Origin of the sequence: Flavobacterium flavipallidum (assembly GCF_038289905.1) — a bacterium.
Classification (GTDB): Bacteria; Bacteroidota; Bacteroidia; order Flavobacteriales; family Flavobacteriaceae; genus Flavobacterium; species Flavobacterium flavipallidum.
This window is the reverse complement of sequence record NZ_JBBYHU010000006.1, coordinates 115344-157151: the sequence shown is the minus strand read 5'-3', so window position 1 is coordinate 157151 and position 41808 is coordinate 115344. Positions and strand designations below refer to the sequence as shown.

42 protein-coding genes, 3 tRNA genes and 1 pseudogene (1 of these 46 cut by a window edge) are annotated in these 41808 nt (G+C 34.1%); 33 read left to right on the top strand and 13 right to left on the bottom strand.

Annotated features, from left to right (window positions below; all coding sequences use genetic code 11):
- Positions 1 to 223: 223 nt before the first annotated feature.
- Positions 224 to 1645, bottom strand: coding sequence for an RtcB family protein (locus AAEO59_RS05215; protein WP_341699680.1), 1422 nt, complete (start codon positions 1643 to 1645; stop codon positions 224 to 226).
- A 356-nt stretch (positions 1646 to 2001) separates the two neighbouring features.
- On the opposite strand from AAEO59_RS05215, the gene AAEO59_RS05210 reads away from it, so the two are divergent.
- On the top strand, positions 2002 to 3018 hold the full coding sequence (locus AAEO59_RS05210; RefSeq protein ID WP_341699679.1) for a helix-turn-helix transcriptional regulator: 1017 nt from the start codon (positions 2002 to 2004) through the stop codon (positions 3016 to 3018).
- Between the two features lie 158 nt (positions 3019 to 3176).
- Here AAEO59_RS05210 and AAEO59_RS05205 read toward each other — a convergent pair whose 3' ends face one another.
- Positions 3177 to 3701 carry an NADPH-dependent FMN reductase gene (locus AAEO59_RS05205; RefSeq protein ID WP_341699678.1) on the bottom strand — a complete coding sequence of 175 codons (525 nt, stop codon included), beginning with the start codon at positions 3699 to 3701 and terminating at the stop codon, positions 3177 to 3179.
- A gap of 108 nt (positions 3702 to 3809) precedes the next feature.
- On the bottom strand, positions 3810 to 4904 hold the full coding sequence (gene ychF / locus AAEO59_RS05200) for a redox-regulated ATPase YchF (RefSeq protein ID WP_341699677.1): 1095 nt from the start codon (positions 4902 to 4904) through the stop codon (positions 3810 to 3812).
- A gap of 269 nt (positions 4905 to 5173) precedes the next feature.
- On the opposite strand from ychF, the gene AAEO59_RS05195 reads away from it, so the two are divergent.
- On the top strand, positions 5174 to 7849 hold the full coding sequence (locus AAEO59_RS05195) for a TonB-dependent receptor (RefSeq protein ID WP_341699676.1): 2676 nt from the start codon (positions 5174 to 5176) through the stop codon (positions 7847 to 7849).
- 83 nt (positions 7850 to 7932) lie between these two features.
- Here the strand turns inward: AAEO59_RS05195 and AAEO59_RS05190 are convergent, their stop codons facing one another.
- A complete protein-coding gene (locus AAEO59_RS05190) occupies positions 7933 to 8283 on the bottom strand; it encodes a 4Fe-4S dicluster domain-containing protein (protein WP_341699675.1) in 351 nt (116 codons plus the stop codon).
- 134 nt (positions 8284 to 8417) lie between these two features.
- On the opposite strand from AAEO59_RS05190, the gene AAEO59_RS05185 reads away from it, so the two are divergent.
- The 6 genes from AAEO59_RS05185 (at position 8418) to AAEO59_RS05160 (ending at position 13590) form a co-directional block, all read left to right on the top strand.
- Positions 8418 to 9476 carry an acyl-CoA reductase gene (locus AAEO59_RS05185; RefSeq protein ID WP_341699674.1) on the top strand — a complete coding sequence of 353 codons (1059 nt, stop codon included), beginning with the start codon at positions 8418 to 8420 and terminating at the stop codon, positions 9474 to 9476.
- Between the two features lie 93 nt (positions 9477 to 9569).
- Positions 9570 to 10640, top strand: a complete 1071-nt coding sequence (gene serC / locus AAEO59_RS05180; protein WP_341699673.1) for a 3-phosphoserine/phosphohydroxythreonine transaminase — start codon at positions 9570 to 9572, stop codon at positions 10638 to 10640.
- 251 nt (positions 10641 to 10891) lie between these two features.
- Positions 10892 to 11842, top strand: a complete 951-nt coding sequence (locus AAEO59_RS05175; RefSeq protein WP_341699672.1) for a D-2-hydroxyacid dehydrogenase — start codon at positions 10892 to 10894, stop codon at positions 11840 to 11842.
- 98 nt (positions 11843 to 11940) lie between these two features.
- Positions 11941 to 12498, top strand: a complete 558-nt coding sequence (locus AAEO59_RS05170; protein WP_341699671.1) for a hypothetical protein — start codon at positions 11941 to 11943, stop codon at positions 12496 to 12498.
- 309 nt (positions 12499 to 12807) lie between these two features.
- Positions 12808 to 13245, top strand: coding sequence for a DUF6146 family protein (locus tag AAEO59_RS05165; RefSeq protein WP_341699670.1), 438 nt, complete (start codon positions 12808 to 12810; stop codon positions 13243 to 13245).
- A 33-nt stretch (positions 13246 to 13278) separates the two neighbouring features.
- On the top strand, positions 13279 to 13590 hold the full coding sequence (locus tag AAEO59_RS05160) for a DUF6787 family protein (RefSeq protein WP_341699669.1): 312 nt from the start codon (positions 13279 to 13281) through the stop codon (positions 13588 to 13590).
- Here the strand turns inward: AAEO59_RS05160 and AAEO59_RS05155 are convergent.
- A complete protein-coding gene (locus AAEO59_RS05155) occupies positions 13587 to 13856 on the bottom strand; it encodes a hypothetical protein (protein WP_341699668.1) in 270 nt (89 codons plus the stop codon). The genes AAEO59_RS05160 and AAEO59_RS05155 overlap by 4 nt on opposite strands.
- 1 nt (position 13857) lies before the next feature.
- On the bottom strand, positions 13858 to 14409 hold the full coding sequence (gene msrA / locus AAEO59_RS05150) for a peptide-methionine (S)-S-oxide reductase MsrA (RefSeq protein ID WP_341699667.1): 552 nt from the start codon (positions 14407 to 14409) through the stop codon (positions 13858 to 13860).
- A 134-nt stretch (positions 14410 to 14543) separates the two neighbouring features.
- Here msrA and AAEO59_RS05145 point away from each other — a divergent pair, with 134 nt between their 5' ends.
- The 8 genes from AAEO59_RS05145 (at position 14544) to AAEO59_RS05110 (ending at position 24427) form a co-directional block, all read left to right on the top strand.
- Positions 14544 to 15209: an ABC transporter ATP-binding protein gene (locus AAEO59_RS05145; protein ID WP_341699666.1), complete on the top strand. Its 666-nt coding sequence runs from the start codon at positions 14544 to 14546 to the stop codon at positions 15207 to 15209.
- A 17-nt stretch (positions 15210 to 15226) separates the two neighbouring features.
- Positions 15227 to 15991 (top strand): TIGR02757 family protein, encoded by a 765-nt coding sequence (locus tag AAEO59_RS05140; protein WP_341699665.1) that lies wholly within the window; start codon positions 15227 to 15229, stop codon positions 15989 to 15991.
- A gap of 222 nt (positions 15992 to 16213) precedes the next feature.
- Positions 16214 to 16582 carry a response regulator transcription factor gene (locus AAEO59_RS05135; RefSeq protein ID WP_341699664.1) on the top strand — a complete coding sequence of 123 codons (369 nt, stop codon included), beginning with the start codon at positions 16214 to 16216 and terminating at the stop codon, positions 16580 to 16582.
- A gap of 20 nt (positions 16583 to 16602) precedes the next feature.
- On the top strand, positions 16603 to 17706 hold the full coding sequence (locus AAEO59_RS05130; RefSeq protein ID WP_341699663.1) for a HEAT repeat domain-containing protein: 1104 nt from the start codon (positions 16603 to 16605) through the stop codon (positions 17704 to 17706).
- 2 nt (positions 17707 to 17708) lie between these two features.
- Positions 17709 to 19133: a glycosyltransferase family 2 protein gene (locus AAEO59_RS05125; RefSeq protein ID WP_341699662.1), complete on the top strand. Its 1425-nt coding sequence runs from the start codon at positions 17709 to 17711 to the stop codon at positions 19131 to 19133.
- 26 nt (positions 19134 to 19159) lie between these two features.
- A complete protein-coding gene (locus AAEO59_RS05120; protein WP_341699661.1) occupies positions 19160 to 21586 on the top strand; it encodes a sulfatase-like hydrolase/transferase in 2427 nt (808 codons plus the stop codon).
- Positions 21586 to 22851 carry a YaiO family outer membrane beta-barrel protein gene (locus tag AAEO59_RS05115; RefSeq protein ID WP_341699660.1) on the top strand — a complete coding sequence of 422 codons (1266 nt, stop codon included), beginning with the start codon at positions 21586 to 21588 and terminating at the stop codon, positions 22849 to 22851. Before AAEO59_RS05120 ends, AAEO59_RS05115 begins: the two co-directional genes overlap by 1 nt.
- 226 nt (positions 22852 to 23077) lie before the next feature.
- Positions 23078 to 24427 carry a DEAD/DEAH box helicase gene (locus tag AAEO59_RS05110; protein WP_341699659.1) on the top strand — a complete coding sequence of 450 codons (1350 nt, stop codon included), beginning with the start codon at positions 23078 to 23080 and terminating at the stop codon, positions 24425 to 24427.
- A gap of 46 nt (positions 24428 to 24473) precedes the next feature.
- Here AAEO59_RS05110 and AAEO59_RS05105 read toward each other — a convergent pair whose 3' ends face one another.
- From AAEO59_RS05105 to AAEO59_RS05095, 3 genes are all read right to left on the bottom strand, one after another.
- Complete coding sequence (locus AAEO59_RS05105; protein ID WP_341699658.1) at positions 24474 to 25013, bottom strand: peroxiredoxin-like family protein; 540 nt, start codon at positions 25011 to 25013, stop codon at positions 24474 to 24476.
- 68 nt (positions 25014 to 25081) lie between these two features.
- A complete protein-coding gene (locus AAEO59_RS05100) occupies positions 25082 to 25657 on the bottom strand; it encodes a Crp/Fnr family transcriptional regulator (RefSeq protein ID WP_341699657.1) in 576 nt (191 codons plus the stop codon).
- 19 nt (positions 25658 to 25676) lie between these two features.
- Positions 25677 to 26786: a lactonase family protein gene (locus AAEO59_RS05095; protein WP_341699656.1), complete on the bottom strand. Its 1110-nt coding sequence runs from the start codon at positions 26784 to 26786 to the stop codon at positions 25677 to 25679.
- A 161-nt stretch (positions 26787 to 26947) separates the two neighbouring features.
- Between AAEO59_RS05095 and AAEO59_RS05090 the strand changes: the two genes are divergently transcribed.
- The 4 genes from AAEO59_RS05090 to AAEO59_RS05075 are packed head-to-tail and all read left to right on the top strand — an operon-like array spanning position 26948 to position 31169.
- A complete protein-coding gene (locus tag AAEO59_RS05090; RefSeq protein ID WP_341699655.1) occupies positions 26948 to 28876 on the top strand; it encodes a vWA domain-containing protein in 1929 nt (642 codons plus the stop codon).
- A gap of 15 nt (positions 28877 to 28891) precedes the next feature.
- Positions 28892 to 30145: a dihydroorotase gene (locus tag AAEO59_RS05085; protein ID WP_341699654.1), complete on the top strand. Its 1254-nt coding sequence runs from the start codon at positions 28892 to 28894 to the stop codon at positions 30143 to 30145.
- Positions 30146 to 30160: 15 nt separating this feature from the next.
- Complete coding sequence (locus AAEO59_RS05080) at positions 30161 to 30475, top strand: DUF4870 domain-containing protein (RefSeq protein ID WP_341699653.1); 315 nt, start codon at positions 30161 to 30163, stop codon at positions 30473 to 30475.
- A 46-nt stretch (positions 30476 to 30521) separates the two neighbouring features.
- Complete coding sequence (locus tag AAEO59_RS05075) at positions 30522 to 31169, top strand: alpha/beta hydrolase (RefSeq protein WP_341699652.1); 648 nt, start codon at positions 30522 to 30524, stop codon at positions 31167 to 31169.
- Between the two features lie 77 nt (positions 31170 to 31246).
- On the opposite strand, the gene AAEO59_RS05070 is transcribed toward AAEO59_RS05075, so the two are convergent.
- Positions 31247 to 32236 carry an FKBP-type peptidyl-prolyl cis-trans isomerase gene (locus AAEO59_RS05070; protein ID WP_341699651.1) on the bottom strand — a complete coding sequence of 330 codons (990 nt, stop codon included), beginning with the start codon at positions 32234 to 32236 and terminating at the stop codon, positions 31247 to 31249.
- Between the two features lie 79 nt (positions 32237 to 32315).
- Between AAEO59_RS05070 and AAEO59_RS05065 the strand changes: the two genes are divergently transcribed.
- Positions 32316 to 32702, top strand: a complete 387-nt coding sequence (locus AAEO59_RS05065; protein ID WP_341699650.1) for an RNA-binding S4 domain-containing protein — start codon at positions 32316 to 32318, stop codon at positions 32700 to 32702.
- Positions 32703 to 32860: 158 nt separating this feature from the next.
- Complete coding sequence (locus AAEO59_RS05060; RefSeq protein ID WP_341699649.1) at positions 32861 to 33361, top strand: phosphoribosyltransferase family protein; 501 nt, start codon at positions 32861 to 32863, stop codon at positions 33359 to 33361.
- On the opposite strand, the gene AAEO59_RS05055 is transcribed toward AAEO59_RS05060, so the two are convergent.
- Positions 33353 to 33871, bottom strand: coding sequence for a shikimate kinase (locus AAEO59_RS05055; RefSeq protein WP_341699648.1), 519 nt, complete (start codon positions 33869 to 33871; stop codon positions 33353 to 33355). The genes AAEO59_RS05060 and AAEO59_RS05055 overlap by 9 nt on opposite strands.
- Positions 33872 to 33998: 127 nt before the next feature.
- On the opposite strand from AAEO59_RS05055, the gene AAEO59_RS05050 reads away from it, so the two are divergent.
- The 3 genes from AAEO59_RS05050 to AAEO59_RS05040 all read left to right on the top strand — a co-directional run bounded on the left by AAEO59_RS05050 (position 33999) and on the right by AAEO59_RS05040 (position 34310).
- Positions 33999 to 34071, top strand: a tRNA-Lys gene (locus AAEO59_RS05050).
- Between the two features lie 42 nt (positions 34072 to 34113).
- Positions 34114 to 34186: transfer RNA gene (locus AAEO59_RS05045), tRNA-Lys, on the top strand.
- 41 nt (positions 34187 to 34227) lie between these two features.
- A tRNA-Leu gene (locus tag AAEO59_RS05040) sits at positions 34228 to 34310 on the top strand.
- A gap of 745 nt (positions 34311 to 35055) precedes the next feature.
- Here AAEO59_RS05040 and AAEO59_RS05035 read toward each other — a convergent pair.
- Positions 35056 to 35838: pseudogene (locus AAEO59_RS05035) on the bottom strand (recombinase family protein); the annotation flags it as partial.
- A gap of 63 nt (positions 35839 to 35901) precedes the next feature.
- Positions 35902 to 36141, bottom strand: coding sequence for a hypothetical protein (locus AAEO59_RS05030; protein ID WP_341699647.1), 240 nt, complete (start codon positions 36139 to 36141; stop codon positions 35902 to 35904).
- A 648-nt stretch (positions 36142 to 36789) separates the two neighbouring features.
- On the opposite strand from AAEO59_RS05030, the gene AAEO59_RS05025 reads away from it, so the two are divergent.
- The 8 genes in view from AAEO59_RS05025 to AAEO59_RS04990 are tightly spaced (at most 47 nt apart) and all read left to right on the top strand, a layout consistent with a single transcriptional unit that may run on beyond the window.
- Positions 36790 to 37182, top strand: a complete 393-nt coding sequence (locus AAEO59_RS05025; protein WP_341699646.1) for a single-stranded DNA-binding protein — start codon at positions 36790 to 36792, stop codon at positions 37180 to 37182.
- Positions 37183 to 37229: 47 nt separating this feature from the next.
- Positions 37230 to 38303: a DUF932 domain-containing protein gene (locus AAEO59_RS05020; RefSeq protein WP_341699645.1), complete on the top strand. Its 1074-nt coding sequence runs from the start codon at positions 37230 to 37232 to the stop codon at positions 38301 to 38303.
- Positions 38304 to 38319: 16 nt separating this feature from the next.
- Complete coding sequence (locus tag AAEO59_RS05015; RefSeq protein WP_341699644.1) at positions 38320 to 38514, top strand: hypothetical protein; 195 nt, start codon at positions 38320 to 38322, stop codon at positions 38512 to 38514.
- Between the two features lie 12 nt (positions 38515 to 38526).
- Positions 38527 to 39063, top strand: a complete 537-nt coding sequence (locus AAEO59_RS05010) for a PRTRC system protein E (protein WP_341699643.1) — start codon at positions 38527 to 38529, stop codon at positions 39061 to 39063.
- 16 nt (positions 39064 to 39079) lie between these two features.
- Complete coding sequence (locus AAEO59_RS05005; protein ID WP_341699642.1) at positions 39080 to 39298, top strand: PRTRC system protein C; 219 nt, start codon at positions 39080 to 39082, stop codon at positions 39296 to 39298.
- 18 nt (positions 39299 to 39316) lie between these two features.
- Entirely contained in the window at positions 39317 to 40465 is a 1149-nt protein-coding gene (locus AAEO59_RS05000; protein ID WP_341699641.1) for a hypothetical protein, read from the top strand.
- A gap of 10 nt (positions 40466 to 40475) precedes the next feature.
- Positions 40476 to 41189, top strand: coding sequence for a PRTRC system protein B (locus AAEO59_RS04995; protein ID WP_341699640.1), 714 nt, complete (start codon positions 40476 to 40478; stop codon positions 41187 to 41189).
- Positions 41186 to 41808 carry the 5' portion of a PRTRC system ThiF family protein gene (locus tag AAEO59_RS04990; protein ID WP_341699639.1) on the top strand. It continues 184 nt past the right edge of the window, so only the first 623 of its 807 coding nucleotides appear in the window; its start codon is at positions 41186 to 41188; its stop codon lies beyond the right edge, outside the window. The genes AAEO59_RS04995 and AAEO59_RS04990 overlap by 4 nt, the downstream gene beginning before the upstream one ends.

Below are 41808 nucleotides of genomic sequence, written 5' to 3'. Positions count from 1 at the left end.
AAATCCGTATATTTGGCTTTGAGGGAAGCAACCAAAAAATGGTCGATGCCAATCCAAAACTGGGGATTAATCCTCAATCAGTTCTTAACTATATTTGAAAAAAGGGTTCAACTTTAATTAAAAAGTCAAACCCCATTATTTTTTTAACTTACACACTTTTTAGGATAGTGTCTAAAAATTTTAACCTAACAGGTTTAGAAAACCTGTTAGGTTTATAGTTGACTTAATCTTCCCTACTCCCATCATCGGCCATTCGGACCATTTTAGGGGTAAATTTCGCAACAACATCCACCAAATCCGTTTGGGCAGCCATCACTTGGTTGATGTCTTTGTAGGCCATTGGGGCTTCGTCCAGTCCCGCTCCTATTAAAGTTACACCATGATCTTTCAAGATGGTTTGCATTTGGTTTTGGGTTATTGTTTTAATGGCTTGGGTTCGGCTCATTTGTCTTCCTGCTCCGTGTGAAGCCGAGTTAATGGCGTTTTCCTCACCTTTTCCTCTTACCAAAAATCCTGGCGCTGTCATACTTCCCGGAATAATACCCATCACACCTTTTGCGGCTGGAGTGGCTCCTTTTCGATGCACCATCACTTCTTCACCATTCCAGATTTCTTTCCAGGCAAAGTTGTGATGGTTTTCAACTTTGGCTAACACTTGAGCTCCCAAAGCTTGCTGCATCTTGTTGTGAATAATTTCATGACAGGCCGAAGCATAATCTCCGGCCAAATTCATCGCCATCCAATATTCCTGACCCAACTGCGAATTCATATCTAAATAAGCTAAATTCTTAGCCACATCAGGCAACTTGCATACCTCTTTAGCCATTTTGGTATAATGTCCCGCAATAGTGGCTCCAAAACCTCTGGAACCGGAATGCGTCAACAATCCAACATACTTTCCTTTTGGGATATTCAAAACGGCATCGTCTTGGGCGAATTCTATAATTCCAAATTCCACAAAATGGTTTCCTCCTCCTGAAGTCCCTAATTGCGACCAAGCCTTGTCTTTTAGATTCCTGATAAAAGCAGTAGTGTTAAACCCATCGCTGTCTAAAACCGCATGATTGGCTTTGTATTGTCCGTGAAAACCGTGTCCCGCGCCAAACTTGGTATGTGCTACCAACTCTCGTTTGAATTTCATTTCATTTTCAAAATAAAATTCCTCGGGAATATCATAAACAGACAAAGCCATTCGGCAACCAATATCAACCCCAACACCATAGGGAATAATCGCGTTTTTAGTGGCCAAAACGCCGCCAATAGGCAATCCATAACCCTGATGCGCATCGGGCATTAATGCTCCGGCAACCGTAACAGGCAATTGCATAGCCACATTCATTTGCTTTAAAGCACCTTCTTCGATTTGTTCTATGCCGTAAGCCGAAAAGGAATTGGGATTGGGATTCAAAGCAATGAAATCTTCCGGTTTTTCATTCGCTTTATCGATCAATGCAACAGCCAGTTTACTAAACACTACATCGTCAATATAATTTTCCGGAGTTGCTAATACCTTTTTATAATTGGCAATCATTTCTTCTCTGGTAAATCCGTTTCTTTTGCTGTTTATTTTTAAGGCTACTCCAATTATTTTTCCTTCAGGAAATCCTAATTCCAATAGATCTGTACCGCTTATTTGTGTTTTCATTATTTGTTTTATTTTGATAGTACAAATGTTTTACCCAAGTACGCAATTATTCTGCGCAGTAAGAAATAATTTGTATTTTTATTGTCGCAATGGACTCCTGCAAGCTCTTTTTTTAACCTTGTAGCTATCTGTTTTTTTAAGAGAAGATTATTAATCATACCTACAAGGTCAAAAAAGACCTTGCAGGAAAGTGAAAAGTAATTCCTCTTTTGAAAATCGCTGTTGTTGCTTACCCTGACTTGCGTGAGGGATAATAGCGAAAATCCTTTTATGAATGGAGCGAGAGCGGAAGTCATAAAAGATTGTAGCGAATAGCCCGACCCGAAGGGACACGCCCAAAAACTAAAAAACGACCTATGGCACAAAATAAAAATGCGCTTATTCGCTATAAAACGATAGATAAATGCCTGCAAAATCAGTATAGGAATTGGACTTTGGAGGATTTAATTGAAGCGGTAAGTCAGGCTTTGTATGAATTTGAAGGAAAAGAAAATCCGGTGAGCAAGCGCACCATTCAGGCGGATATCCAAATGATGCGCAGCGAAAAATTAGGGTACAACGCTCCCATTGTGGTTTATGACAAAAAGTATTACCGCTATGAGGAAGAAGGATTTAGTATTACTGATATTCCGCTCACAGAAACGGATATTAATGTCTTGACCGAGACGGTTGCTATGCTCAAACAGTTCAAAGATTTTTCATTATTCAATGATGTTTCGGATATTTTGCAGCGGCTGGAAGATAAAATCTATGCCGAAAAAGCCAATTCGAAACCCGTCATCCATTTGGATAAAAACGAAAAACTAAAGGGATTGCATTTTTTAGACGAAATCTATCAGGCGATTGTCAAGAAAGTGGTTCTGATTATTACTTATAAATCATTCCAATCCAGAGAGGAAAAACAATTTCATTTTCATCCTTTTATCTTAAAAGAATTCAATAACCGCTGGTTTTTAATTGGAAGAAGAAAGCACAACCAACCGATTTCTAATTTGGCTTTAGACCGGATTTTAAAAATTGATTACGATTTCAACATGCCTTTTTTAGAAGATGATTTTGATGCTGATGCCTTTTATAAAAATGTAGTGGGGGTAACTGTAAATACCGGCTTACAACCTAAAAAAATTGAACTTTGGATTGATGCTGTAAATGCACCTTATGTGATTACAAAACCAATACACAATACCCAACGACTCATAAAAACCAATGAAGACGGCAGTATTATCATTCATTTATTACTCATTGAAAATTACGAGTTAGACCGATTGCTTTTGGGTTTTGGCAACGGACTGGAAGTTTTAAAACCGGAACGATTGCGCAAAAGAATGCAGACTATTGTGTATAAAACCTTAGAACGCTATCAGGAAATATGACTATCCTTTTCCTATTCCAATCATTGACAATGGCACACAGATGAAACGGATTTTAACAGATTATCGCAGATTGTGATTCGCAAAGAGCTATAAAAATCCATTTGTATCTGTTCAATCAGTGTCATCTGTGGTTTTTTATATCACTATTATATCAAAAATTATTGCAGCCTAATAATTAAATCTTTCAATTCACCATCCAATTCGGCATTAGAAATCTTTCCTTTTTCGACATCAAAATTCTCATTAAAACTCGGCAAAGAAAAAGTAGCTTTTACATCGGCACCATAACGGGGAAATGCATTTTTAGCAATTTCTAATACCGAAGCGCCTCCTCTTCCTCCCGGAGATGTTGCCATCAATAACATGGGTTTTTCTTGAAAAACTTTGCCAACTATTCGGGAACACCAATCGTACAAATTTTTGAATGCTGCCGAATAATTACCATTATTTTCGGCTAAAGAAACCACTAAAAAATCAGCGGATTCAATTTTAGCCAAAAAGGCTTTTGCCAATTCATGGTGACCGATTTCAGCCTCAATATCCACACTAAAAAGCGGCATTTGGTAGTCATTTAAATCCAACACTTCGACTTCGGCACTTTCAAACAACGAAGCAGCATAAGTAGCTAATTTTTTATTGATGGAATTTTTACTGGGGCTTCCGCCAAAAGCGATTATTTTCATAGTATTTTGTTTTCCTGAAAATTACACAAAATTCAGCAATAAAAAAACCGCTGAATTACTTCAACGGTTTCATCTATTTTCTTTATTCTGCCTTCTTTATTCTAAAAACTACACATTAAATCTAAAGTGCATTACATCACCATCTTTAACAATGTATTCTTTTCCTTCTACACGTAATTTTCCGGCTTCTTTCACTTTAGATTCCGAACCATAAGTAGAATAATCCTCATAAGCAATAACCTCTGCACGAATAAATCCTTTTTCGAAATCAGAGTGAATTACTCCTGCTGCTTTTGGTGCAGTATCACCAATATTAATAGTCCAAGCACGAACTTCTTTAACACCTGCAGTGAAATAGGTTTGTAAGTTTAATAATTTATAAGCAGCACGAATTAAAACTGCCGATCCGGGCTCAGTTAATCCTAAATCTTCTAAGAAAACCTGACGCTCTTCATAACTTTCTAATTCGGTAATATCAGCCTCAGCACCAACCGAAAGTACAATAACCTCTGCATTTTCATCTTTTACTAATTCGCGTACCTGATCTACATATTTATTTCCATTTACTGCTGAAGATTCATCTACATTACATACATACAAAACCGGTTTTGTAGTAATCAACTGAAAATCTTCCATCAAAGCCTCCTCATCATTCGATTGAGGAACAACAGTTCTGGCTGATTTTGCCTGCAATAAAGCGTCTTTAATACGGTCTAAAAGTGCTTTTTCCGTCTGCGCTTCTTTATTTCCGGTTTTAGCCGCACGATTTACTTTTTCCAAACGTTTTTCAACCGTTTCTAAGTCTTTCAATTGCAATTCGATATCAATCGTTTCTTTATCACGAATAGGGTTTACATTTCCGTCTACGTGGACAATATTATCGTTATCAAAACAACGCAATACATGAATAATAGCATTACACTCACGGATATTTCCAAGGAATTGATTCCCTAAACCTTCTCCTTTACTGGCACCTTTTACTAATCCTGCAATATCCACAATATCCACAGTAGCCATTTGTACTCGCTCCGGTTTCACTAATTCCTCTAATCTGGCGATTCTTGGATCCGGTACATTCACTACTCCAATATTTGGTTCGATTGTACAAAATGGAAAGTTTGCACTTTGCGCCTTAGCATTTGACAAACAATTAAATAAAGTTGATTTCCCTACATTAGGTAAGCCTACGATTCCTGCTTTCATGTTTTTTATATTTTATACAATACTTATAGCGTATGTTTTGAAAAAATTTATTTTAAAAGTGTGCAAATATAAGACTTAATAAATGTTATGGAAGCCTAATTAGCAACTTATAATATATTTTACCGGAATTTATCCTGAAAAAAATAAAATCACACAAAAAAACATTACTCCTTGTTTTATTTCAACCAATAATCTCCACTAAAAAAAATGTTAAAAATGTTAAAAAAATGTTATATTGCAGTGTAAAAAATCCTAATCCTTAGCTTATTATGAAGAATCTCTACTCATTCATTTTGCTAATTAGCTTTAGCAGCCTTCTAGCGCAAAAAAACATCACAGGTGTGGTCAAAGACCAATCAGGCAGTAACCTTCCGGGTGTAAATATCATTGAAAAAGGCACCAATAATGGTGTTTCTACAGATTTAGACGGAAAATATAGTATCAAAGTAAAAGAAGGTGCTACATTAGTTTTTAGTTACATTGGTTACTCGACTATTGAAAAACCAGCGAGCTCAAACACAATTAATATCACTCTTAAATCTGAAGGAGGGGAAGTATTGAATGATGTGGTAATTGTAGGTTCCAGAAACACTAAGAGAACCGTAGTAAATACTCCAGTACCTATTGATATTATAAATGTTCGTGATGTTACAACCCAAAGTGGAAAACTGGAAATTAATGAATTACTGCAATATGTTGCTCCTTCATTTAATGCTAATAAACAATCGGGATCTGATGGCGCAGATCACGTTGACCCAGCAACTTTGAGAGGTCTTGGACCAGATCAAACATTAGTATTAATCAACGGTAAAAGAAGACACCAATCTTCCTTAATCAATCTATTTGGAACAAGAGGAAGAGGTAATACCGGAACCGACTTAAATGCAATTCCATCAGCTGCAATAAAACGAATTGAAATCTTAAGAGATGGTGCAGCAGCACAATATGGATCGGATGCCATTGCCGGTGTTGTCAATATCGTTTTAAATGACAATGTAGATGAATTTACAGGAAATATTTCTTATGGCGCATTTAATACCAATGCAAAAGGAGATTTTCCAACTGGAACTGCAAATACCGAAGGTTATAGACTTGACCAAAATGGTTTTGGAAATTCATTTGGCAAGGACCAAAACTTTGATGGAGGCTCCATAAAAGCATCTGCCAATTATGGTGTAGCACTTGGTGAAAAAGGTGGTTTTGTTAATTTTACCACAGAATATTTGAAAAAAAATAAAACACTTCGCCCTGGATTTGATTTCCGAAAAGGTTTTGGAGAAGCGTCCATCCTAGGTTATAACTTATTTGCAAACCTTTCGCTTCCAGTTTCCGATAAAACTGAAATTTATGCTTTTGGAGGAAAAAACTACAGAGATACCGACGCTTATGCTTTTACCCGAAACGATGGTGAAAGAGTTGTTGAATCAATTTACCCGGGAGGATTTACCCCTAGAATCACCTCCAATATTCTGGACAACTCCTTTGCAGCTGGTATTAGAACAACTACCAATTCAGGTTGGAAAATAGATTTCAGCAATACCTATGGGAAAAATTTATTTCATTACTATGTAAAAGGTACCATAAACGCCTCATTAGAAGAAGCTTCGCCAACAGAATTTGATGCAGGAGGACATAGTTTAAGCCAAAACACAACCAACCTTGATTTTTCTAAAAATTTTGACTCGGTATTAGAGGGGTTAAACATCGCATTTGGTACTGAATTCAGAACAGAAACCTTTAACATTTTTGCCGGAGAAACAGGCTCTTACGCCACTTATGACACTAATGGACAACCAATAACTGATCCTACCGAACAATCAGCTCCTGTCGACCCAATTTCAAATGAAGTCAGACCTGGAGGATCACAAGGATTCCCTGGATATAGCCCTGCGAATGTAGTTAATAAAAGTCGCTCTAACGTTTCCTTGTATACCGATTTAGAATTAGACATTAACAAATCTATTTTAGTAAATGGAGCTTTACGCTTTGAAAATTATAGTGATTTTGGAAAAACATTCAACGGTAAATTAGCCACGCGAATTAAAGTTTCAGACAACTTCAACATCAGAAGCTCCATTAGTACTGGCTTTAGAGCCCCATCGCTGGCGCAAATTTATTACAATACAAGATTTACCAACTTCAGTTCCAGTGGCGCCTCAGAAATTTTATTATCATCTAATAATAGTCCGGTTACCAAAGGTTTTGGAATCAATAAACTAAATGAAGAAAAAGCAGTAAATGCTTCTTTAGGATTCACTTCTACTTTTGGAAATTTTACTGCAACCGTTGACGGCTATTTTATTGATGTGAAAGACAGGATTGTTTTAACAGGTTATTTTGATGCAACAGCACTAAATCTAGGAATTGATGAGGCACAGTTTTTCGTTAATGGATTAAACACTAAAACCGTGGGGCTAGATGTAGTATTTTCTTGGAAAAAGAAATTCAACGACCAGACATTTAGTGCAACTTTAGTTGGAAATATAAACAACATGAAAATCGGAAGTATTAAAAACGGTAATTTAGATAAAGAAATTTTCTTTGGAAAAAGAGAAGAAGCCTTTTTATTAGCTTCTGCTCCTAAAAATAAATTTGGTTTAAACTTAAGTTATGACAAAAAATGGTTTAATGCCGGATTAGCATTTACCCGTTTCAGTAAAGTAGAATTGTTAGATTATCAAATGTATGAAGACGTAGCTGATTACGGAAGTTTTACTAACCAAATTAAAGCAGCAACCGATACTTACGGTGCTAAAATTGTTACCGATTTAACCTTAGGATTCAAACTAAATAAAAACTCAAAATTAAGCATTGGAGCTAACAACTTATTTAATGTTTACCCTGATCAACAAGACGACTGGGTTGAAGGTGGCGGCTACTGGGATGCCGTTCAAATGGGTTTTAGTGGAGCCTACTACTACGCCCGATTAGGATTCAATCTATAACACATTATAATATTGAATTATAAAAAAAATCCTGAGTACAAGACTCAGGATTTTTTCTAAATTGAAATTAAAAATATAATTCACTATTCATTATGCAAGAAAGCCTGTCTGTTCAACAAGGTTTCCTCATCCTCAACATGATTTTCATCTGGAACACAGCAATCAACAGGACATACAGCAGCACATTGAGGCTCATCATGAAACCCTTTACACTCTGTACATTTTCCTGGAACAATATAATAAACTTCATCAGAAATTGGAGTTTGAGCTTCTTCAGCATCAACTTCAGTTCCATCAGGAAGGATTACAGTCCCGCTTAATTTTGTACCGTCTTTATATCTCCAATCGTCAGCACCTTCATAGATTGCTGTATTTGGACATTCTGGTTCACATGCACCACAGTTGATACATTCGTCTGTTATGATAATTGCCATTATAATTTGGTTTTATGGTTAAAGAACAAAAGTTTTTAAGTTTTGATAACCTATAGACATAACTTTTGTCTTTCGACTATATTATACTTATTTTTGTGCAAAATTACAATCAAAACATTTCATAAGCAAACATTATGACAATAGAAAGCAAAAAAAATATTTTTGTGAAATTAGGAAGATTTCTGAGTCAATTTTCCGAAGCCGAAAACAAACAAAGAGAAGATGTAGAAGGAAATGCTATTTTTTTTGATTCTTTTGCCAATTTAATAACGCTATCTCAATCTCATAACGGCTGGTACACACCTGAACAAGTGCATTATGCCATCAACTCCTGGGCAGAAGCTTTGACCGATGAAAACTTGGACAAATGGCTATCGATGTATTCATTTGACAATGTAAAATCTAAAAGAATTGCTTTAATTCTTGCAGGAAACATTCCACTCGTAGGTTTTCATGATTTTCTTTGTGTATTAATCACAGGACATGATGTTTTAGTAAAAACCTCCTCAAACGATCAGCATTTACTACCATTTTTAGCAAAATACCTGATACATATTGCTCCCGAATTAGAAAGCAAGATCACTTTTACTGAAGGAAAACTGGAAAATTTTGATGCAGTCATTGCTACTGGAAGCAACAATACCGCCCGTTATTTTGAATACTATTTTAAAGACAAGCCTTCAATTATACGTAAAAACAGAAATTCAGTTGCTGTTTTAAACGGAGAAGAGACTAAAGAACAATTAATTGCTTTAGGAGAAGATATTTTTAGGTATTTTGGTTTAGGATGTCGCAATGTTTCTAAACTATCTGTGCCAAAAGGATACAGTTTCAACGCCTTTTTTGAAGCTATGTTTGAATACCAAGATGTAATTCAGTATGAAAAATACGCTAATAATTACGATTACAACAAAGCTGTTTTCTTGATGAGTAATTTTCAATTATTAGACAATGGTTTTCTAACTATTAAAGAAGATTACAGCTACGCCTCTCCTATTTCCAGTGTTTTTTATGAATACTACGAGAACCTTTCGGATGTAGAAAAAAGACTGCTTACAGATACTGATCAAATCCAGTGCATTGTAAGTAATAATCTTATTCAAAACAGCATTGCTTTTGGAGAGACGCAAAAGCCAAAATTATGGGATTATGCTGATAACATCGATACTATATCGTTTTTGTTAATAACATAGAAAAAATTTTAATAATTATTATGAATAATTTAATGCATATTCGACTCTTATTATCGAAATTTGCATTTTAATTTTTTGGACATAAACTACACCATGAAAAAACACAACTACAGCGCAGGACCTTGTATTTTACCACAAGAAGTTTTTGAGAAATCAGCTCAGGCTATTTTAGACTTTAACAATTCAGGATTATCTATTTTAGAAATTTCGCACCGCAGCAAAGACTTTGTTGCTGTTATGGACGAAGCAAGAGCATTAGCACTTGAATTACTTGGATTAGAAGGAAAAGGATACCAAGCTCTTTTTCTTGCTGGTGGAGCTAGTTTAGAATTTTTAATGGTTCCTTACAACTTGATGAAAGAAGGCGGAAAAGCGGCTTATTTAGATTCAGGAACATGGGCAACTGCAGCTATCAAAGAAGCAAAACTTTTTGGAGAAACTGTAATTGTAGCATCTTCAAAAGAAGACAACTACACTTATGTACCAAAAGGATATGAAATTCCTGCTGATGCAGATTATTTCCACTGTACTTCAAACAATACCATTTTTGGTACTCAAATGAAAGAATTCCCTAAAACGAATGTTCCAATGGTATGTGACATGAGTTCGGATATTTTTTCAAGAGAATTAGATTTTTCTCAATTTGATATTATCTATGCTGGTGCTCAAAAAAATATGGGACCTGCAGGAACAACTTTAGTAGTTATCAAAGAAGAAATCATTGGTAAAAACGGTCGTAACATTCCTAGCATGTTGGATTACGCCAAACACGTTAAAGCAGATAGTATGTTCAATACGCCTCCTGTTTTCCCTGTTTACGCATCTCTGTTGACATTGAGATGGATCAAAGAACAAGGTGGTATTGCAGCTGTTGAAAAATTAAACAACGCTAAGGCTGAATTGCTTTATAACGAAATTGACAGAAATCCATTATTTAAAGGAGCTGCTGTTACAGAAGACCGTTCTAACATGAATGTAACTTTCTTGTTAACAAATCCGGAGCACACGGAAACATTTGACAAAATGTGGAAAGCAGCCGGAATCTCTGGACTTCCTGGTCACCGTTCAGTAGGTGGTTACAGAGCATCTATTTACAATGCTATGCCAATTGAAAGCGTACAAGTATTGGTAGATGTTATGCAAGCTTTAGAGAAAGCAGTTTAAATAAATGAAAAGATTCAATGATTGAAAGATTAAAGAATCTATGTTTATTTAAATAAATCTATTGATTGAATCTTCAAATTTTTCAATCTTTAAATTGAAATTGCTAGCAGAGGCTCTAGCCCCGATAGAAGTGGAAATCCTTGTGGCGGCAGGCATCTACGCCGACATAAGATTGAAACGGATAGCGGGAAACAGCTTCTAAAAACATTCAATTAATTTGAGGACACAACCTCGTAATGTAATAAAAAAACATGAAAGTATTAGCAAACGACGGGATTTCAAAAAGTGGAATCTTAGCTTTAGAAAAAGGTGGTTATGAAGTAATCACTACAAAAGTTGCTCAAGAACAAGTAGCTAACTACATCAACGAAAACAACGTAAGCGTTATTTTAGTTCGTAGTGCAACTAAAGTTCGTAAGGACATTATTGATGCTTGTCCGGGCATTAAAATCATCGGTCGTGGTGGTGTAGGTATGGATAACATTGATGTGGAGTATGCTAAAAGCAAAGGAATCCAGGTAATCAACACTCCTGCTTCTTCATCAGAATCTGTAGCTGAATTAGTTTTTGCTCATTTATTAACAGGAGTTCGTTTCTTACACGACTCTAACAGAAACATGCCACTAGAAGGTGATACTAAATTCAATGACTTGAAAAAAGCTTATGCAAACGGAGTTGAATTAAGAGGTAAAACTTTAGGAATTGTAGGTATTGGTCGTATTGGTCAGGCTACTGCTAAAATGGCGCTTGGTTTAGGAATGAAAGTTATCGCTGCTGATAGTTTCATCCCGCAAGTTGATGTAAAAGTGGAATTCTTTGACGGACAAGCTATTACAACTACTATCAAAACACAATCATTAGAATCAGTTTTTGCTGAATCTGATTTCATCACTTTACACGTTCCTGCTCAAAACGGATACATTGTAACAGAAAAAGAATTCGCAACAATGAAAGACGGTGTTGGAATTGTAAACTGTGCTCGTGGTGGAGTTATCAACGAAGTTGACTTGGTTAAAGCTTTAGACAGCGGAAAAGTTGCTTTTGCTGGTTTAGACGTTTTTGAAAACGAACCAACTCCTGCTACTCAATTATTAATGCACCCAAAAATCTCTTTGACTCCTCACATTGGAGCTGCTACAGGAGAGGCTCAGGACCGTATTGGAACTGAATTAGCATCACAAATTATCAGTATCTTAGGATAACTTTTAAGATTTTAATAACATTAAAGGACTCATTCCAAACGGTAATGAGTCCTTTTTTTTATTAAATTTGATAAGTAACCTTATAAAAAGTAAAAATCATGTTAGATCAATTATCCCAGTTAGTACAGGAATTTGGACAAGATGCCGTTGTAAAAAATGAGGCAATCCCAAATGATAAGAATGACGCAGTCCTAAAACAAACAGGTGAATCCATTTTTTCAAGCTTAAAAGATATTGCTAATGATGTGGATTTATCACAAATAGTAGGATTACTTCAAGGAAAAGACATTGACAGAAACAATCCCGCAGTTCAAAAAATCACTAATAATCTAAGCAATTCATTAAGTCAAAAACTAGGTATTGATTCTAGTGTTGCAACATCTACTGCTGCATCAATGATTCCTAAAATACTAGGCTCTTTAATCAATAAAGCTAACGACCCTAAGGACAACAGCATCAACCTTTCGAGTCTTCTTGATTCTTTAACAGGTGGCAACAGCCCTGAACATGCTAGTATCATGGATGCCATTGGAAAATATGGGCTACACTTTGGTTTAGACCAAAACTCGGATGGAAAAGTAGATTTAGATGACGCTATTGAACTCACCAAAAAAGGCGGTTTGGGCGGAATGCTTGGGAAACTTTTTGGAAAATAAACATATTACATAAACCCGTTCGGTGAAATTAGTTTTTGATGGTGATTTTTCGTCAGTTCGAGTGATTTTCGGTAGAAAATCGTATCGAGAACAAGAAAAATTTTATTAAAAACGGTTCTCGATACATTTTTTGTTTCGTTTCACTACACAAAAAACACTCGAACTGACGTTTTTAATAATTTCACCCAACGGGTTATTACATAAAACTGAATTGCCATAGATCAATAAGACCGATGGCATTTTTTGATAAAAAACTACATAAATAGCTCATTAAATTTGTAAATTTAATATTCCAATCTATCTGGCAACATGAAAAAAATTCACTTCATATTAGCTTTAATTTCAGGCCTAATTATTCTAAGTTGTGCAGGTCAAAAAACAATTATCCCCAAAAAAGAGGCATTAAATTCGAGCGTTAACGACACTGTTAAAATAGCCAACAAAGATTTAGAATATGAAGTAATCATTATAGACCCAGGTTTTAATATGTGGCTTAATTCAATGGCCTACCCTCGTGGTTTTTACACTCAATCTTATCTGGAAAACAAAAACATACTCTATATTAGCGAATGGAACAACCGTTTCTTACAACCGCAACGCTATCGCCGCGATTTATACGAAATGAGTATTGATTATGATTCCAATATTAATTATGGATATGAAGTAAATTATTTAATCTACAATTACATGATTTATTTTCAAAATAATTACCGCCAAAAACTTCTTGGCCATGTTCCTTTACGATAATCTTTAGTACATTTGTAAACATTAGAACTAAAGATGAAGGGATTAAAAGAACGTTGGAAAGTAGAGTCTAATTTTCAACTCACCATAATTTTTATCGTTTTTGCCATTACAGGATCGGCTTCGGCTTGGATTTCAAAACCAGTATGCATCTGGTTAGGAATTTTAAAAGAAGATTTTGGATTCTGGCATACTCCTGTGCGTTTATTAATCGTTCTGCCTTTATATCAAATATTACTAGTAATTATTGGATTTCTTTTTGGTCAATTCAAATTTTTCTGGGCATTCGAAAAGAAAATGCTCCAAAAAATGGGCTTAGGATTTTTATTCAAAAAAGAAGAAAACTAATCTGTATTCTTTTTGATCAAATAATAATATCCCCATACTAAAGTAAAAGAGGGTATAAAATCAGAAAAAGGGAAAAATTCTTCTGCAAAAGAAATAATTCCAGCAATTCTTCCCAACTTACTTCTATACATCCTTGTCATCAAAAAACCAGAAACAGGAGCCCAGATCACATCTGAAAACTCACCTACAAAAGGAATTGTAAATGACAGCATTCCTATTGCATCAAATACAATTCCTAAAATCAGTTTTTTGTTTTTGACTTCCACTCTACTGCTCTTTGAGTTTATCTTTAAAATAAGTCCTTACTTTATTAATTTTTGGAGCAATCACAAAAGCACAAAAACCTTGTGTTTTATTTTGATTGTAATAATTATGATGATAATCCTCTGCCTCAAAAAAAACAGAAGCTTGAGAAATTTTAGTCACAATTGGTTTTTCAAAAACAGCTTCTTCTGTTAGAAAACGAATAAAAGCCTCGGCCATTTCTTTTTGTTCCGGACTATGATAAAAAATCTCACTACGATACTGTGTACCTACATCTTCTCCCTGACGATTTAAAGTTGTAGGATCATGGGTTGCAAAAAACAATTCTAATAATTCTCCATAGGACACTTCCTTAGGATTAAAAGTAATTTGTATTGCTTCGGCATGATTAGTGTTGCCCTCACAAACTTCCTTATAAGTAGGATTCTCTGTATCACCTCCTATATAACCTGGCACAATCCCTTCTACTCCTTTTAGTTCCAAAAAAACAGCTTCGGTACACCAAAAACAGCCTCCTGCCAAAGTTGCTATTTCCATTTTAATATCGTTATTCATAAGTTTTCATTTTTAAATTTGGGATCGTATTCTTGTTATGTTAACTCAAATTTATGCTTTTTTAATCCAAAAATATAGTAAAGCCAATTTTATAATCATTAAAATCTTTGTTTCTTTGTAAAAACTGCCAATTGATGATACAAGCTAAAAACTTACATAAATATTACGACCAACTACATGTTTTAAAAGGAGTTGATTTACATATTCAAAAAGGAGAAATCGTTTCTATTGTAGGTGCTTCGGGAGCAGGTAAAACAACTCTTCTTCAAATTTTGGGAACACTTGACCGTCCTAGTAAAGAAAATGATATCGCACTTCGCATCAACGATGAAGATATCTTATCAATGAACGACAAAAATTTGTCTAAATTTAGAAACCTAAATTTAGGATTCATTTTCCAGTTTCACCAATTACTACCAGAATTTACTGCTCTGGAAAACGTTTGTATCCCAGCTTATATTGCCAAGAAAAACAAAAAAGAAACTGAGGAGGAAGCAATTAAACTGCTAACCTACTTAGGACTTTCGCATCGTATTCATCATAAACCAAGCGAACTTTCGGGTGGTGAACAACAACGTGTGGCTGTTGCAAGGGCTTTAATCAATAAACCGGCAGTTATTTTTGCCGATGAACCATCCGGAAATCTGGATACTCACTCAGCTGAAAATTTGCATCAATTATTTTTTAAACTAAGAGATGAATTTGGACAAACATTTGTGATTGTTACTCATAATGAAGAATTAGCCAACATGGCCGACCGAAAACTAGTTATGGTTGACGGTATGATTAGCGACCATTAATTTCCATTTTCCTAAAAATGAATTTCTCCGAACTCAAAGATTTTTTGGACGAAAAAGTATTGCAATACAACACACTAGATTTCATCGAAAGTGATCCGGTTCAAATTCCGCATTTATTTACCCAAAAGGAAGACATTGAGATTGCCGGATTTTTGAGTGCCACAATTGCCTGGGGAAATCGAAAAATGATAATAAAAAATAGTCATCGCATGATAGAAATGATGGGCAATACTCCCTATGATTTTATCATGTCACATTCAGAAAAAGATTTAGATAGATTAGAATCTTTTGTGCATCGAACCTTTAACGGTCAGGATTTCGTGGGTTTTATCAAAAGTTTACAAAACATTTATAAAAACCATAATGGTATTGAAGCTGTTTTTGCAAAAAACCAAGAAACCAATTCAATGCAAAAAAGCATCTCCGAATTTAAAAAAATCTTTTTCGAAATTCCGCATTTAGCCCGAACACAAAAACATATTTCGGATCCTTTGAATAATTCGGCAGCCAAACGCATTAACATGTATTTGCGCTGGATGTGTCGCCAGGACAACAAAGGAGTCGATTTAGGTATTTGGGAATCCATCTCTCCATCAAAACTTTCCTGCCCTTTAGACGTTCACTCTGGAAATGTTGCCCGAAAACTAAGCTTACTTGAGCGCAAACAAAATGATTCTAAAGCACTTTTAGAATTAGACACAAAACTTCGTCAATTAGACGCTAATGATCCTGTAAAATACGATTTTGCACTCTTTGGGCTTGGTGTTTTTGAGGGATTTTAAATACAAAATTCTAAAATCAATATTCTTAAATTATTTTTTTAAATATTATTTAGAACAAAAATTCATTTTTTAATGCATTTTTTGTAGTATTTAACGCATGTAAATAACAAAAAATGCATTTTATCGATATTTCTATACACTTTATCGATGTTGTTACAATTTATTTATTACTTTTATCTTGTAATTAAGCCCCAATTATAAAACCATTAAACCTACTAAAAAATGAATCTAACAAAAAAAATTGTTTTAGCTGAGGATAACTCTATTCTTTCTAAATTATTACAATTCAAATTAGAAAAAGAAGGTTACCATCTCTTAATAGCTACTAATGGTAAAGAAGCTGTTGATCTAATAGAAGACAACAATCCAGACATGATTTTAACCGATATCATGATGCCTTTTATAAGTGGTTTAGAGGTTATAAGTCATGTAAGAAACAAACTTGACCGAAAGACTCCTATAGTCGTTTTTTCATCTGCTGGGCAGGAAGAAATGGTTTTGAATGCGTTTAATTTAGGTGCAACAGACTTTATGAGCAAACCTTTTAGTCCAAACGAATTAATTATTCGTATCAAAAGGTTAATGCAATAAAGCTTTAATCATTAACTATCATGTTAGAGTTTTTCCAAAATAGTATTGACTCGATAAATAGTATGCACGTTATTATACAAATGTGTATCTACTTATCTGTGATTCTTTCTACAATAATATTTATATCACTAGTTTATTTAAAAAATCTTAGAGATCGATTAAAAATAAAAAGGCGTATAGAAAGCACTTATGCAAAAAAATACGAATCCGATTTAATTGAGTATCTATACGCAAGTGACGATGAAATGGCCACTGACCAACAACAAAAGATTATTGAATATTTAAAAAAATGTTCACATAATCGTTTGAAAAGAAAGATAATCATCAAGACATTTATACGCTTAAAAGATGATGTTTCAGGTGAAACTGCTGATGCAATTCAAAATTTGTATTATGAAACAGGATTAATTACTTCGGCAACAAAAAAATTAAAGAGCAAAAAGTGGGATGCAGTTGCACGTGCGATTAGAGAGTTAACCCAATTTGAAATTAAAGAGGCGCACGATGAAATTATTCAGTTAATTAATCATCCTAAAAAGGAAGTTCGTTTTGAAATTCAAAAATATCTGGTACAATTATTTCGTTTTGAAGGTCTTGAATTTTTAAATATTATCGAGAACCAACTTTCAGAATGGGATCAAATCCAGCTGATAGAAATATTAAGCAGGTTTAAAAATCTTGAAGTTCCGGATATGAATGAATGGTTGCGTTCCAAAAATGACTCTGTTGTATCATTTACACTCAAACTAGTTCGAATTCATAATCAATTTGGTGTTCAGGAAGAAATAATAACTCTTTTCAATCATCCAAATCCTGAAATTAGAATTGAAGCTATCAATTTGATAAGCCATTTAGGTATTTATGAAGCCGTAGGTATATTAAAAGACGGTCTATTTGAAAGAACACTGGATGAACAAATTGCTTTCTTCAAAATGATGGAAGAAATGTCTATGCCGGATGATCTTGAATTCATTAAAGACTATGTAAATCACGACAATTTCTTTATCAGAATATCAGTAATGAAAATTATGAACCTAATTACTGTTGAAGAAGACAACACCTTTAAAATCAATAGCATTACCGAAAACTACCCAATTGACACCAACTTTACCAAAGCCAGTTAATTATGAATATTCCAAGTTATATCATCGATTTTCTAGATTTTATCTTTTTTGGTTATGCAATTGCCGCAGTAGCTTCCTATATCATACTTGCAATAATTTCAGGATTTGAAACTGTAAATTACATGAAGAAAAATAGTTTTGTAAACTATACTAAAATTTTATCTTCACCTATTTCGCCTTCAATTTCTATTATTGCACCTGCTTATAATGAAAGTCTGAATATTGTTGAAAATGTACGCTCATTACTTTCAAATCACTATGTAAATTATGATGTAATAATTGTAAATGATGGTAGTAAGGACGATAGTTTAGAAAAATTAATTGCTGCTTACGATTTAGTTAAAGTGGATTATTTGATTAATAATCAAATTCCAACAAAACCATTAAGACAAGGTGTTTTCAAATCTACCAATCCCGCTTTTGAAAAGTTAATCGTTGTAGACAAAGAAAACGGAGGAAAAGCTGATGCACTTAATTTTGGTCTAAACATAAGTACACATAAATATGTTGCCTGTATTGATGTAGATTGTTTATTATTGGAAGATGCATTACAAAAAATGGTGAAACCATTTCTTGAATCTACTGATGAAAAAGTTATTGCAGCAGGCGGAGTTATCAGAATTGCTAATTCTTGTAAAATCAAAGACGGAAAATTATTAGATATTAACTTACCTAAAAGCAGTATTTTAAGAGGACAAATTTTAGAATACCTAAGAGCTTTTCTTTTAGGTCGAATGGCTTGGAGTAAACTCAATGGTTTATTGGTAATCTCAGGTGCATTTGGTTTATTTGATAAAAAAACAGCTCTTGAAGTAGGTGGTTATGATACCAAAACAGTTGGTGAAGACATGGAAATCATCGTAAGAATGAGACGCCATATGGAAGAAAAAAAGGTAAAATATCGTGTTGCCTACATTCCGGATCCATTATGCTGGACAGAAGCTCCTGACTCATATAAAATATTTATTTCGCAAAGAAACAGATGGACTCGTGGTACTATTGAAACACTAAAAAAACACAAAAAAATTGGCTTTAATCGTCAGTACAATGCCTTAGGAATGATTAGTTATCCTTATTGGTTATTATTTGAAAGAGTAGCGCCAATTATGGAAGTTTTAGGATTAATCTACTTTCTAATCCTTATTTTCGGTGGATATGTTGTTTGGGTATATGCTATATCTTTTCTATTAGTAGCTTATCTATTTAATGTATTTTTCTCAATCATTACCATCATCACCGAGGAACTTACTTACCATCAATATTCAAAAAAAGGAATGGGATGGCAATTGATTAAAACCGCTTTTACAGAACCAATATTTAATCATCCTTTTGTTTTATATGCTGCAATAAAGGGTAACTTTGACTACCATTTTAATAAAAAAATAAAATGGGGGGAAATGACCCGCAAAGGAATGAGTAGCAATTAAATAAAAAACTATCAAATTTACATTCAATGGAATCTAATCAACAACTAAAAAAACCATTTAGTTACGGTTTCTTGTGCTTATCAATGTTAACTGTTTTTTGGTTCATAAGCCTATTCGAAATAGTTGCTAAAATATCTGCCGGTATCGAAATAACAAATCCAGCTATCACTTTAGTATACAAACTTATCAATGATTTCTGGACAGTACTCATTGTTAGCTTGCTAGGATTACCATTATACTTTGCGATAAATTATAAAAGCAATGAATGGGCCGACAGAATATTTAAAGTGATTTTTACAATAATTGTAATTTGTCAATTTGGATTAACTAAATACCATCTAACAACATTAGTGAATTTAGGTGCTGATTTTCTTGGGTATTCACTGGAGGACATGTATACAACCGTCACAGCCTCTGAATCATTTTCTATAGTGTATTTTGTCCCTTTTATTTTATTCCCTGTTTTGTTTTGGGCAATTTGTAAGTATTACATCAAAACTTTATCGTCAAAAAAATTATATCAAATATCTGGAGGTTTAGCAATACTATGCATTTTAATCAAATTCTTTGTCTCTGAAATTTCTGAAATTGGATACCAAAACAAACTAGCCTATTTTACCAATGAAATCATTCGTTTTCAAAACGACAAAAATGAATTTGACGCAGCAAATTTAACCTATAAAAACGAATTCCCTTTATTAAAACCTGCCTCAGCAACTCCTGATGTTTTAGCTCCATTTTTCAATATAAAAGAAGAAAAACCAAACATTGTAATGATTATTGTTGAAGGTTTAGGTGATGAATTTATTGGAAAAAATGCTAATCGTGGTTTCACACCGTTTTTAGATTCGATGATACCAAAATCGCTCTATTGGGAAAATTTCGTGAGTAATGCAGGACGTACTTTTGGTGCTCTACCTTCTATTTTAGGTTCATTACCTTATGGAAACAAAGGTTTTCTGGAAATGAATCCGTTGCCAGCTCATAGCTCTTTAATTAGTATTTTAAAATCAAATGGTTACAACACTGCTTTTTATTGTGGCGACGAATCTAGTTTTGACCATCGTGTTAATTTTCTAGAATACAACAATATTGACAACATTATTGACATCAATAAATTTGGTGCAAATTATAAAATGACCCAAAAAAACGAAGAAGGCTTTTCATGGGGATATCCTGATGCTGAAATTTTCAAAAAAACACTTTCAGAAATGGATACTAAAAAAGGCCCTCGTCTAGATATCATCATGACATTGTCTAATCATGAGCCTTTTGAATTTCCTGAAAAAGAGGCATACCTTAAAAAAGTAGATTATATTAAAAACAACAATAAATCGCTAGCTCTTTCTCCTTCAGAAATAGATACTTATAAAGATATTTATGCTTCTTTGTTATATACTGATCATTCGATTCAAAAATTCATGGAATCTTATGCAAAAAGGCCGGATTATAACAACACTATTTTTGTGATTACAGGTGACCACCGATTAATTCCCATTGAACAAAAAGACAAATTGTGTCGTTTCCATGTGCCTTTATACATCTATAGTCCAATGCTAAAAAAAGCACAATCATTCAAATCTGTTTCTTCGCATTGGGATATTACACCTAGTTTACTTTCCTTTTTGACTAATAATTACAAAATGAATAAATTGGAAAAAACGGCTTGGATGAGTTCCGGTTTAGATACAGAAATACGTTTTAGAAACATTCACTCTATTCCAATCATGCAAAACAAAGGTGTCATTGATGAGCTCATTTACAAAGAGTATTTGTATTCTAACGGAGAACTCTTTAAAATTGACGAAAATTTTGAAACTAAAAAAATCAGCGATAGCGAACTTTTAAAAACAGTAGAAGAAAATATGCATGAAGCAAAAAAACTGAATGCTTATTTAACTCAAAAAAATAAAATCATCCCAAAATCACTACAAATTTACAGCAAGTCAATTTATGAGTTTTCAAAAGAAGAAACAGCTTTCATAAAAAAAGAAATTCAGGGATTGAGTAATGACCAAATTTTCTTTAAGGCCCGTGATTTTGCATTCAATAATCAAAGAAAAGAAGCACGTACTTTATGCAATTACATCTTAAATGATTTACCTAATTATGCCGATGTAAGAACCCTAAAAGGTCGCACACTGGCTTGGGATAAGGATTATAAAAATGCCGAAAAAGAATTACTAGAAGTGGTAAAAAGAACGCCATATTACTATGACAGCTATCTTGCCTTAATGGATATTTACTGGTGGTCCAATCAGGATAATAAAGGAATAGAAATTGCAAAAAAAGCTTTAAAAAATGAAATCAAAAATCCGGAATTAGGTATTAAATTAGCCAAAGCTTACAAAAGGACTAATAATATCGCCATGGCTAAAAAAGCCGTTGATAGTCTGCTTAAAAACCAGCCTAAAAACCGTGATTTTCTTAAACTTAAAAACGAAATACAATAATGATCAATAAATCAGTTGTAAAATTAGCACTGCTCCTGAGTTTCACATACTTAACACAAATTCAGGCTCAGGAAAAACCATATAATGGAAATCCGGACACTTCATTTGAAACTGCCCGAAAACTTGCATTCAATCAACAACGCAAACAAGCTCAGGATACTTTAGTCCATATTTTGACTAAATACCCTAATTATCATGATATCCGCACTTTTTTAGCAACGACCTATTCCTGGGACGGAGATTATAAAAAAGCTCGAAAAGAATTTGCCTCAGTAATTGAAAAAGCACCTGATAATAAAGAAAACTGGTTAGCAGCCATTAAAAACGAATCATGGGCCGATGCTCCATATGATGCTATACAAATGGCTAATTCGGCATTGAAAATTTTCCCAAACGATCCAGATATAACTTTATTGAAAGCAACAGCTTTAAAAAACACCTCTAATCCTGTGGAGGCTAAAACTACTGTTGAAGATATAATTGCAAAACATCCTGACAACCAAAATGCCAAAGAATTTTTGGAAACCCTTAATGGTACCTTGAGAACTAATTCTATTGGGGTGAGAGCGGCTGTTGATTTGTATTCCAAAACTTTTGACCCCATGCAATATTACAGTTTGAGTTATGGAAAGCTAACCAAATACGGAAGCATCATTGGGAGAGTCAATTTCAATCGCCGATTTGGAGAAAACGGAGCTCAGCTTGAAGTGGATATGTATCCTAAAATCACCAAAGGACTTTATGCCTATTTAAATGTTGGTTATGCCAATAGTTTTATCTTTCCTGACTTTAGATTAGGTGCCGAATTATACAAATCTTTACCCCATGGTTTAGAACTTTCGGCTGGTTTTAGATCTTTACAATACAGCACAACTACCAACATTTATACAGGATCTTTGGGTTGGTATACCGGAAATAGTTATTGGTCTTTACGTCCCTATTTTACGCCCGGAGATGGCGGAACCAGTACTTCTGCTGCTTTAACTTATAGAAAATACCGCAGCAATGCTGATAATTATCTTAGTTTAATGTTCAGTATGGGTGTTTCCCCTGAGGTAAACCAATTTATTTTTGATTCCAATGATGTTTCCATTATTAGATTGCAAACACAACGTTTTAATGTAGGTTATTTTTTTAGTACCAATAAAAATAAAAATGCCTGGGGAGCACAATTTGATGTAGCGCATCAGGAAATTAGTTTTGATCCGGGTAATTATTTTTGGATTTATTCACTTACTGTTACCTGGGATTTGAAATTTAAATAAACTTTTAAAAAACGAAAGCAAAAAAAATACCGCAAATTCGCAAATTAAAAGATTTTCACGAACTGATTTCAGTGAACACAAAATAAAATTAACTGTCAATTCATTTGACCTTTATATTTTATTCCAAATGAAAATTTGCGAATTTGCGGTTTTAAATTTTCCCTAATACAATTCCTTTTCTAAGGTTAGCCTCAAAAAGACTATCTTTGCACAAAATTTACGTTTTATGGCTACTTTCGAGCAATTCAATCTACCTAAATCATTACAAAAAGCAGTTGATGAAATAGGACTTACTACTCCTACTCCTATTCAGGAGAAATCTTTCTCTGTGATTATGTCAGGAAGAGACATGATGGGAATTGCACAAACCGGAACAGGTAAAACCTTTGCTTATCTGTTACCTTTATTAAAACAATACAAATTCAGTACTACACATACACCTAAAATTGTTATTCTGGTTCCCACCCGCGAACTGGTAGTTCAAGTTGTAGAAGAAATCGAAAAATTGACTAAACATATGTCCATCCGAACTATCGGGATTTATGGAGGTGTAAACATCAATACGCAGAAGAAAAATGTTTATGAAGGTTCTGATATTCTGGTAGGAACACCAGGAAGAACCATGGACTTAGCGCTGGACAATGTGGTGCGTTTTGAAGACATGCAAAAATTAGTCATTGACGAATTTGACGAAATGCTGAATTTAGGTTTCCGAGTACAATTGACTTCTTTATTTGCGATGATGCCAAGAAAGCGTCAAAACATTTTATTCTCGGCAACCATGACCGATGAAGTTGATGCAATTTTGAACGATTATTTCGATTATCCGGAAGAAGTAACACTGGCTGCTTCAGGAACACCTTTGGAAAAAATTACACAAATCACCTATAATGTTCCGAATTTCAATACTAAAATCAATTTGTTAAAACACTTATTAGCTACGAATGAAGAGATGAGTCGTGTGCTGATTTTTGTCAACAACAAAAAGATTTCTGACATGCTTCACGAACGTATCGAGGAAGATTTTGAAGGGCAATTTGGATTGATTCATTCTAATAAATCGCAAAATTACCGTTTGAATACGATGGCTTCTTTTCAGGAAGGCAGTTTGCGTGGATTGATAACTACCGATATCATGGCCAGAGGTTTGGACATTTCAGACATTACTCATGTAATCAATTTTGAAATGCCTGAGTTTGCCGAATTGTACATGCACCGTATTGGTCGTACCGGTCGTGCAGATAGTACTGGAACAGCCATAAGTTTTGTCACTCCTCGTGAAGAAGAAGCCAAAATTGAAGCTGAAGTATTGATGGACATGGAATTAAGCATTGAAGATTTCCCTGAAGAAGTTGAAATTTCAGCCAAATTAATTGGTCCTGAAAAAGACAGACAACCGATTAAGCATTTGATGAAAAAACCTAAAATTGAAGGCGGAGCGGCTTTTCATGATAAGGCCAAAAAGAACACAAAAATCAACTTGGGTGGTCCTTCTAAAACCAAGAAAAAAACACATGGCTCTGTCAATAGAAATATGCTGAAACAACAAGCTGCTAAAAAGAAAAAGAAGAAATAAATTCGAAAGCCTAAAGATGAAAATTCATTTTTAGGTTTTTTAAATTCTATGACATCTGAAATACTTTCTCCAAAGGAAAATGATCAATGACACTATTTCCATAATGCGCAATCTGAATCACTTTATCTTTTCCAATTAAAAAATCGGCAGGGATTTGATGTAAAGTTCCCTCTACTTTTCCTCCGGCTTTATAACCTTTTTTTGTAGCTTCAGCCAAATGTTGAAATCCTTTAGCAGACAAGGTACGCATCGTTTTAAACCAGGATGGATGTACTTTATACAAATCATACAAATCCCGATTTGTATCGGCAATAACAGGGAAATCAAATTGATGTCTGTAAGCAATACTTGATTGCAAACTTTCTGTCGGAGACTCAAAAACGGTAATTAACTGAATACCCTTTTTTGCAAATAAATCTTTGCTTTTCATAATCTTAGCAATCTGAAGATTACACATAGCACATTCAGCATAACGAAAAAAACTCAACAGAATTTTTTCATTTTGAATCTGATTCAAATCTACTGTATTTCCAAAAATATCTTTAGTGACAAATAAAGGCGCTTTTTGACCGGGAACTAATTTCATAATTTGTGATTTTTAAATTATACATTCACAAAGTTGAAATTAAACCTATAAATTCTACTTGATTTAAATCAAGAAATTCGTGCTCTAATTCGGCTTAAAGTTTCCGGTTTCATCATTAAATAAGAAGCAATAAACTTCAAAGGAATTCTATTAATCAAATGTCCGCTTCTTTTCATAAAAACAGCATATCTTTCTTTAGGTTTCAAAGTGAGCAATTCAACCTGTCGTTGAATATGTCCTGTCAAAGTCAGCTCTAACATCGATTGATACCATAAGGCAATTTCAGGATTTGTATGAATTAATTGCATCAAATCAGATTTGGCAATTGCCAAGAGTTCGGTTTCTAAAACAGCTTCAATACTAATTAATGACGGCTTTCCCTCTATAAAAGTTTGAAAACAGGTAATTAATGAATTCTCATAACCAAATCCCATATTAATTTGTTCGCCATTATTATCCACAACAAATAAACGCACACAACCTTTTTTGACAAAATATAAATTAGAATCCTTCTGCTGAAAATTTAAAAGTAATTCCTTGGCATGAAGCAATCTTTCAGTATTCCAAAAACGTAGTAAATCCTCCACAGATGATGGGGACAATATAGGCGTTTGATCCAAAAATTGATATAAGGATTCATTCATTACTTTGTAGCTATAAAATTTATTGTTCTGTAAAAATCAAACAAACCGGCGAACACATTTCAATTCTTTTTCCAGTGTCAGTCAATACTCCGGTTTCGGTATTGCGCTTAAAAATCACCACATTATTCGTGTATTGATGTCCCACTAAAAGGAAATTTCCCGTTGGGTCAATCGCAAAATTACGAGGACCATCACCTAAAGTGCTGTTGCGGGAAGCCAATTCTAATTTCCCATCTTTCAAAATCTTGAAACATGTAATGGTATTGGCCTCTTTTCTGTTGGTTGCATATAAAAATTTCTCATCCGGCGAAATATGAATATCGGCAGCTGTAAAAGGCTGTGTAAAACCTTCAGCCACTACAGTAGTTTCCTGAACCATTTGTAATTTGCCTTTATTGTAATTGAAAACCGAAACGGTTCCGTCTAATTCCTGTAGCAAATACAACTTTTTTCCATCTTTACTAAAAGCAAAATGTCTTGGGCCACTCCCCGCTTTCACCTTGATACTATCTTTAAGTTCTAATGGCTTTGCTTCATTTGGTTGGTATTGGTACACATACATATTATCGGTACCTAAATCGGTAGCCAAAACAAATTTATGATCCGGTGAAAACTGCACCGAATGTACGTGTGATTTTTCCTGACGTTTCAAATTAATCCCTTTTCCGCTATGCATAATTAATTGTTTTAATTCCGTCAGACTTCCGTTTTTATTTTTTCCAAAAACAGCCACACTTCCTCCTGTATAATTGGCTGTAATAACATTTTTAGCATCATTTATGATGTAGCATGGCCCTGGATTTTGAATTTCCTGTTTGTTTACAAATTCAATAGTAGCTTTTTTTGCATCATATTTAAAAGCACTCGCCGTACTTTTTGGACCATCTTCATTTACGGAATAAATAAAATCATTGTTTTTTGAAATAGAAACAAAGCTAGGATTGATTACATTTTCAGTAGAAGATTTAAATTCGGTTACTCCAGTTACTGCATCAAAATCATAAATATAAATTCCTTTACTTTCACAACTTTTGGTATAAGTCCCAATAACTAAATTATATTTCTTGTCCTGCGCCTGAAATTTTATAGTTGATAACAAGAGGACTAATAACAAACCAATTTTTTTCATTTTTTATTTTTTTAGAGCAAAGCTAAAATACACATTAAAAGCAAACGATTACAACTTTGAAAAAAACATTCCCCCTTAATCTATAAGTAGGTACAAATTTGTATTTTTGGAAAGAATTCACTGCTTTTATATTAATAATAGGCAGTAAACATTTGAACTCCATGCATTTTAAACATCCGGAAATTCTATACTTTCTCTTTTTATTGCTCATACCAATTTTGGTTCATTTGTTTCAGTTCCGAAAGTTTAAAAAAGAATATTTTACCAATGTTCAGTTTCTAAAATCAATTTTAATACAAACCAGAAAAAGTTCCCAACTCAAAAAATGGCTGTTACTGGCTTGTCGATTATTGCTGTTTACTTGTTTGATTCTTGCTTTTGCCCAACCTTTTTTTGATGCTAAAGACCATAAAAACAGTGCGAACGAAATGTATATCATTCTGGATAATTCTTTTAGTATGCAGGCAAAAGGAAAAAAGGGTGAATTATTAAAAAGAGCCGTTCAGGAACTATTAGAAACGACACCGGAAAACAAGAATTTTTCTTTACTTACCAATACCGAAAGTTATTGGAATACCGATATTAAATCGATTAGAAGTACACTACAAAATTTAAAATACAGCGCTATTTCATTTGACTTAAAAGCGATTTTGGCCCGAATTAACAGTAATCCAACGAAAACTAAAAAAGATATCATTATCATTACGGATGCTATTGGATTAAATTCCAAACAACTTAAAAGTCTGCCCAAAGATGCAGTGCCTTATTTTGTCATTCCAAAATCAGAACAAAAAAACAATGTAGCAGTTGATAGTGTTTATATTGACGAGACTACCGATAATTTCTATGATATTAATGTGAATTTATCCTGTACTGGTAAGGATATAAAATCAGTTCCCATTGCGATTTACGATCAAGACAAATTGATAGCCAAAACCGTTTCCAATTTAGACAGTCCAAAAAAATCATTGCATTTTAATATTCCTAAACAGGCTTTTAATGGTTATGTTTCCATTAGTGACAACAGTTTAGCCTACGACAACAATTACTATTTTAGTATTTCTGAAACCAAAAAACCAAACGTAATCAGCATTGGCGAAAGTCAAAAAAGCAATTTTTTGCAACGCATTTATACCGCTGATGAATTTAATTATTCCAACTCCGAATTAAGTAGCTTAAACTATAACAACCTAGAAAAACAAGATGTAATTATTTTGAATGAATTAGAAGAAATTCCTCAGGCATTACAAATTACATTGAAAGATTTTGTTCAAAAAGGAGGCAATTTGATTGTAATTCCTAATGCAAAAAGTGATGCAAAAACACTTTCGGCTTTCTTGATGCATTTTGGAAACATCCAAATCAAATCCTACACAACAACCGAAAAGCTGATTAGTAAAATCAATTTCAGTCACCCACTATTTTCCGGAGTTTTTGAAAACCAAATTTCTAATTTTCAGTATCCAATGACCAAAGCCTCTTTTGGTATTTCGGGTTCAAATCCGGCGGTTTTATCCTTTAATGACGATAGTCCTTTTTTATCAGCGATAAGTAATCCGGTTTCGGCAATTTATGTGTTTTCAGCCCCCATAAATACCGAAAATTCTAATTTCCAACAATCGCCAATCATTGTTCCTGTTTTTTACAAAATGGCACAATTCAATCAAAACAATGGTGTAAATGCATTAACTATTGGCAACAGCAACCCTTATATTGTTGATACTTCGTTGGCGAAAGATGGGATTTTGGAAGTTAAAAACACTAAAGAACAGTTTATCCCAGTACAGCAAATTTTAAATACTAAGGTCAAAATGACTTTTAATGATTTGCCACAGGAAGCTGGAAATTTTGAAATTTACAACCAAAAACAAATAATTGAAAATATCAGTTTCAATTACAACCGAAGTGAAAGCAATCTCAATCAGGCAGATGAAAATCTATTATCCGATTACAACACCGCCAATTCTATTGAAACTATTTTTCATGACATACAAAGCAACCGCATGGATAATCAACTTTGGAAATGGTTTGTTATCTTTGCACTGCTCTTTCTGCTATGCGAAATGGCAATTATAAAATTCCTGAAATAAAAATATATTCTACTTATGAAATTCATTATCCGAAACGCCAAAATTATCGACCCACAAAGTCCTTTTCAAAATCAAACGGTAGATATTTTAATAGCAGATGGATTCATTGAAAAAATGGGCGCTAACTTAGCCAATATCGATACCGCAGAAGAAGTAAAACTAGACAATCTACATGTTTCTCAAGGCTGGTTTGACAGCAGTGTTTCATTAGGCGAACCGGGATTTGAAGACCGTGAAACAATTACAAACGGACTTGAGGTTGCTGCTAAAAGTGGTTTTACAGGGATTGCCTTGCAACCCAATTCTTTCCCTATAATTGACAATCAGTCACAGATAAATTTTGTAAAAACTAAAGCTTTCGGACAGGCAACTGAATTGTTCCCAATTGGCGCTTTGACCAAAAATGCCGAAGGTAAAGATATGGCTGAGTTGTATGACATGAAACAAGCCGGAGCGATTGCCTTTGGTGATTATAATCGAAGTTTAGAAAATGCCAATTTACTTAAAATTGCTTTACAATATACCCAGGATTTTGATGGTTTAGTGATTGCTTTTGCTCAGGAAGAAAAAATCAAAGGAAACGGAGTGGTTAACGAAGGAATTGTTTCTACCCGTTTAGGTTTGAAAGGAATTCCTAATCTTGCCGAAGAATTGCAAATTGCCCGCAATTTATTCCTATTGGAATACACCGGAGGAAAAATGCATATTCCAACGGTTTCTACAGCAAAATCAGTTGCTTTAATTGAAGAAGCCAAAGCCAAAGGATTGAATGTAAGTTGTAGTGTAAGCGTACACCATTTAACAATGACTGATGAAAAACTCGATGGTTTTGACACCCGATACAAAGTAGCTCCACCATTAAGAACCGAAGCTGACAGACAAGCTTTATTAGCCGGAGTGTTAGACAATACGATCGATGTGATTACAACTGACCACAATCCAATTGATATTGAACATAAAAAAATGGAATTTGATTTGGCTAAAAATGGAACTATCGGATTAGAAACTGCCTTCGGTGCCTTACAAACAGTATTACCATTAGAAAAAGTAATCGAAAAATTAACTGCTGCAAAAACTATTTTTGGATTAGAAAACAGTCCGATTATAGAAGGAGAAAAAGCCAATCTAAGTTTATTCAATCCAGAAGGAACAAGTATTTTCACTAAAGCATCTATTTTATCCAAATCCAAAAACTCTGCCTTTTTAGGACAGGAATTAAAAGGAAAAGCCTACGGAATTGTGAATCAGGGAAAATTAATTTTAAGCTAACAACAGCATTTTATTATGGACAAAGAAAGTAAAAACATAGCCATCGTAAGCTACTTTACAATCATAGGTGCTATTATTGCGCTTTTTATGAACAACGAGAAAAAAGATCCTTTTGCTTCTTTCCATATTCGTCAGGCATTGGGTATTTTTTTATCTTTTTTCTTGATTGGATATTTCATTGGATACTTTGATAGTTGGACTATTTCATCTGCTTTTTATTTATTTTATTTCATCCTTTGGATATACGGATTTTTAGGAGCTTTACAAGGACAAATGAAGGCGATTCCTATTTTAGGAGAACAGTTTCAAAAAATATTTAAAAACGTTTAGGTAAAATCTAAATTCCAAAACCCAAATTCCAAACTGGATACTAATTATGAATCTACCTTTAGAATACCTCATCAGAGAACCCAAAGTAAAATTAGATAAAAACCCACTTCTACTATTATTGCACGGTTACGGAAGCAATGAAGCCGATTTATTTTCTTTCGCTTCTGAATTACCGGAGGAATATTATGTAATTGCAGCCAGAGCACCTTATGATTTACAATATGGTAGTTATGCCTGGTATGCAATCAACTTTGATGCTAACGAAAATAAATTCTCCGACCACGAACAAGCAAAATTATCCCGTGATTTGATTGCCAAGTTCATAGAAGAATTAATTGCTCATTACCCAATTGACAAAAATAACATTACGCTATTAGGTTTTAGTCAGGGTGCCATTTTGAGTAATGCAATTGCTTTATCTCATCCTGATAAAGTACAAAAAGTAATTGCTTTAAGTGGCTATGTTAGCGAACCTATATTTGAAGAAAATTACAAAAACAATGATTTTTCTAATTTAAAAATTTTCGCTGCTCATGGAACAGTTGATCAGGTAATCCCTGTAGAATGGGCCAGAAAAACCAAGCCATTTCTAAGTAACTTGGGCATTGACGTTGTGTATCACGAATACCCAATTGGACACGGCGTTTCACCACAGGAATTTAATGATTTTAAAAATTGGTTAATCCAAAATTAATATCATCAAAATAATTCAATAAAAAAAAATCCCGTCTCGTTAACGATACGGGATTTTTTATAATTGTTACTTCTCATTTAGTGACAATTTTTATCCAAATATTTCTTAATTCTAGCTGGATTAGTTGTATTTCCGCTGCAATCCGGAATATCAGCATAAGGAGTAACAACCTTATTTACTGTAATTTCATATTTTGTAGAATAACCATCACCATCATCATCTGTATCCAAAAAGTCAGAAATTCCGTCACCATCAGTATCTTCAAGAGGATTATTAGTTGTTGCAACTGATCTCAAATAGCCATCGCCATTTAAATCTTCTAAATAAGAAGGAATACCATCGCCGTCTAAATCAGAGCGATTAATTGCATATAATTTAAAACTAAAAACCAATGGTGAATAACTTGGAATTGTACCTTGTCCTGAACCGTAATACCCTAATCCAGAAGGAAGGAACATCACACCTGCCCCAAAATTATTATACTCAACAGTTCCGTCTGATTTAGAAGTTGCTGTACCTATTCTAAACTCAGGAAAAACCTCACCCCAACCCGTCACAAGTTGGTATAAATATAAAAATGACTGCGGATATATAACTTTTTCAAATTGACTTGTTAAAAGTTCAGAAGGCACTGTTTCTGTTGCAGTAGTGCGATATATATAATCTCCACTGTAAGCTGCTAATACACCATCTACGTTACAAGGTTGCTCCCCTGTTCCTTCTCTTAAAACTAAATAATAAAGAGTATAGGTAATATCATGTAACTCTACTTCTTTTTTCAATAACTTTGGAAATGTACTACTATTTAAGTAAGACATTATAGAAGGTTTAGTAACCGTACTTGTTATCTTTTTAATTACTACATCATTATCAGCAAAATTTGGATCATTAATGTCGATATCTAAATAATAGGTATCTAAATATTCTTTAATGGCAACACTATCTATTTTATATTGTTCTCCGTAATCCTTTAAAGGTTCTGTAGTAAAGGAATTATCATCTTTAGAGCATGAAAATAAAAAGAGGCTTGTAATTATTACAATAAAATAATACTTAAATTTGTTCATTATAGCTGAATTTTAAGTGCGCAAGATACAATATTGATTTATTTTTGTAAACTATTTAACTTTGATTTTATAACTTTTTATGCGAATTGATAAATATTTATGGTGCGTTAGATACTACAAGACCCGAAATATGGTTACTGAAGCTTGTAAAAAAAATCATATCACTGTAAATGGTATTGTTGCCAAGCCCTCAAAAGAGGTTTTCCCTACTGATGTTATCACATTTAGAAAAGACCAAATTACTCAAACCATTACTGTACTCGACATTCCTGACAATCGCGTGGGAGCTAAACTGGTAGACATTTATCGTAGAAATGATACTCCTGCCGAAGTATATCAGCATCTGGAATTATTAAAACTTTCCAAAGAGCATTACCGAAAAGCCGGAACGGGACGTCCTACTAAAAAAGACCGTAGGGATATTGACGATTATGGAAACGAAATTTACGAAGACGAAGAAGATTGAGTTAAATTCCAAATCATCAATTCCAAATTCCAATCCTGAAGTTTTAGGAATCAAAAAAATAAATCTATTCCCAAATTGGAAGTTGAAATTTACTCATTGGGATTTGGATTTTTTTATATGGAAGTTCAAATTTAATTATATTAGCAAAAAAACATATCATGAGCCAAAACATCATTCTTACCGACTTAGAAATCAAACACAAAACCAAGCGTATGGCCTATCAAATTTACGAGACTTTTATTGAAGAAGAAGAAGTTGTGCTTGCTGGAATTGCTGACAATGGTTATGTTTTTGCCGAAAAAATTGCCCAAGAACTTAAATCTATTTCGGATCTTAAGATTATTCTTTGCGAAGTTCACGTAAACAAACAAAATCCGCAACAGACGATACAAACTTCAATCCCCGCTCAGGAATACACTAACAAAGGATTAATCTTAATAGATGATGTATTAAATTCAGGCACTACCTTAATTTATGCGGTAAAACACTTTTTAGAAGTGCCTTTGAAAAAGTTTAAGACTGCAGTTCTAGTTGACCGAAATCATAAAAAATATCCTGTAAAGGCCGATTTTAAGGGAATTTCGCTTTCGACTTCTTTACAGGAACATGTACAGGTAGTATTTGACAATGCTAATAATAGCTACGCCTCATTAAGCTAAAACCTTCAAAATATCATTTACAGTCTCACTAATAGTTTGTTCATCCACATTAACTATATGTTGCGCCTGATTGTAATAATAACTTCTTTCAAATAAATGAGTAGCAATAAACTCTTTCATCTCCACATCATTTTTGTTGGCGATAAGGGGTCTGTTGCTCTTATTTAAAGACAATCGGGCTACAAGTGTATCTATAGAGGCTTTAAGATAAACAGATAACACATTCGCTCCTTTTAATAATTCATGATTATTAGCATAACAAGGAGTTCCTCCTCCTAATCCTATAATAATTGCATCAGGAAGATTCAGCAATTCTATAAAACATTCGTGTTCGAGCTTTCTAAAATAGATTTCCCCTTTTTCGGCAAATATTACTTTAATAGCCATTTTTACTTTTTCTTCAATATATTCGTCCAAATCAACAAAAGGAATTTCCAGTTTTTTAGACAATTCTTTGGCGATGGTCGACTTTCCGCAACCCATATAGCCCAACAGTACAATTTTCTTCATCGAATAAAACCCTATAAATTAGAGTGTTAAAATTTATTATTAAAAAAAGACAAATTTATAATAAAATAGCTTGGAAATAATAAAAAAAACGCCTTATATTTGCACCCGCAATCAGGGAACGATGCAAGACTCGATAGCTCAGTTGGTAGAGCACATCACTTTTAATGATGGGGTCCTGGGTTCGAGCCCCAGTCGGGTCACAACGAGTGACTCACTTGAAAACAAACGTTCTCTGATGCAATGACTCGATAGCTCAGTTGGTAGAGCACATCACTTTTAATGATGGGGTCCTGGGTTCGAGCCCCAGTCGGGTCACAAAAGGTTAAGTAATTTTTACTTAACCTTTTTTCTTTTTAGGCCATGTGGAGAAACGGTAGACTCGCCATCTTGAGGGGGTGGTGCTCGCAAGGGCGTGAGGGTTCAAATCCCTCCATGGTCACTTGACAGGAGAAGGGATTAAAACAATCACTTTTCCTGTTTTTTTTTAAACATAACTCACTGTCTATCTGTAATATACGATAAGCAATCACATTCATTCGAGCGGTTCGATATTCCTTCCCGTCAAATTCCAATTTTTCAGGAAATATCGAACCAATTATATTTCTTTTTGTCTTAATTCCCCCTTCTTTGTAGAGTTTACCTAGGTTTGTGATGTTTTCTAGACCTTTTTCAATTAACGCATTTATATTTACATTTTTAGCCTCAGATTCATCTTTACTTAATTGTGCTTCCAGTTTTTCAATCTTTTCTTTCAACTCTTTTTTTATTTCAATATAATCATCATCGTCTATAGTTCCTGCAAGCAACTTGTTTCTTGCTATTGACAACTTTGAATTCAACTGATCAATTTCATCCGAAATAAGCTTTTTTTTATTGATTGGACTTTTTACAAAAGTCTTATAGTTATCTAAGAAGATTTTTTTAAGATACTTTTTCATTACATCATTAATATTCAAAGACTGTAAACCTTCTTCAAAAATCAAATTAGCTACTTCTGCTTTTTTTCGGAAACCACAGGAAGGAAGACAGTGATAATAATAGTAACGATTATTTCTTCCTTTAGATGCACTACCAGACAAATTACGTGCACATTTTGGACACACCAAGAAGCCTCTTAGAGGCAAATTAACATCCGAAAGGATTTTAGTTTTTGGAAGTTCTACTCTTTTTTTACCGTCCAATATTGTTTGAACTTTATCAAATAGTTTTTCGTCTATTAATGGTTCGTGCTGTCCTTGTACAAAATAAGCATCTTCATCTTTATATTTTTGTATGAACACCTTACCACAATAGACTGGATTACGAATAGCTAAATGAAAGGAGCTTCTACTGATTTTCTTTGAGCTCAAAGTATTCATTTCCAAACGTATTTGATTGGCTGCAAGTAATCCCTTTGCAATTTCATTAAAAGCCCATTTCATATTGGTAGCCTCTGGCTCTTGTAATGCAATGTATTTACTACCATCTTCTTTGCTTTTATTAACGTAACCAAAAGGAGCAACTCCCATTACCCTTCCTTCTTTTTTTGCTCTTCGCATACCATAAAAAGTATTTAAAGCTCTTCGGTCATTTTCAACTTCAGGAGCAGCTAGATATATTGCAAGCATCATTTTGTTTTCCGGAATTGAAAGATCCAAAGGTTGTTCTACTGCCTGAGGTTCTATACCAAGCTTAGTCAAAACGCTAATCATTTGATAGGCATCGCCAGCATTACGACTAAAACGATCCCATTTAGTAAAAAGGATTAAATTAGTTTTTGAACTTTTCTTTTTTAAATTATTAAGTAATTCTTTCCACTCTGGACGATTAAACGTTTTAGCAGAGTGATCTTCATAAATTACCTGTCCAATAGTAATTTTATTTATTGAGCAAAATCGTCTTAAACGTTCTTCCTGATCTCTTTGTGAATATCCCTTGTCTGCTTGCTCATCTGTAGACACACGTATGTATAAATCTGCTATTTTCATGGCTAATCTTTTATGGATAAATAATGAAATATTATATAGGGATTAGCTAAGGTACGAAATAAACTACTCTAAGTCAAAGCATTCCTGAATAACAATCAACACCAGGTTATTCAAAAATTCCATTACAAGTACCGCTTCTTCCTTATCCATCTCCATTCCTTCTTTTCTAAAAAACTCCATAGCCTCTTCGATTGGTATTTTCTTTAGTTCTTTCTTTTCCATCGCATCGCCTATTTTTATTTGTCTTTCTAAAATAGAATGCTGAATAAAAAAGCTAATCAATATGGTATTTAGCAGTATCATTTGTCATACTTTGTCTGTATTAAAAAAATATCTTCCCAGATATTAAAATTCTATTCTTCTATAAGTACAAAATCCTCTAAGCACATTTTCTCATTCGATACTCTACTTCATAAAAGAGCTTAATCGGATGCGTAACAAAAGCATCTTGAAAAATTCCAAAACTTCATCCATTCTTTAATTTTTTCAATATCCTTTTACACGGCTACTAAGCCATGATTTTAGTTTCTGATGATTTACTAAAAGAATTAATCTTTAGTTTTAATTATCCTTGAACCATTTACCCAATGCCTTTTTCATCGTTTCCACTTCTCTTTTAATTCAAGAAGCGGTATGCTTTATTCCATTTCAAGAGCAAAGGTATTTCCGTGTTCTTAACGCAGGAACAAGGTCAGGCCCTACGGGTTTGTCAAAAAAATCTCCACCCATTCGGGTTGTATTTATTTGACAAAACCTTGTTCCTGCTAAACACTAACCTTTTTATGCTCCTGAAACGAAACAAAGCATACTCCGGCTCTTTAGACGAATAAAAAAAATGTCAATTATGGAAAATAACAGCATTAGAAATGGTAATAGAGTGAAACGAAACAACTCCTCCTCTCATTACCGAATAATAAATCAAATTAAATGTAACGCTGAAAATGAAAGATTATGAACATCGTAGGAAGACTAACAAGGGATGCGGAAGTACGCACAACATCACAGGACAAACAAGTAGTGAATTTTTCAATAGCTACCAACGACAGCTATCGCAACAAACAGGGCGAACGCATAGAGCAAACAACCTATTTTGACTGCTCTTACTGGATAAGTCCAAATGTATCCAAGATACTCACTAAAGGTACTTTGGTAGAACTTACAGGCAGAGTTAGCACAAGACCGTGGACAGCTAATGACGGCGAGTTAAGAGCAAGCTTGAATTTCCACACCTCAGCTATCAAATTGCACGGAGGCAGTAAGAAAACAGAAAACGCTCAGACAAGCAATAACGCAAAGAAATCCAATACCAAAAATCAGGAAACTGGAGACGATTTACCATTCTAATACAATTAATTCATTTAATCTTTTTCAAATTTTAAAATTTCAATATCATGGGACATAATTTAAATTTCAACGAAAGAACAGGACGTTACTCTTTTTTTAGCGTTCAGCAAAAAGCATGGCACGGTTTAGGGCAAATTGTACAAGATTATCCCACAAGTGCGGAAGCCATCCAATACGCAGGACTTAATTATGAAGTAATCAAAACACCTCTTTATACCAAAAGTTCAGGCATTATAGAAACTACAAACAGCATCGAGATGGGCAATAATGAATTACACGTACCTAATTATTTTGCCAACATCAGAAATGACAATAATACTGTATTGGGTGTGGTAGGCAAAGATTATCAAATTGTACAAAACTGCGAAGCCTTTTCATTCTTTGATGCTATTGTAGGGGGTACGGATGGGATTCTATACGAGACTGCAGGAGCTTTAGGAAATGGAGAACGTATTTTCATAACTGCAAAACTGCCTGATTATATCCGTGTAGGCAATGGTGATGATGTAACCGAAAAATATATTTTCCTTACCACTTCGCACGATGGTAGCGGAAGTATTACCGCAGCTTTTACCCCTGTTAGAATTGTTTGTCAAAATACTTTAAACGCTTCTCTCAAAAATATGAGTAACGTGGTACGCATCCGTCATACCTCGGGAGCTAAACAACGTTTGGACAATGCCCATAAAGTAATGGGATTAGCAAACGAGTTTAGCAACCAATTAGAATCTATTTTCAATAACTGGGCAAAAGTAAAAATAACTGATAAGGAGGTTGAAAAACTCATACAGTTGGCTCTTTGTCCCAATAAAGAAACCTTAGAACATATCAAAAAGGGAAATGAAGACGAAATATCCACAGTGTTCAAAAATACGGTTGAAAGTGCTTTTGCTTATGCTATGACTAGCGATACCCAACAAATGGAAACCACAAAAGGCACTTTGTTTGGGGCTTATAATGCTGTGACTGGCTACTTCCAAAATGTACGCAATTATAAGGATGAAGAAGCCAAACTACAATCCATTGTACTAGGTGGTACGGCACAAATAAAATCCCAAAAGGCTTTTGAACTGTGTACTTCTTTTTCAAAAATGGGTGCGGATAGTCTCCATTTCAACTAATCAAAATAGCGAACGAATGATAGTAAAAGACTTAAATGGTTGTCTGATTGAAGTGAGTAATCTTGATGAAGCGATTGAGATTACCAAACAATACATCGAATACCAACACGAAGACAAAAGCTTTTCTGAGTTTGACAAAAGACAAAAAGCCTATTGGAAGGATATGCACGAGAAATTGACAGCAATCAAAGAAGAACAAACAACACTTTAAAATTTTAGAAAGATGAGTACTAATTTTTTCAATCAAATAGCACAATTGGAAATCACAGGAAATTTACAATTAACGATTTCCAAAGGAGTAGAAAACAAACTAATTGTTTCCATAATACTTCTAAATGACCAATGTGGAGACGATGCAAAGCAACTGATAACTCCTCTCAATCTTAGAGGAACAGCAGAAGAATTGGACGAGGGCTTTTTTGAAAGCATCGCTGTTCCATTAGAAACCGCTTCAGGTTTAATGGTTAACATGGAAGCCTATATGAAACAATTGGAAAATGCCAAAAAGCAGTCGGCAATTGAAAAAGAAAAAACCGACAAGGAGAAAAAAGCCAAGGAAGAAAAAGACAAGAAGTATGCTGAAGCAATGGCAAAGGCTGACGAATTAGACAAAGAGGGCAAACACCGTGATGCCTGGATGAAAGTACCTAATCCTAACGATTTTCCTGAATATGCTGAAGCTATAAACAAACGTAAAAAAGAACTGTCCGATAAATTCGCTTCCCCTAGCCTTTTTGCAACAGAACAAGAAAATGTTTAATCTAAATTGAATCACTATGTTATTAGCCACACAATTAGAAAGAGTTTTCATTCTGACCGATAAAGGTCAGGAAATCAAACTCACCGACCCCGAACCAAAATGGAGTGTACAAGCGGTATTGAATTTCTATTCCAATACGTATCCCATACTCACAACCGCAAAAATTTCAACTCCTGTGATAAGGAATGATACGGTACAATACCGCTTTGAAAGTGCTATTGGAACGAAAGGTTAAACTCAAAACCATAAAAAAATGACTTATGCAACAACATACCATAGCGGGTACGATACGCATACCCAAAAAGCCAAAACAAAAGCAATTACACCGACAGTTAAACGAGTTCGCAAACTGGATGCAACGAACCAAAGATGCAAACGAAATTCAAAAGGACAAACAGCAGTCTGTACCAATTCCAATGTTGCCAATGGTTTTCTAAGAACTTCATTTCTGCCTGTTTTAGCAGAAACAAAAACGACACAGCCCTGTAGGAGAAATGCAAAAATGGAAAGGGATTTTTATAAATCCCTTTCCCAACTTGCTAAACATTACCAAATCAAACCTGCGCAAACACAATTTTATAATTATCCCTACAATATTGCATTGGCATTATGGGATACACAGAAACAGTTGAAAAGTAAGATAAGAGATTGGGAAGAAATCAAACTCATACAGGATAGTAGGAAAACCTTTTTTACAAGTGAAGAACGATACAATACAAATGCTACACTGTACTACATTCCAATAGTACCATTGTACAGATTGCTAAAAAACAAAAAACGAAAACACAATGCACAACTGTTATTATCGGTCTGTTGTTATCTCTATCACGGGGTAAACATCCCCTATTACAGACAGGAAAATAGTTTTCTCCATTGGCAATACGATATGTTGAAGGAATATTTAACGAATGACGACGAAGACACATCGATTTATCAAAGTGAATTTGACCAAGCAGAATGGATTGGTGACCGAATGGAACAAAAGATTTTCAACCCTGCTAATTTAACCTATTTCAAAAAACGATTGAACTGTTTTCAATGCAAAGATATTTTAGACTTTGACTGTTTGAAATTGGCTAAAGATGCTTATGCACTTTTAGAACAATATCCTAACGAAAATGTATTTCGAAATGGAAAATCCAACGAAGAAGCAGATGAAGACGAAACAGAAAACATTTTAACAATGGATTATTATGTTTCCTTTTATGCTGATGGCAAAGGTTTCCTGAATGAAAATCTGATACAATGCGTCAATAATGAATTACAAGAATACGTAGAAATAGAAGAACCTTGTGTTCTTAAACGTTTTAACGGAAGTGACTTAACCGAAAAAAATCTCGATTTTGAGAATCGGTTATTTGCCCTTATCGAAGAATTGATATACATACTGAATAACTTTTAAAATAATCCTTATGAAAGACATTACAGCGAATTTTGGAAAGCTATACCATCCTAAATCAGCATTGGTATTCTATCAAACCAAAGGAATAAACTCAGCTACTTATGTAGAACATTTTGATATGGACAAAAATGGCAATCCCATTAATGCCCACCCTTTGACAGTAAGAGAAGCAAATCAACTGGCAAAGGCATTGAAAACAACAAAAGAACAAAAAGAACCTTGTTTGAAATCTGAGGGAATAATGAGCAATAGTATTTTACACATTGACAGTAGTAATAATAAAGTAATTTGGTTTACCAAAGCGATACAAAGAGAATTGTATTTTACAGAAAGTTTGGGAATTCCGAAAGGCATCGCCCATGTTCCAGCTATGTTATGGATTGCCGACAAAAATAGTCTTTCTGTCTTTGCATTAAAAAGTAATCTCAGACCCAACGAAAACACAAAAATCTACAATGCGCCTTTTTTCAATGTATATGAAAATGGGAATGTTTGCATGGGTACTGTGGATATTCAAATAAAGAAAATTGCTTTATTGGAAGAGTTTACAATTGCATGGGAAAATTATTTTTTCAATAGTTATTTCAGCCACTTGATGCCCGATTATAACCCGATAAAGGGAAACTGTGTAACACTTTGGGAAAGTCTTATAAACACCAACAAAGTTTTCCCAAAAGAAGTATTAATAAACAGTAAGAAAACCATAAAAGATGTATTGCAATGAATATAGAAAAAACAAAAGTCCATTTTACAGACAACTATTTAATAAATCCCACAAACCCAATATCGGTAAATCTTATCGGTGCGGGTGGAACAGGTTCAAAAGTACTAACGGCTTTAATTGAAATGAACCATAGCCTTATTACTTTGGGGCATTCAGGTTTGAGCGTTCGCTTGTGGGATGATGATAGTATAACGGAAGCCAATTTAGGCAGACAGCGTTTTGCCGAATGTGAAAAGGGATTGTATAAATCAGTAGCCTTAATAAACCGCGTTAACCGTTGGTCGGGTACAAACTGGAAAGCAGAAACAATAAAATTTGAAAAAGACAGTTTAGACAGATTCCCCGAAAATGCGAGTGCCAGTATTTTCATTAGTTGTGTGGATAGTGTCAAAGCTCGTTTTGAAATTGCTGATATTTTGCAACGACTGAGCTACAGCAGGACTTATTCCAACCGTCCCCGATATTGGATGGATTTTGGTAACAGTCAACATACTGGACAAGTGATACTATCCACCATTGGTACTATAAATCAACCCAATTCCGATAAATATGAAACGGTTGCTAACTTGCCATTTGTAACCGAAGAATTTACCGAACTGTTGAGACAGTCCGAAATTAC

Bases quoted from the DNA above. Each gene is read 5' to 3' on its own strand.
- msrA (WP_341699667.1), bottom strand. From the start codon at position 14,409: ATGAATAACGATATTAAAATGGAAATAGCAACTTTGGCAGGAGGCTGT.
- AAEO59_RS05065 (WP_341699650.1), top strand. From the start codon at position 32,316: ATGCGAATTGATAAATATTTATGGTGCGTTAGATACTACAAGACCCGA.
- AAEO59_RS05110 (WP_341699659.1), top strand. From the start codon at position 23,078: ATGGCTACTTTCGAGCAATTCAATCTACCTAAATCATTACAAAAAGCA.
- AAEO59_RS05140 (WP_341699665.1), top strand. From the start codon at position 15,227: ATGAATTTCTCCGAACTCAAAGATTTTTTGGACGAAAAAGTATTGCAA.
- AAEO59_RS05195 (WP_341699676.1), top strand. From the start codon at position 5,174: ATGAAGAATCTCTACTCATTCATTTTGCTAATTAGCTTTAGCAGCCTT.
- AAEO59_RS05175 (WP_341699672.1), top strand. From the start codon at position 10,892: ATGAAAGTATTAGCAAACGACGGGATTTCAAAAAGTGGAATCTTAGCT.
- AAEO59_RS05190 (WP_341699675.1), bottom strand. From the start codon at position 8,283: ATGGCAATTATCATAACAGACGAATGTATCAACTGTGGTGCATGTGAA.
- AAEO59_RS05010 (WP_341699643.1), top strand. From the start codon at position 38,527: ATGAGTACTAATTTTTTCAATCAAATAGCACAATTGGAAATCACAGGA.
- AAEO59_RS05005 (WP_341699642.1), top strand. From the start codon at position 39,080: ATGTTATTAGCCACACAATTAGAAAGAGTTTTCATTCTGACCGATAAA.
- AAEO59_RS05030 (WP_341699647.1), bottom strand. From the start codon at position 36,141: ATGATACTGCTAAATACCATATTGATTAGCTTTTTTATTCAGCATTCT.
- AAEO59_RS05130 (WP_341699663.1), top strand. From the start codon at position 16,603: ATGTTAGAGTTTTTCCAAAATAGTATTGACTCGATAAATAGTATGCAC.
- AAEO59_RS05215 (WP_341699680.1), bottom strand. From the start codon at position 1,645: ATGAAAACACAAATAAGCGGTACAGATCTATTGGAATTAGGATTTCCT.
- AAEO59_RS05060 (WP_341699649.1), top strand. From the start codon at position 32,861: ATGAGCCAAAACATCATTCTTACCGACTTAGAAATCAAACACAAAACC.
- AAEO59_RS05160 (WP_341699669.1), top strand. From the start codon at position 13,279: ATGAAGGGATTAAAAGAACGTTGGAAAGTAGAGTCTAATTTTCAACTC.
- AAEO59_RS05120 (WP_341699661.1), top strand. From the start codon at position 19,160: ATGGAATCTAATCAACAACTAAAAAAACCATTTAGTTACGGTTTCTTG.
- AAEO59_RS05020 (WP_341699645.1), top strand. From the start codon at position 37,230: ATGGGACATAATTTAAATTTCAACGAAAGAACAGGACGTTACTCTTTT.
- AAEO59_RS05070 (WP_341699651.1), bottom strand. From the start codon at position 32,236: ATGAACAAATTTAAGTATTATTTTATTGTAATAATTACAAGCCTCTTT.
- AAEO59_RS05145 (WP_341699666.1), top strand. From the start codon at position 14,544: ATGATACAAGCTAAAAACTTACATAAATATTACGACCAACTACATGTT.
- AAEO59_RS05080 (WP_341699653.1), top strand. From the start codon at position 30,161: ATGGACAAAGAAAGTAAAAACATAGCCATCGTAAGCTACTTTACAATC.
- serC (WP_341699673.1), top strand. From the start codon at position 9,570: ATGAAAAAACACAACTACAGCGCAGGACCTTGTATTTTACCACAAGAA.
- AAEO59_RS05115 (WP_341699660.1), top strand. From the start codon at position 21,586: ATGATCAATAAATCAGTTGTAAAATTAGCACTGCTCCTGAGTTTCACA.
- AAEO59_RS05090 (WP_341699655.1), top strand. From the start codon at position 26,948: ATGCATTTTAAACATCCGGAAATTCTATACTTTCTCTTTTTATTGCTC.
- AAEO59_RS05095 (WP_341699656.1), bottom strand. From the start codon at position 26,786: ATGAAAAAAATTGGTTTGTTATTAGTCCTCTTGTTATCAACTATAAAA.
- AAEO59_RS04995 (WP_341699640.1), top strand. From the start codon at position 40,476: ATGAAAGACATTACAGCGAATTTTGGAAAGCTATACCATCCTAAATCA.
- AAEO59_RS05100 (WP_341699657.1), bottom strand. From the start codon at position 25,657: ATGAATGAATCCTTATATCAATTTTTGGATCAAACGCCTATATTGTCC.
- AAEO59_RS05170 (WP_341699671.1), top strand. From the start codon at position 11,941: ATGTTAGATCAATTATCCCAGTTAGTACAGGAATTTGGACAAGATGCC.
- AAEO59_RS05055 (WP_341699648.1), bottom strand. From the start codon at position 33,871: ATGAAGAAAATTGTACTGTTGGGCTATATGGGTTGCGGAAAGTCGACC.
- AAEO59_RS05205 (WP_341699678.1), bottom strand. From the start codon at position 3,701: ATGAAAATAATCGCTTTTGGCGGAAGCCCCAGTAAAAATTCCATCAAT.
- AAEO59_RS05125 (WP_341699662.1), top strand. From the start codon at position 17,709: ATGAATATTCCAAGTTATATCATCGATTTTCTAGATTTTATCTTTTTT.
- AAEO59_RS05025 (WP_341699646.1), top strand. From the start codon at position 36,790: ATGAACATCGTAGGAAGACTAACAAGGGATGCGGAAGTACGCACAACA.
- AAEO59_RS05135 (WP_341699664.1), top strand. From the start codon at position 16,214: ATGAATCTAACAAAAAAAATTGTTTTAGCTGAGGATAACTCTATTCTT.
- AAEO59_RS05075 (WP_341699652.1), top strand. From the start codon at position 30,522: ATGAATCTACCTTTAGAATACCTCATCAGAGAACCCAAAGTAAAATTA.
- AAEO59_RS05085 (WP_341699654.1), top strand. From the start codon at position 28,892: ATGAAATTCATTATCCGAAACGCCAAAATTATCGACCCACAAAGTCCT.
- AAEO59_RS05210 (WP_341699679.1), top strand. From the start codon at position 2,002: ATGGCACAAAATAAAAATGCGCTTATTCGCTATAAAACGATAGATAAA.
- AAEO59_RS05015 (WP_341699644.1), top strand. From the start codon at position 38,320: ATGATAGTAAAAGACTTAAATGGTTGTCTGATTGAAGTGAGTAATCTT.
- AAEO59_RS05165 (WP_341699670.1), top strand. From the start codon at position 12,808: ATGAAAAAAATTCACTTCATATTAGCTTTAATTTCAGGCCTAATTATT.
- AAEO59_RS05105 (WP_341699658.1), bottom strand. From the start codon at position 25,013: ATGAAATTAGTTCCCGGTCAAAAAGCGCCTTTATTTGTCACTAAAGAT.
- AAEO59_RS05000 (WP_341699641.1), top strand. From the start codon at position 39,317: ATGACTTATGCAACAACATACCATAGCGGGTACGATACGCATACCCAA.
- AAEO59_RS05185 (WP_341699674.1), top strand. From the start codon at position 8,418: ATGACAATAGAAAGCAAAAAAAATATTTTTGTGAAATTAGGAAGATTT.
- ychF (WP_341699677.1), bottom strand. From the start codon at position 4,904: ATGAAAGCAGGAATCGTAGGCTTACCTAATGTAGGGAAATCAACTTTA.